This is a genomic window from Schaalia turicensis ACS-279-V-Col4 (assembly GCF_000296505.1).
Lineage (GTDB): Bacteria > Actinomycetota > Actinomycetes > Actinomycetales > Actinomycetaceae > Pauljensenia > Pauljensenia turicensis_A.
The window spans coordinates 4,908-62,578 of record NZ_JH815209.1; the positions used below are offsets into that span (position 1 = coordinate 4,908).

At 55.5% G+C, this 57,671-nt stretch carries 51 protein-coding genes, 1 tRNA gene and 1 pseudogene (1 of these 53 only partly in view); 41 read left to right on the top strand and 12 right to left on the bottom strand.

Translation table 11 applies throughout. The features are described from left to right. The 19 genes from HMPREF9241_RS03700 to HMPREF9241_RS03790 all read left to right on the top strand — a co-directional run. Positions 1 to 2,185: HAD-IIA family hydrolase (locus tag HMPREF9241_RS03700; protein ID WP_006680935.1), on the top strand; the 2,185-nt coding region annotated here is incomplete at its 5' end. Then, positions 2,185 to 2,394, top strand: a complete 210-nt coding sequence (locus tag HMPREF9241_RS03705) for a hypothetical protein (RefSeq protein ID WP_006680936.1) — start codon at positions 2,185 to 2,187, stop codon at positions 2,392 to 2,394. The genes HMPREF9241_RS03700 and HMPREF9241_RS03705, both read left to right, overlap by 1 nt. Then, the gene (locus HMPREF9241_RS03710) at positions 2,391 to 3,224 is read left to right on the top strand and encodes a TlyA family RNA methyltransferase (RefSeq protein WP_006680937.1); all 834 of its coding nucleotides are present in this window, start codon (positions 2,391 to 2,393) and stop codon (positions 3,222 to 3,224) included. The genes HMPREF9241_RS03705 and HMPREF9241_RS03710 overlap by 4 nt, the downstream gene beginning before the upstream one ends. Then, positions 3,221 to 4,069, top strand: coding sequence for an NAD kinase (locus HMPREF9241_RS03715; protein WP_006680938.1), 849 nt, complete (start codon positions 3,221 to 3,223; stop codon positions 4,067 to 4,069). The genes HMPREF9241_RS03710 and HMPREF9241_RS03715 overlap by 4 nt, the downstream gene beginning before the upstream one ends. Next, positions 4,066 to 5,736, top strand: a complete 1,671-nt coding sequence (gene recN / locus HMPREF9241_RS03720; protein WP_006680939.1) for a DNA repair protein RecN — start codon at positions 4,066 to 4,068, stop codon at positions 5,734 to 5,736. Before HMPREF9241_RS03715 ends, recN begins: the two co-directional genes overlap by 4 nt. Continuing rightward, the gene (steA, locus tag HMPREF9241_RS03725; RefSeq protein WP_006680940.1) at positions 5,733 to 6,911 is read left to right on the top strand and encodes a putative cytokinetic ring protein SteA; all 1,179 of its coding nucleotides are present in this window, start codon (positions 5,733 to 5,735) and stop codon (positions 6,909 to 6,911) included. Before recN ends, steA begins: the two co-directional genes overlap by 4 nt. A gap of 11 nt (positions 6,912 to 6,922) precedes the next feature. Beyond that, the gene (locus tag HMPREF9241_RS03730; protein WP_006680941.1) at positions 6,923 to 7,849 is read left to right on the top strand and encodes a copper transporter; all 927 of its coding nucleotides are present in this window, start codon (positions 6,923 to 6,925) and stop codon (positions 7,847 to 7,849) included. Positions 7,850 to 7,996: 147 nt separating this feature from the next. Beyond that, on the top strand, positions 7,997 to 9,718 hold the full coding sequence (locus HMPREF9241_RS03735) for a CTP synthase (protein ID WP_006680942.1): 1,722 nt from the start codon (positions 7,997 to 7,999) through the stop codon (positions 9,716 to 9,718). Continuing rightward, positions 9,715 to 10,365, top strand: a complete 651-nt coding sequence (locus HMPREF9241_RS03740) for an NUDIX domain-containing protein (RefSeq protein WP_006680943.1) — start codon at positions 9,715 to 9,717, stop codon at positions 10,363 to 10,365. The genes HMPREF9241_RS03735 and HMPREF9241_RS03740 overlap by 4 nt, the downstream gene beginning before the upstream one ends. A gap of 93 nt (positions 10,366 to 10,458) precedes the next feature. Then, a complete protein-coding gene (locus HMPREF9241_RS03745; protein ID WP_243440772.1) occupies positions 10,459 to 11,169 on the top strand; it encodes a helix-turn-helix transcriptional regulator in 711 nt (236 codons plus the stop codon). A gap of 38 nt (positions 11,170 to 11,207) precedes the next feature. Further along, positions 11,208 to 12,656 carry a Fe-S cluster assembly protein SufB gene (gene sufB, locus HMPREF9241_RS03750; protein WP_006680945.1) on the top strand — a complete coding sequence of 483 codons (1,449 nt, stop codon included), beginning with the start codon at positions 11,208 to 11,210 and terminating at the stop codon, positions 12,654 to 12,656. 1 nt (position 12,657) lies between these two features. Next, positions 12,658 to 13,836: a Fe-S cluster assembly protein SufD gene (sufD, locus tag HMPREF9241_RS03755; RefSeq protein WP_006680946.1), complete on the top strand. Its 1,179-nt coding sequence runs from the start codon at positions 12,658 to 12,660 to the stop codon at positions 13,834 to 13,836. Positions 13,837 to 13,893: 57 nt separating this feature from the next. Continuing rightward, on the top strand, positions 13,894 to 14,646 hold the full coding sequence (sufC, locus tag HMPREF9241_RS03760) for a Fe-S cluster assembly ATPase SufC (RefSeq protein ID WP_006680947.1): 753 nt from the start codon (positions 13,894 to 13,896) through the stop codon (positions 14,644 to 14,646). 5 nt (positions 14,647 to 14,651) lie between these two features. Next, positions 14,652 to 15,944: a SufS family cysteine desulfurase gene (locus tag HMPREF9241_RS03765; protein ID WP_006680948.1), complete on the top strand. Its 1,293-nt coding sequence runs from the start codon at positions 14,652 to 14,654 to the stop codon at positions 15,942 to 15,944. Continuing rightward, the gene (sufU, locus tag HMPREF9241_RS03770; protein WP_006680949.1) at positions 15,944 to 16,411 is read left to right on the top strand and encodes a Fe-S cluster assembly sulfur transfer protein SufU; all 468 of its coding nucleotides are present in this window, start codon (positions 15,944 to 15,946) and stop codon (positions 16,409 to 16,411) included. The genes HMPREF9241_RS03765 and sufU overlap by 1 nt, the downstream gene beginning before the upstream one ends. After that, entirely contained in the window at positions 16,408 to 16,833 is a 426-nt protein-coding gene (locus tag HMPREF9241_RS03775) for a metal-sulfur cluster assembly factor (protein ID WP_006680950.1), read from the top strand. Before sufU ends, HMPREF9241_RS03775 begins: the two co-directional genes overlap by 4 nt. A gap of 414 nt (positions 16,834 to 17,247) precedes the next feature. After that, positions 17,248 to 18,315, top strand: coding sequence for a hypothetical protein (locus tag HMPREF9241_RS03780; RefSeq protein WP_006680952.1), 1,068 nt, complete (start codon positions 17,248 to 17,250; stop codon positions 18,313 to 18,315). Between the two features lie 46 nt (positions 18,316 to 18,361). Further along, positions 18,362 to 20,029, top strand: coding sequence for an ABC transporter ATP-binding protein/permease (locus HMPREF9241_RS03785; RefSeq protein WP_006680953.1), 1,668 nt, complete (start codon positions 18,362 to 18,364; stop codon positions 20,027 to 20,029). Then, positions 20,029 to 21,747 carry an amino acid ABC transporter ATP-binding/permease protein gene (locus HMPREF9241_RS03790; protein WP_006680954.1) on the top strand — a complete coding sequence of 573 codons (1,719 nt, stop codon included), beginning with the start codon at positions 20,029 to 20,031 and terminating at the stop codon, positions 21,745 to 21,747. The genes HMPREF9241_RS03785 and HMPREF9241_RS03790 overlap by 1 nt, the downstream gene beginning before the upstream one ends. 204 nt (positions 21,748 to 21,951) lie before the next feature. Here the strand turns inward: HMPREF9241_RS03790 and tgt are convergent, their stop codons facing one another. Both tgt and HMPREF9241_RS03800 read right to left on the bottom strand, forming a co-directional pair. After that, positions 21,952 to 23,274 (bottom strand): tRNA guanosine(34) transglycosylase Tgt, encoded by a 1,323-nt coding sequence (gene tgt / locus HMPREF9241_RS03795; protein ID WP_006680955.1) that lies wholly within the window; start codon positions 23,272 to 23,274, stop codon positions 21,952 to 21,954. Beyond that, positions 23,271 to 23,894 (bottom strand): queuosine precursor transporter, encoded by a 624-nt coding sequence (locus HMPREF9241_RS03800; protein WP_103633762.1) that lies wholly within the window; start codon positions 23,892 to 23,894, stop codon positions 23,271 to 23,273. Before HMPREF9241_RS03800 ends, tgt begins: the two co-directional genes overlap by 4 nt. A gap of 168 nt (positions 23,895 to 24,062) precedes the next feature. Here HMPREF9241_RS03800 and HMPREF9241_RS03805 point away from each other — a divergent pair, with 168 nt between their 5' ends. Then, complete coding sequence (locus tag HMPREF9241_RS03805) at positions 24,063 to 25,673, top strand: ABC-F family ATP-binding cassette domain-containing protein (RefSeq protein ID WP_040318534.1); 1,611 nt, start codon at positions 24,063 to 24,065, stop codon at positions 25,671 to 25,673. Between the two features lie 122 nt (positions 25,674 to 25,795). Here HMPREF9241_RS03805 and HMPREF9241_RS03810 read toward each other — a convergent pair whose 3' ends face one another. The 4 genes from HMPREF9241_RS03810 to HMPREF9241_RS03825 form a co-directional block, all read right to left on the bottom strand. After that, complete coding sequence (locus HMPREF9241_RS03810; protein ID WP_040318535.1) at positions 25,796 to 26,551, bottom strand: amino acid ABC transporter ATP-binding protein; 756 nt, start codon at positions 26,549 to 26,551, stop codon at positions 25,796 to 25,798. Between the two features lie 14 nt (positions 26,552 to 26,565). Beyond that, positions 26,566 to 27,468: an amino acid ABC transporter permease gene (locus HMPREF9241_RS03815; RefSeq protein WP_006680959.1), complete on the bottom strand. Its 903-nt coding sequence runs from the start codon at positions 27,466 to 27,468 to the stop codon at positions 26,566 to 26,568. A gap of 64 nt (positions 27,469 to 27,532) precedes the next feature. Next, positions 27,533 to 28,462 (bottom strand): ABC transporter substrate-binding protein, encoded by a 930-nt coding sequence (locus tag HMPREF9241_RS03820; protein ID WP_006680960.1) that lies wholly within the window; start codon positions 28,460 to 28,462, stop codon positions 27,533 to 27,535. Positions 28,463 to 28,557: 95 nt separating this feature from the next. Beyond that, complete coding sequence (locus HMPREF9241_RS03825; RefSeq protein WP_006680961.1) at positions 28,558 to 29,250, bottom strand: DUF4191 domain-containing protein; 693 nt, start codon at positions 29,248 to 29,250, stop codon at positions 28,558 to 28,560. A 112-nt stretch (positions 29,251 to 29,362) separates the two neighbouring features. Between HMPREF9241_RS03825 and HMPREF9241_RS03830 the strand changes: the two genes are divergently transcribed. Then, on the top strand, positions 29,363 to 30,754 hold the full coding sequence (locus HMPREF9241_RS03830; RefSeq protein ID WP_083856940.1) for a protein kinase domain-containing protein: 1,392 nt from the start codon (positions 29,363 to 29,365) through the stop codon (positions 30,752 to 30,754). A gap of 98 nt (positions 30,755 to 30,852) precedes the next feature. Here HMPREF9241_RS03830 and sucB read toward each other — a convergent pair whose 3' ends face one another. Then, positions 30,853 to 32,628 carry a 2-oxoglutarate dehydrogenase, E2 component, dihydrolipoamide succinyltransferase gene (sucB, locus tag HMPREF9241_RS03835; RefSeq protein ID WP_006680963.1) on the bottom strand — a complete coding sequence of 592 codons (1,776 nt, stop codon included), beginning with the start codon at positions 32,626 to 32,628 and terminating at the stop codon, positions 30,853 to 30,855. A gap of 181 nt (positions 32,629 to 32,809) precedes the next feature. Beyond that, positions 32,810 to 33,208, bottom strand: a pseudogene (locus HMPREF9241_RS03840) (FAD-dependent oxidoreductase); the annotation flags it as partial. Between the two features lie 175 nt (positions 33,209 to 33,383). On the opposite strand from HMPREF9241_RS03840, the gene HMPREF9241_RS03845 reads away from it, so the two are divergent. Beyond that, on the top strand, positions 33,384 to 33,884 hold the full coding sequence (locus HMPREF9241_RS03845; protein ID WP_050998804.1) for a hypothetical protein: 501 nt from the start codon (positions 33,384 to 33,386) through the stop codon (positions 33,882 to 33,884). Positions 33,885 to 33,977: 93 nt separating this feature from the next. On the opposite strand, the gene HMPREF9241_RS03850 is transcribed toward HMPREF9241_RS03845, so the two are convergent. After that, positions 33,978 to 34,439, bottom strand: coding sequence for a tRNA (cytidine(34)-2'-O)-methyltransferase (locus tag HMPREF9241_RS03850; protein WP_006680966.1), 462 nt, complete (start codon positions 34,437 to 34,439; stop codon positions 33,978 to 33,980). A gap of 123 nt (positions 34,440 to 34,562) precedes the next feature. Here HMPREF9241_RS03850 and HMPREF9241_RS08775 point away from each other — a divergent pair, with 123 nt between their 5' ends. The 3 genes from HMPREF9241_RS08775 to HMPREF9241_RS03865 are packed head-to-tail and all read left to right on the top strand — an operon-like array spanning position 34,563 to position 39,850. Continuing rightward, positions 34,563 to 35,042 (top strand): hypothetical protein, encoded by a 480-nt coding sequence (locus tag HMPREF9241_RS08775; RefSeq protein ID WP_006680967.1) that lies wholly within the window; start codon positions 34,563 to 34,565, stop codon positions 35,040 to 35,042. After that, positions 35,039 to 36,652: a DNA polymerase Y family protein gene (locus tag HMPREF9241_RS03860; RefSeq protein WP_006680968.1), complete on the top strand. Its 1,614-nt coding sequence runs from the start codon at positions 35,039 to 35,041 to the stop codon at positions 36,650 to 36,652. Before HMPREF9241_RS08775 ends, HMPREF9241_RS03860 begins: the two co-directional genes overlap by 4 nt. Before the next feature lie 9 nt (positions 36,653 to 36,661). Next, positions 36,662 to 39,850, top strand: coding sequence for a DEAD/DEAH box helicase (locus HMPREF9241_RS03865; RefSeq protein WP_006680969.1), 3,189 nt, complete (start codon positions 36,662 to 36,664; stop codon positions 39,848 to 39,850). Positions 39,851 to 39,908: 58 nt separating this feature from the next. Here the strand turns inward: HMPREF9241_RS03865 and HMPREF9241_RS03870 are convergent, their stop codons facing one another. Beyond that, entirely contained in the window at positions 39,909 to 40,568 is a 660-nt protein-coding gene (locus tag HMPREF9241_RS03870) for an HAD family hydrolase (RefSeq protein ID WP_006680970.1), read from the bottom strand. 208 nt (positions 40,569 to 40,776) lie between these two features. Here HMPREF9241_RS03870 and HMPREF9241_RS03875 point away from each other — a divergent pair, with 208 nt between their 5' ends. The 6 genes from HMPREF9241_RS03875 (at position 40,777) to HMPREF9241_RS03900 (ending at position 44,856) form a co-directional block, all read left to right on the top strand. Then, positions 40,777 to 41,256: a MarR family winged helix-turn-helix transcriptional regulator gene (locus HMPREF9241_RS03875; RefSeq protein WP_006680971.1), complete on the top strand. Its 480-nt coding sequence runs from the start codon at positions 40,777 to 40,779 to the stop codon at positions 41,254 to 41,256. A gap of 176 nt (positions 41,257 to 41,432) precedes the next feature. After that, positions 41,433 to 41,518, top strand: a tRNA-Leu gene (locus HMPREF9241_RS03880). A gap of 114 nt (positions 41,519 to 41,632) precedes the next feature. After that, positions 41,633 to 42,316: a DsbA family oxidoreductase gene (locus HMPREF9241_RS03885; RefSeq protein WP_006680972.1), complete on the top strand. Its 684-nt coding sequence runs from the start codon at positions 41,633 to 41,635 to the stop codon at positions 42,314 to 42,316. Continuing rightward, positions 42,313 to 43,353, top strand: coding sequence for a GNAT family N-acetyltransferase (locus HMPREF9241_RS03890; protein ID WP_006680973.1), 1,041 nt, complete (start codon positions 42,313 to 42,315; stop codon positions 43,351 to 43,353). Before HMPREF9241_RS03885 ends, HMPREF9241_RS03890 begins: the two co-directional genes overlap by 4 nt. A 74-nt stretch (positions 43,354 to 43,427) precedes the next feature. Further along, the gene (locus tag HMPREF9241_RS03895) at positions 43,428 to 44,525 is read left to right on the top strand and encodes an FAD-dependent oxidoreductase (protein WP_006680974.1); all 1,098 of its coding nucleotides are present in this window, start codon (positions 43,428 to 43,430) and stop codon (positions 44,523 to 44,525) included. A gap of 31 nt (positions 44,526 to 44,556) precedes the next feature. After that, the gene (locus tag HMPREF9241_RS03900; protein ID WP_006680975.1) at positions 44,557 to 44,856 is read left to right on the top strand and encodes a hypothetical protein; all 300 of its coding nucleotides are present in this window, start codon (positions 44,557 to 44,559) and stop codon (positions 44,854 to 44,856) included. A gap of 145 nt (positions 44,857 to 45,001) precedes the next feature. On the opposite strand, the gene HMPREF9241_RS03905 is transcribed toward HMPREF9241_RS03900, so the two are convergent. Continuing rightward, positions 45,002 to 45,940: an aldo/keto reductase gene (locus tag HMPREF9241_RS03905; RefSeq protein WP_006680976.1), complete on the bottom strand. Its 939-nt coding sequence runs from the start codon at positions 45,938 to 45,940 to the stop codon at positions 45,002 to 45,004. An 87-nt stretch (positions 45,941 to 46,027) separates the two neighbouring features. Here HMPREF9241_RS03905 and HMPREF9241_RS03910 point away from each other — a divergent pair, with 87 nt between their 5' ends. Continuing rightward, positions 46,028 to 46,882, top strand: coding sequence for an undecaprenyl-diphosphate phosphatase (locus tag HMPREF9241_RS03910; RefSeq protein ID WP_006680977.1), 855 nt, complete (start codon positions 46,028 to 46,030; stop codon positions 46,880 to 46,882). 33 nt (positions 46,883 to 46,915) lie between these two features. Here HMPREF9241_RS03910 and HMPREF9241_RS03915 read toward each other — a convergent pair whose 3' ends face one another. Next, complete coding sequence (locus tag HMPREF9241_RS03915; RefSeq protein ID WP_006680978.1) at positions 46,916 to 47,794, bottom strand: RecB family exonuclease; 879 nt, start codon at positions 47,792 to 47,794, stop codon at positions 46,916 to 46,918. Between the two features lie 79 nt (positions 47,795 to 47,873). On the opposite strand from HMPREF9241_RS03915, the gene HMPREF9241_RS03920 reads away from it, so the two are divergent. From HMPREF9241_RS03920 to aroB, 9 genes are all read left to right on the top strand, one after another. Continuing rightward, positions 47,874 to 48,917, top strand: a complete 1,044-nt coding sequence (locus HMPREF9241_RS03920) for a tRNA (adenine-N1)-methyltransferase (protein ID WP_040318537.1) — start codon at positions 47,874 to 47,876, stop codon at positions 48,915 to 48,917. After that, positions 48,910 to 50,460, top strand: a complete 1,551-nt coding sequence (arc, locus tag HMPREF9241_RS03925; RefSeq protein ID WP_006680980.1) for a proteasome ATPase — start codon at positions 48,910 to 48,912, stop codon at positions 50,458 to 50,460. The genes HMPREF9241_RS03920 and arc overlap by 8 nt, the downstream gene beginning before the upstream one ends. A gap of 1 nt (position 50,461) precedes the next feature. Next, the gene (gene dop, locus HMPREF9241_RS03930; protein ID WP_006680981.1) at positions 50,462 to 51,985 is read left to right on the top strand and encodes a depupylase/deamidase Dop; all 1,524 of its coding nucleotides are present in this window, start codon (positions 50,462 to 50,464) and stop codon (positions 51,983 to 51,985) included. A gap of 56 nt (positions 51,986 to 52,041) precedes the next feature. Further along, positions 52,042 to 52,224, top strand: a complete 183-nt coding sequence (locus HMPREF9241_RS03935) for a ubiquitin-like protein Pup (protein WP_006680982.1) — start codon at positions 52,042 to 52,044, stop codon at positions 52,222 to 52,224. Position 52,225: 1 nt separating this feature from the next. Further along, the gene (gene pafA, locus HMPREF9241_RS03940; RefSeq protein ID WP_006680983.1) at positions 52,226 to 53,611 is read left to right on the top strand and encodes a Pup--protein ligase; all 1,386 of its coding nucleotides are present in this window, start codon (positions 52,226 to 52,228) and stop codon (positions 53,609 to 53,611) included. After that, a complete protein-coding gene (locus tag HMPREF9241_RS03945; protein ID WP_006680984.1) occupies positions 53,608 to 54,609 on the top strand; it encodes an FKBP-type peptidyl-prolyl cis-trans isomerase in 1,002 nt (333 codons plus the stop codon). Before pafA ends, HMPREF9241_RS03945 begins: the two co-directional genes overlap by 4 nt. A 176-nt stretch (positions 54,610 to 54,785) precedes the next feature. After that, positions 54,786 to 55,559 (top strand): imidazole glycerol phosphate synthase subunit HisF, encoded by a 774-nt coding sequence (gene hisF, locus HMPREF9241_RS03950; protein ID WP_006680985.1) that lies wholly within the window; start codon positions 54,786 to 54,788, stop codon positions 55,557 to 55,559. 42 nt (positions 55,560 to 55,601) lie between these two features. Further along, positions 55,602 to 56,813, top strand: coding sequence for a chorismate synthase (aroC, locus tag HMPREF9241_RS03955; protein WP_006680986.1), 1,212 nt, complete (start codon positions 55,602 to 55,604; stop codon positions 56,811 to 56,813). After that, positions 56,810 to 57,671 carry the 5' portion of a 3-dehydroquinate synthase gene (gene aroB, locus HMPREF9241_RS03960; RefSeq protein WP_006680987.1) on the top strand. It continues 746 nt past the right edge of the window, so 862 of the gene's 1,608 nt are visible here — the first part of the coding sequence; its start codon is at positions 56,810 to 56,812; the stop codon falls past the right edge of the window. The genes aroC and aroB overlap by 4 nt, the downstream gene beginning before the upstream one ends.

Consider the following 57,671-nt stretch of genomic DNA (forward strand, 5'->3'; position numbering starts at 1 on the left):
TAACAACGATCGCCGTGAAGGCGGATACGCACGACGTGATAACGATCGGCGTGACGGCGGTTATGGTCGTCGTGATGACAACCGAGGTCGTGGTTTCGACCGTAACAATGACCGCCGTTCGGGCGGTTTTGACCGTAACAATGAGCGTCGCGGTGGCGATCGCCAGCGCGGTGATCGCATGCCTCCCAGCCATAACCAAGAGCAGTACCAAAACTACGCTTCCACTGACGAGTACGTCTCGCCCAATCCGAATGAGCCCACGATTCCCGCAGGTGTGTCCGCCCAGGAACTTGATGCCGCAGCACTGCGCGCACTTACTACACTTTCCGGCCCGAATAAGGACATCGTTGCCCGCCACCTCGTGATGGCCGGACAACTGATTGACCTTGATCCGGAACTTGCCTACAAGCATGCTTCAGCAGCATCTGCGCGTGCCGGTCGCGTCGACGTTGTCCGCGAAGCAAGTGCCTTGACCGCATACGCATCCGGTCGCTATGACGAGGCGCTCCGTGAGGTCCGCGCCGTCCGTCGTATGCGCGGTGACAACTCGCTTCGTGCAGTCGAAGCCGATTGTGAACGTGGCCTGGGACGCCCTGAAAAGGCTGTCGAAATCATCGACCAGACTGAAACCAAAGGCATGGAACTGTCTGAGCAAGTCGAACTGATTCTGGTTTCTTCCGGCGCTCGCGCCGATCTTGGCCAGAGCGAAGTTGGTCTGCTCATCGTCGATGATGCGTTGGCTGTACTGCCCGCAGACACGGATCCCTTCCTCCTGCGTCGCTTGAACGAGGTCAAGATTGATCGTCTGCGTGAACTTGGACGCGATGATGAAGCCGACGAACTCGAATCCCAACTTCCTGAAGAAATTGAAGACCCCGATATCGTTGATATTTCGCTCTATGCGGATGCTGACGTTGACAATAAGCGCACTCAGCTTCGTGCAATGTCAAGACCGCTGGTTGAAGAATTCGATGTTGCCCTCTTTGATCTCGATGGCACCGCATGGAATGGTGATGAGCCGATCGAACATGCAGCTGACGCAGTGAAAGAAGCACGCGAAGCCGGCATGAAGACCGTGTTCGTTACGAATAACGCGATGCGTAGCCCTCGCCAGGTTGCCGACAAGCTGAACACGATGGACTTTGAAGCAGATCCGTCGATGGTGATGACCTCCGCCATGGATGTTATTGCTTTGATGAAGGAACGTATCGAAGACGGTTCGAAGGTCTTTGCTATCGGTGGCGACGGTCTTCGCGTTGCACTGACTGAAGCGGGATATGAGCTTGTTGATTCCGCTGATGATGAGCCGGTTGCCGTTGTTCAGGGCCTCGACAAGGACGTGAACTGGGTGCTCATGTCGGAAGGCGCATTTGCCATTCAACGCGGTGCGCGCTTCTTCGCAACGAACCTTGACACAACTCTTCCACAGGAACGTGGCTTTGCTCTTGGCAACGGCTCTCTTGTCGCCGCCATTGAACATGCAACGGGCAAGCGTGCGTTTGCAGCGGGCAAGCCGGAACCGGGTATTTACCAGCGTGCTGCTGCGCTGGTTGGCGGAGAGAAGCCGATCGCTGTTGGCGACCGCCTTGAAACCGACATCCTGGGTGCTATTCGCGCAGGCATGCCGGCAATGCATGTTCTTACCGGTATTCATGACGCACAAGCCATTGTGACGGCTCCTCGCGGCCAGCGCCCCAGCTTCCTTGCCCTCGATATCCGAGGCCTTCAGGAAACTCATCCGCGCGCTAAGCACCACCTGGATAACTCCTGGACCTGTGGCGTCTCTCAGGTTGTCCGCATAGCACGTCACGGTGGAATTTTCGTCGACGATGTTGAACTGGCCGCGGATGAGATCTACACGATTACGCTCGACACCTACCGTGCAATGGCGGCAGCAGGCTGGGATTACTCTGACGAAAACGCCGGAGAGACCCCGCGTTGCCCCAAGCTCACAGTCGTTCCGAACGACGATGAGTCCGGAATCGTTGTTGCGCCGATTGAAATCTTAGAAGACGCAGAAAGCGACGAGGGCTTCACCTCCTCTGACGAACTGCTTGCAGTTCAAGCAGATGAACTCGATGAAGCATTGGAAACTCCTGCGTTCCTTCCCGGCGAAGAAGAACTCGAACGTCTTCTTGCCGAAACTGAAGACGATGACGAAGCGGGCGAAACTCAAGGCGAGTGATGACTAATCTCAGTGACGGTTCTGGGGCGGGCGTGATGCCGCCCCAGAACCGGAGCCTTCGCAATGATGATGCTCACCAGGCTACGAATTCAGGACAGAATGCCCAGTCTGAAACGGTGAGCATCGAAGAACTTGAACGCGAGATCGTTCGTTTGAAAGAACGCGACGTTGTTCTACGCACGCGTCTATCCGGTCCGGAGTTCTTGTGAAACTGCGTCGAATTGATTCGGAGCTTGTGCGCAGGGGATTGGCTCGATCTCGTACCCACGCCCAAGAAATGATCGCTGACCAGCGTGTGAAGCTCGACGGAGAAATTGTTCTGAAGCCCGCACGTCAAATGGATCCTGCACAGGCGATCGTGATCAGCGAGGCACTAGAGATTGAATACGTCTCTCGTGGTGCGCATAAACTGGCCGGTGCCCTAGATATTCTGGGCGATACTGCTCCCACGATTGCGGACACAGTGTGTATGGACGCCGGCGCTTCAACCGGTGGATTCACTGACGTGTTGTTGCGCAGGGGAGCCCGCCAGGTGTTTGCCGTTGACGTTGGTTACGGTCAGCTTGCTTGGAAGCTCCAGTCAGATCCTCGTGTTGTCGTGATGGATCGTACCAACGTACGCACGATGAAAGACGGCGATCTGGATCCGAAGCCACAGATCGTTGTTGGCGATATGTCCTTTATTTCACTGACGCTTGTTATCCCGGCTCTCGTTGCAGTTGCAACCGATGACGCTGATTTCCTGCTGATGGTGAAGCCGCAGTTTGAGATCGGCAAAGAACGTCTCGGCCACGGTGGCGTTGTTCGCAACCCGAACCATCACGTGGAAACCGTCGAAAATGTTGCGCTCTGCGCCATCGACAACGGTCTGACAGTCCGCGCAGTCGCAGCTTCGCCTCTTCCGGGGCCTTCTGGGAACGTTGAGTACTTTATCCATATGTCCGCATCTGGCTCAGGCGGAATTGATGCTGATGAGTTACGCTCACGTATCAAAGAGGCAGTGATCGCTGGCCCCGCAGATTCGAAGGGACTTCAATGATTCGTCGCGTCATGCTTGTCTGGCATAAGCATCGTCCTGACGCGCAGACAGCAGCATCGGTCATGATGAGCGAGCTCGACTCTCTTGGCGTAGAGGTCGTCGAAGAAGCACGCCCAAATTCTGCCGATCTTCTTCTTGCCCTCGGTGGCGATGGAACGATCCTTGCGGCAGCTGAATATGCTCGCCGTTGCGATGTACCCCTTCTCGGAGTGAACCTCGGCCACATGGGCTTTCTCGCTGAGGCAACCGATCAGGGCTTCGACGAACTGGCACAACGCATCGCGAACGAAGATTTCCATCTGGAAACCCGCATGACGTTGGACGTTGTTGTTCGCCAACCCGATGGGACAGTCATTACTGACTGGGCGTTGAACGAAGCGGTCGTTATCCACACGGATGTTGCCCATCCGGTGCATCTTGCGCTGGCAGTCGACGGACAGGACGTTTCAACGTATGGCGCTGATGGCATTGTTTTGGCGACGCCAACAGGCTCAACCGCATATAGTTTCTCTGCCGGTGGACCAGTTGTATGGCCCGATATGGAGGCGATCGTGATGGCGCCGTTGGCGGCTCATGGATTGTTTACGAGGCCGCTTGTCGTGGGTCCATCTTCCAAGCTTGAAGTGGGCGTGCTCAGTGAAAACTGGACCTCGCCAGAACTATGGTGCGATGGCAAACGACGGAACAGTTTGCCTCCGGGCTCGAGCGTGACCACAACGGTTGGTCAGTGGCCGGTGAGACTTGTCCGTCTTGATGACACTCCATTCTCGACTCGTCTGGTTCAGAAATTTAATCTTCCGACCCGCGGTTGGAGGAACGGACGTAACAGGTCGGTCGGGAAATGATTTCAACGATTGAAATCTCCGGGATCGGTGTGATTGACCGCGCCACTCTTGACTTCGGTGAGGGGCTCACGGTCCTTACCGGCGAGACGGGTGCCGGTAAAACGATGGTGCTCACATCGGTCAATCTTCTATTGGGCTCGCGGGCAGAGCCAGCCTTAGTGCGCGAAGGACGATCTCGCGCGCAAGTCGATGGTGTCTTCATTCTGGATGAGCAACACATAGCTCCTCTGGTCGAAGAGGGAATTGACGTTGAAGATTCGGAGCTGATTGTTTCGCGTACCGTTCTAGCCCAGGGGCGCTCGCGCGCACACGTCGGTGGGCGAATGGTTCCAGCATCGGGGCTTGCCCAGACGGTTGCCCCTCTGATCACAGTGCACGGGCAGGCCGAACAAATGCGTTTAAAAAACCCGAACGCGCAACGTGACCTCGTAGATTCCTACGGCGACCAAGCGCACCAGGATCTGCTGGCCGAATACGAGAAAGCTTGGAAAGAAGCGGTGAACGCCAAGCGTTCTTTCGACGACATTACGAAGAACGCAGATGAGCGTATCCGAGAAACAGAATCGCTAAGCGCAGCTCTTGAAGCGATTGATGCTTTCGACCCTCATGAAGGTGAGGACGAAGAGCTACGACTTGAAGCGCGTCGCCTGATGAGCGTGGAAGACCTCCGTCGGTTTATTGATACTGCAACGGCTTTCATCCGAGGAACTGACGATACAGATGGAGCCTCGAGCCTTCTTCGACACAGTCGCGACCAGATTTCTTGCGCGCGCAGTCTCGACGAGTCGCTCGCGTCTCTTGAACGACAGGCAGAATCGATCGCAATCGATGTTGAGACTCTGGGGGATGACCTGGGAGCCTACGCTCGTAGCCTCGACGCTGACCCCAGTCGTCTTGCATGGGTTCATTCGCGACGCGCTGATCTGAAGAAACTTCTTGAAGGCCGGGCCGATGATGCGACTGGCCTCATTGAATGGGCGCAACGCGCACGTAGGCGTCTTGAAGAGCTTGTGACCAGTGGAAATAATCCTGAGGTCGCCGAAAAGAAACTGAAGGAAGCTCAAGCGCGTGTCCTCGAAGTCGGTTCACGGCTTCACGATTCCCGCGTCCGATGCGGTTGTGAGCTGGCGGAAAAAGTAACGGGGGAGCTGCACGCGCTTGCCATGGCAGACGCGAAGCTTATTTGTATCGTTGAAAAGACAAAACCTACGTCGCATGGCCTCGACGACGTCACTATCCTGCTTCAACCGCACTCGTCGGCCACACCACGCCCACTTGGGCAAGGAGCCTCCGGTGGCGAGCTGTCCCGCATCATGCTGGGACTCGAAGTCGTCTTGGGTGAAAAGAGCACCACGAAGACCTTCATTTTCGACGAAGTTGATGCGGGAATTGGCGGGCAAACGGCGACTGAAGTGGGTGCCCGTTTGAAACGCCTGGCGCAAAACCGGCAGGTTATTGTCGTCACTCACCTCCCGCAGGTCGCTGTCTTCGCCTCGCACCACCTAGTGGTGACGAAGAATGACGGTCTCACCGACGTGCACGTGGTGGAAGGTGAAGCCAGAGAGGCTGAATTAACGCGGATGATGGGTGGAGATGCTCACTCTCCGGCGGCGCGCCGACACGCTATCGAAGTCCTGACTTCAGCCGTGCCACAATCACAGGGATGAGTAGCGAAAAAATCCAGTCCGCTTCAGGCGCGACACAAATCACGGGTATCGTACGCGTTGACAGTCGTGTTCGAAACATTACTGCTCGCATGGAACCCGGTGACATTGCAGTAATCGATCAGGTTGACCTTGATCGTCAAAGCGCGCACGCTCTCGTGTCGCGTGAACCGAAGGCCGTCCTTAATGCCGCGCCTTCGTCGTCAGGTCGCCAACAGGTGCGCGGACCTCGTGTACTTCTCGAAGCAGGAATCATCGTCATCGATGATCTTGGCCCCGACGTGATGTCCCTGCGTGAAGGTGACACCATCACAATCGAAGATGGTCGTGTTCTTCGCGACGATGAAGTCGTATCGACAGGTCGTCTGCTTTCCCTGCGCGATTTGGAAAACGACGAAGTCGAAAGCCGACAGCTCATTTCAACGCAGATCGGTTCATTCGCAGCCTCGATCGAAGAATTCCTTGATCGTGATGGAGGCGTCCTACGAGGTGTTGGCGTTCCGACCTTTAAGAAAGACCTCGAAGGAAAGCCCGTTGTTGTCGTCCTTGACGATTCCCAGACCAAACAACAGCTGAAGAACCTGAAGCGTTGGATCGGCGATGCGTCTCCGATCATCATCGGTGTTGACGGAGGTAGTGATCTGGCGCGTTCTGCCGGGTTTAAACCTCAGATCGTTGTCGGTGACATGGATCAGATCAGCGATAAGGTTCTTCGTGGAGCAGGCCGTAGGATTCTTCGACGCGGTCACGACGGTATCGCTCAAGGAAGCGAACGACTCAACCGCATGGGTCTGCACGCCGACGTTGTCGAAATGTCGGGTTCGTCCGAAGACGTTGCCCTGCTGGTAGCTAAGCATTCGGGCGCCTCGTCGATCGTTCTCGTCGGTGGTCACCACGATCTTGACGATTTCGTTGACCGTGGTCGCTCCGCGATGTCGCCCTCATTCTTTACTCGACTCGTTGCCGGGGATGAACTCGTTCAGGCTCGAGCAGTTGCCGCCAGCCACCGCCCACGACTCTCAGGTTTCTGGATCGTGCTACTGGCGTTGGTGATGATTGGTGGAATCGGTGTTGCTCTCTGGGCGACGCCGTGGGGCAATGATTTGTTCTCATCGATTATTTCGCTTGCGAGCCCGTCCACCCCATTGTCCCCTGACTCTTTGACGAACCTCAACTGAGGAGATACAAAATGATGAATTTCCGTTACCACCTGGTATCGCTGATCGCAGTGTTCGTGGCGCTTTCGATCGGTGTCATCCTCGGTTCTGGTCCGTTGCAGTCCCGAATCTCTGGGGCTCTTGCAGATAAGAATGCAGCATCTTCCGTTGCCGATGCCCAGGCTCTTGCTCAGGCTCAAGCTTTGGCAAGCGCTGAAGCAGCAGGTCTTGATGCGATTGCATCGAACAAGCTTGATGGCACTCTGTCCGGCATGAAGGTAACAACAATTGGTCTGCCCGGAGCTACGGCTGAAGACATTACTACGGTCAGCGATCGCCTGTCCGCCGCTGGCGCCGAGGTAATCGGCCATGTCTCGCTGACGGACAACTTTGATAACGCTGGAATGTCTCAGTACCGTGAGACCCTTTCAAGCCCCCTTTCGAGCCATATGTCTAATCTGCCCTCATCTGCATCGGGCGAAGCAATCATCAGCTTCGGCATCGTTGCAGTCTTGACGACTACGGGTTCTGAAACGGACCTCGTGAAGGAGATTTTGACTGACGATTCCACTCCGATTATGTCGATCGCCACGGATCCGGCCGGAGCAACAGAAGCCATCGTTGTCGTCGGCCCGCGTGCTTCGGCAACTGTTTTAGCTCAGAACTCTGCAGATTCTTCCCAGTCTGGCGTTGTGGAACGTGCTCCTCAGGCGTGGTTGGGTCTTGCTCAGGCGGTTACTTCTGTTCCGAAGTCTGCGGTTATCGTCGCCGATGCTTCGACGGATTCGTCCATGGGACAGGTTCTGCGCACTCAGGGTGCCCAGGTCACGTCAATCGATTCGCCTGGCACGACGCTGTCGGCAATCTCAGCCGTCATCTCCCTGAAGGATGCGTCCGCAACTGCTCGCGCATACGGCGTTCAAAATGGCGCCACTGCGGTTATACCTGAGCTTCCGTGATAGGAGCTATCGTTTCGCCTCAACGTTCGTGACAGCGAGCCACTAGCGCTTCCACCACGTGGCGTTTCCAACTGTGCGGTGCGTATCATCTTGGCCTTCTGAGTCGAGGTGATACGCACCGTTTTGTTATGCTGGAGTCCCATGGTGATGTCTTCAACGCGCGCTATGGGCGCAGATCAAATGGTAACCAAGCAGATTTTTGTTACTGGCGGTGTCGTCAGTTCACTGGGTAAAGGGTTGACCGCTTCAAGTCTTGGTCGTCTTCTTCGTTCTCGTGGTCTTTCTGTTGTGATGCAGAAGCTTGATCCGTACATTAACGTCGATCCGGGCACAATGAACCCCTTCCAGCACGGTGAAGTTTTCGTGACGGAAGATGGTGCTGAGACCGACCTCGATATTGGTCACTACGAGCGTTTCCTTGATGTTGCTCTTTCGGGTGACGCAAACGCGACAACCGGTCAGGTCTACTCGACGGTGATCGCGAAGGAGCGTCGTGGTGAATACCTTGGTGATACCGTCCAGGTTATCCCGCATATTACTGATGAAATTAAACGCGTGATGCGTTCCCAGGCTCGTCCTGATGCCGAAGGCAACACTCCTGACGTGATCATCACGGAAATTGGTGGCACCGTCGGTGATATTGAATCTCAGCCGTTCCTCGAAGCTGCACGTCAAGTGCGCGCCGATCTTGGTCGCGAGAACGTTGCCTTTGTTCACGTTTCGCTGATTCCGTTCCTGCCGGCTGCCGGCGAACTGAAGACGAAGCCGACGCAGCACTCTGTTGCTGCTCTTCGTTCGATCGGTATTGCTCCCGATGCTCTTGTGTTGCGCACGGATCGTCCGCTTCCTGAGGGGATTAAGGGCAAGGTCGCGCTGATGTGCGACGTTGACCGCGATGCCGTCATCGAGTGCAAGGATGTGTCGTCGATTTACGAGGTTCCGCCGACGCTTCACCGTGAGGGACTTGATGCCTACTTGGTTCAACGTCTTGGATTGCAGTTCCGCGATGTTGATTGGACGGAGTGGAATGGCTTGCTCGAGCGGGTTCATTCCCCGAAGTACCGCGTTGAGGTTGCCCTGGTTGGCAAGTACATTGATCTGCACGATGCGTATCTGTCGGTTCAGGAAGCCATCAAGCACGGTGGCTTTGCAAACAATGCTCGCGTTGACATCCGCTGGGTCGCGTCCGATGGTTGCGAGACGCCCGAAGGTGCCAGTCGTGAACTTGCCGGTGTAGATGCGATCTGTGTCCCCGGCGGTTTCGGTGTACGAGGCATCGAAGGCAAGCTTGGTGCCCTGCGCTGGGCACGTGAACACGGCGTTCCTACTCTGGGCCTCTGCCTTGGCTTGCAGTGCATGGTGATTGAAGCATCGCGTAACATGCTGGGTCTGGCTGGCGCTTCTTCGACGGAGATGGATCCCGAGACTTCCGATCCGGTTGTTGCCACGATGGCCGACCAGATGGACATCGTTTCCGGCGAAGGTGATCTTGGCGGCACGATGCGCCTTGGCTCTTACCCTGCAAAACTCACCGAAGGTTCCATTGTTGCTCAGGCGTATGGAACGACCGAGGTGACCGAACGTCACCGTCACCGCTACGAGGTCAACAACGCCTATCGCGATCGCCTTGAAGCGGCGGGCCTGCATATTTCCGGTACTTCGCCCTCGGGTGATCTGGTTGAGTTCGTTGAGCTTGATCGTTCCGTGCACCCGTACTACGTGGCGACCCAGGCTCACCCGGAGTTCAAGTCGCGTCCGACGAACCCGCATCCACTGTTCGCGAGCCTCGTCCACGCTGCCCTGGAACGCCACAAGGGACGCTACTCGTCGAACCAAGACACTCATGTCGTTGAGGAATCGGCGAAATGACCTTGCGTGAAGTTGCGGCCTCTCAGGCGAAGGCCGAAGGCGACACTCCAGCTCAATTCGAGGTCATTGAACACCGTCATCTGTGGGATGGTCGGGTCATCGGGCTTGAAGAGGATGAAGTTCGTCTGATTGAAGACGCTGAACCTGTCCTTCGCCAGTACACCACGCACCCAGGTGCGGTCGCTGTCGTGGCGTTGCGGGGCGAAGCTGGCAACGAAGAGGTACTTCTTGAACGTCAGTATCGTCATCCGGTGCGAGCAAACCTATGGGAAATTCCCGCGGGATTGCTCGATATCGAAGGGGAAGACTATGTCTGTGCCGCCCAGCGAGAACTGGCTGAAGAAGTTGATCTTCAAGCCAATCAATGGGATGTTCTGGTCGACTACTTCACATCGCCGGGAGGATCTGTTGAATCGCTTCGTATCTTCCTCGCGCGTGATCTGGTCGAGCTTGATCAGGAGTTCGAACGTCTGGACGAAGAGGCACTCATGGTGAGTTCCTGGGTGAAGCTTGATGACGCTGTGGACATGATCTTTGCTGGCAAGTTGCACAACCCATCTGCGGTAACTGGAATTCTTGCAACCTGGAATGCGCGAGCACGTGGTTGGAAGAACCTCCGACCTGCGGATTCACCCTGGATGCGCTAAGGAAACGTGTGGCGTTTTTGACACGTCTGAATTTCGATAAGCATATTGTGCGTAAAAGGACGTAGACTCTGACATAGATTCCCATGTGAACAGATGATCGGAGGCCTTGTGGGCGAACAGCTCGATGCGCGAACTCGCGAGCAAGTCCTCGATTTGATCGTCGAAAAAGGACCCGTGACTGCAACCGTCATCGCTCGAATTCTTAAGCTGACTACCGCAGCCGTGCGCAGGCACATCACCATCTTGTTGGATTCGAAAGAAATCATGGAGATGGAACCGGCGCAGTTGCAAAAGCGCGGTCGTGGACGCCCGGCTCGTCACTATGTCGCAACACCGAACGCGCACACGAAGTTGCCTGACGGATATTCCGAGCTAGCTGTCAAAGCCCTCGGTTACCTTGGACAGGTTGGCGGTGGGGAAGCGATTGATTCTTTCGCGGCCTCTCGTTCGCGTGAAATTGAGCGTCGCTATGCGCCTATCGTGCGCGAAGCTGGCTCAGACCCGAAGGTCCGTGCTCAGGCTCTTGCCGATGCACTGACTCAAGACGGTTATGCTGCGACGGTTCGAGACATCGGTAATGGCAATTTTGCTATTCAGCTATGCCAAGGGCACTGTCCTATTCAGGAAGTTGCCGGTGACTACCCGCAGCTCTGCGAGGCAGAAACCCAAGCGTTTAGTCGACTTCTTGATGTTCACATTCAGAGGCTTGCAACTCTTGCCGGCGGTGGTCACGTCTGTACGACTCACATTCCCGTGGGCGCACCCGTGCTTCGTTCGGCTTCACGAGCCACTCGGCGTAAGTAGAGCGTGCTTGAAATTAAGAATGGAAGGTTGACACCACTATGACCCAGTCACCGCAGGTCACTGACCTCGATGACCGTCACATGAGTGATGATGAAATCATCGACTCAATTGGCGCGTATGAGTATGGATGGCGCGATAGCGACGAGTACTCAAAGAATGCTGAATACGGCATTAATGCGGACGTTGTTCGTTCGATCTCGGATCATAAGAATGAGCCGGAGTGGATGCGTGAACGTCGTCTGAAGGCACTTGAAATCTTCGATCGCAAGCCGATGCCCACATGGGGCCCGGATCTTTCGGATATCGACTTCGATACGTTCAAGTACTACGTCAGCCCCACCGACCGTCAGGTGAATGCGTGGGAAGACCTTCCCGAGGAAATTCGCAATACCTACGATCGTCTGGGTATTCCGGACGCTGAAAAGAATCGCCTGGTCTCCGGCGTCGCTGCCCAGTACGAGTCTGAGGTTGTCTACCAGCAGATTCAGGAAGATCTTGAACGCCAGGGTGTCATCTTCCTCGATACCGACACGGGTCTCCGTGAGTATCCAGAAATCTTCCAGGAGTACTTCGGCAAAGCTGTTCCCTCCGGTGACAATAAGTTCTCCGCACTGAACACCGCCGCTTGGTCGGGTGGTTCCTTCGTCTACGTGCCACCAGGCGTTCACGTCGACATCCCGCTTCAGGCCTACTTCCGCATTAACACTGAGGCTCTTGGCCAGTTCGAACGTACGCTGATCATCGCTGATGAGGGCTCCTACGTTCACTACGTCGAAGGGTGCACCGCGCCGATTTATGACGAGAACTCACTGCACTCAGGTGTTATCGAAATCTTCGTCAAGAAGGGTGCACGCGTTCGCTACACGACGATCCAGAACTGGTCGACCAACGTTCTGAACCTCGTGACCCAGCGCGCCATCGTCGAAGAAGGCGGAACTATGGAGTGGGTCGATGGCAACATGGGTGCCGCGATTACCATGAAGTACCCCGCCTGCTTCCTCATGGGCGAGCATGCCCGTGGAGAGACATTGTCCATCGGTTTTGCAGGCCCCGGTCAGCACCAGGACACTGGCGCCAAGATGGTCCACATGGCACCGCACACCTCTTCTTCGATCGTGTCGAAGTCCGTGTCTCGTGGCGGTGGCCGTACCTCGTACCGCGGTCTGGTTCAGATCAACGCCCGCGCACGGCACTCGAAGTCCAACGTCCTGTGCGACGCGCTTCTTGTCGACAAGGTTTCACGTACCGATACCTACCCCTATGTTGACGTCCGAACCGATGACGTCGAAATGGGTCACGAAGCAACCGTTTCGAAGGTGTCGGCAGACCAGCTCTTCTACCTGATGAGCCGTGGCCTTGATGAGAACGAAGCAATGGCAATGATCGTTCGTGGCTTCGTTGAGCCGATCGCGAAGGAACTCCCGATGGAGTACGCGCTCGAACTCAACCGCCTGATCGAACTGCAGATGGAAGGATCCGTCGGCTGATATGACGACACAAGAAGTGATGAATAAAGCGCACTCTCACGGCGGCGTCGAAAAGGGCGGCCACGCCAGCCGCGCAGACCGCCCGGTTTCCTTCGATCTCGATGCAATCCCGACCCCGCACGGTCGCGAAGAAGACTGGCGTTTCACCCCGATGCGTCGCATCGAACGTCTTTTTGAGGTTGAAAACTATGACCAGGGTGATGCCCCGGTCACCGTTGAGGCTCCTGAATGCGTGACAGTTGAACAGGCTGATCGCTCCGATTCTCGCTTGGGTACTGTTCTTGCTCCCGGTGATCGCACAGCGGTTGTCGCATGGAATCAGTATGGTGAGTCGACAATTGTTTCTGTTCCTGCCCAGATGCAGGTCAGCGAACCGATCCGTCTGAACGTTGACGCTGTTGAAGGAACTCGCGCCCAGCACATCTTCGTTGAGGTCGGCGAACTTGCCGAAGCGACGATCATCCTGAACCACCGTGGCTCTGAAGAAGCAGCTGTCAATCAGACCATCGAAGTGAACGCAGGGGACGGCTCGAAGGTCACCTTCGTTTCAATCCAAGAATGGGATGACACCACACTGCACGCCTCAAACCACCGACTGGCACTGGGCAAGGATGCTTCCCTGACGCACATCGTTGTTACTTTCGGTGGCGACCTGGTCCGTATCTCTTCCGATACTGATTTCCGAGGCCCCGGTGGCGAACTCAACATGCTGGGCCTGTACTTCGTTGACGGCGGTCAGCACCTCGAGCACCGCGTGTTCGTTGACCACTCCCAGCCGAACTGCTACTCGCGAGTCACCTACAAGGGTGCTCTGCAGGGCAACGGCGCACACTCGGTGTGGATTGGCGACTGCCTGATCCGGGAAGCAGCCGACGACACCGACACCTACGAACTGAACCGCAACCTGGTCCTCACCGAGGGCGCCAAGGCCGACTCTGTTCCGAACCTCGAAATTGAAAACGGTGAAATCCGCGGAGCTGGACACGCATCCGCAACCGGCCGTTTCGATGACGAACAGCTCTTCTACCTGATGAGCCGAGGAATCAGCGAACACGAGGCACGTCGTCTTGTTGTCCGTGGTTTCTTCGCCGAGCTCATTAATCAGATTGGTGTGCCCGAGGTGGTTGACCACCTCATGGAGGCCGTCGAGGCCGAACTCGCCAAGTCCCGAACGAACTGACCCTGCGCGCCATGTGGCGCACCAACTATTGCGGCCTCGCGCCGACAAGGAGAAACAATGTCGACTTTGACGATCAAAGATCTGCATGTCACGGTTGAAACCGCTGACGGCCCCAAGGAGATCTTGAAGGGCGTGAATCTGACCATCAAGTCCGGTGAAATCCACGCCATTATGGGGCCGAACGGTTCGGGCAAGTCCACGCTTGCCTATGCACTCGCCGGCCATCCCGAATACACCATCACCCAGGGCGAAGCATGGCTCGACGACAAGCTCATTACTGAGATGAGCGTTGACGAGCGCGCCAAGGCCGGTCTGTTCCTGGCCATGCAGTACCCGGTTGAGGTTGCGGGCGTTTCCGTTTCCAACTTCCTGCGTACCGCTAAGACCGCTATCAACGGTGAAGCACCGCAGATCCGCCAGTGGGTCAAGGACGTGAAGTCCTCTATGGAGCACCTGCGTATGGACGAAGACTTCGCTGAGCGTGACGTCAACGTCGGTTTCTCCGGTGGTGAGAAGAAGCGTCTTGAGATCCTCCAGATGGAACTCCTGCAGCCGACCTTCGCAGTCCTGGATGAAACTGACTCCGGTCTGGACGTCGATGCTCTGCGCATCGTGTCTGAGGGTGTGAACCGTGTCCATGACACCACCGGCTGTGGCGTCATGCTGATCACTCACTACACGCGCATTCTTCGCTACATCAAGCCGAGCCACGTTCACGTCTTCGTGAACGGCCATGTTGCCGCCGAAGGAGGCCCCGAGCTTGCTGACCAGCTTGAAGAAGAAGGCTACGACAAGTACCTGGGTCTCTGATCAACATGAATTCGCTTCTCGGAGCAGACTTTAGCGCTGTAGAGCTCGAAGCTATCCGTTCGGATTTCCCGATTCTCGCTCGACTGGGGCGCGGAGGGAAGCCGATCGCGTACCTTGATGCCTCTGCAACGTCTCAAAAGCCTGCCAGCGTCATTGATGCGGAAGCGAATTTCTACCGTCGTTCGAATGCTGCTGTTCACCGCGGAACCCATATTTTGGGGGACGAAGCGACCAGCGCGTTCGAAGACGGACGTAGTGCGCTCGCCTCGTTTATCGGTGGGCGCAGCGATGAGATCGTGTGGACCAAGAACGCGACCGAAGCCATCAACCTTGTTGCTCTGTCTATCGGTCATGCGTCTGTTGGCCGTGGAGGCACGGCTTCGACTCCACTGAGAATTGGGCCAGGAGACACGATCGTCACCACTCGCTCAGAACACCATGCGAACCTCGTTCCGTGGCAGGAATTGTGCGCACGAACCGGCGCTGAACTCAAATGGCTGGATCTGACTCCTGACGGTCGCATTGACCTTGAGACACTCGACGTCATTACGCCCAACACTAAGCTGGTTGCTTTCACTCACGTGTCGAACGTGACGGGCGCGATCTCTCCCGTCGATGCGATTGTCGCAAAGGCACGCAGTGTCGGAGCTCTTGTTTTGGCTGATACCTGTCAGTCGAGCGCGCATATGGCGATTGATGTTCGTGCCATGGACGTGGATTTTGCTGTCATGTCATCGCACAAGATGCTTGGTCCTACCGGCGTCGGTGCGTTGTGGGGCAGGCGGGAACTCCTCGACATGATGCCTCCGGTTTTGACCGGCGGATCAATGATCGAATACGTGACGATGGAGGAATCGACGTACATGCCCGCTCCCGAACGGTTTGAAGCGGGATCTCAGCCCGTAGCTCAAATCGCAGGTTGGACGGCTGCGCTTGAATACCTGAGCGCTATTGGTATGGATCGCGTACACGCCCATGAGAAAGCCCTAACGCAGCGTCTGCTTGATGGGGTTGCCTCACTCGACGGTGTGAAAGTCCTTGGCCCAACAACCGATGTGGATCGTGTGGGCGTCGTGGCATTCGCAGTCGATGGTGTCCATCCGCACGATGTCGGTCAGATTTTGGATGCTGATGATATCGCGATTCGTGTCGGTCATCATTGCGCGATCCCACTTCATACGTTCTTCTCTGTTCGATCGTCCGCACGAGCATCCGTTGCAGTGTCGACGACTGAAGAAGAAATCGATCGTCTGGTCGCATCCCTTGGACGCGTGAGAGAGTTTTTCGGAGGATTCTGATGTCAAGCTTGGATCAGCTCTATCAGCAGGTCATCTTGGATCATGCCCGCGCCAAACACGGCCGAGGCGATGTGGAAGAGGTTGCGGCCTCGTCGCACCAAGTAAACCCCACGTGCGGCGACGAAGTAACCCTTGGCGTTACTCTCGCTAACGACGGCTCGATTGAAAAGCTTGTGTGGGATGGCGATGGTTGCTCGATTTCTCAAGCATCTCTGTCCATGCTGAACGACCTGGTCGCGAACCACTCGATTGAGGAAGCACGCATAGCATATGCGTCCATGGAATCGATGATGCATTCGAGGAACAGGGGAGTGCCCGACGAAGTCCTTGATGCTTTGGGGGATGCAGCGGCTCTTGAATCCACTTCTCAGTTTGCCAATCGCGTGAAGTGTGCACTGCTCGGCTGGTATGCCTTGCGTGACGCGCTTGCACAGCTCGGAACCGACATCGCAGGAGGTAATAAATGAATAACCCCATGGCAGCTCCGGAGCCTGTGGAGCAGCGTTTCGGCGCACCACCGGCACACGAACAGTCTGAGAATGTTCGCCAGATTGACGGCACAGACATCGTTGAAAACGGTTCTTTGAAGGGTGAAGATATCCTCGAAGCACTCAAAGACGTCATCGATCCTGAACTTGGCATTAACATCGTTGACCTTGGACTGGTCTACGGCGTGAACATTGCTGAGAACGACACAGTTGTTCTCGATATGACACTGACCTCTGCTGCCTGCCCGCTGACGGATGTCATCGAGCGTCAGGCACAGTCCGTTCTTTCCGCATTGACGCCTGAAGTGACTATTTCTTGGGTGTGGATGCCACCGTGGGGGCCGGATCGTATTACTCCGGATGGTCGTGAGCAACTCCGCGCAATTGGTTTCAACGTCTGAGCTGGTTTCAACGTCTGAGCGTGATCAGTGGTGGACTCGCGACGCCGGCACGGTTGAGGACACGCCGATTAAGGGATGGCAGGGATCATGGCAGGTTCGCTTCTGCTTCTTTCCGGAGGCGTGGCGCTCAGGCTACGAAAGCAGAGCATCATTCAGCGACCGTCTAGTATGTCTGGTCATCCCACAGGTCAGATGAGGCTGGGTGTGCCCCTCGTGCGATAATTATTCGCGCACGAGGGGCACACTCGTGTGTACACCGGGGCCGAACACGCAGTTGGATACGACGGTCATGGAGTGGTTCAAGGCATCCTCGTTATTCACAACCGCGTAGGATGACCTCAGGAAATATCGCGATCGGTCAATATAGTTAAGTCATCAAAACTTGACTGTATGAATCAACAGGGGAGGCGACGAATGGGAGCCAATACCACATTAGTCGCCCGCACTTTTGACATTGTTCAGATGTTTGCATCGGGAGCGACTTCTTCAGCTGTTCGTTCCAGCATCGACATTGAGGAAGAACCCCTGTCACATCTGGTTGACTACCTGTCCGCTGTCGATGATGTCCCGCCCACAACTCAAATCGCGATTCTGGTTGACTCTGACTCATACGACAGACGCCCAGCCTTCACGAATTTTTCTACGTGGCAGAGAACCGCATGGGAGCAAGGGTACGGCGTTCGCGTGCTCACCGATATCGACCAGGCGATCTTCGAATCTCTTATCATCATCGACGCGAATCAGACGAACACCTTGCCTCACAGCACGATCGAGCACCTAGCAGAAAGCGGCAACCAGGTCCTCCTTATTGCTCCTTCAACCACGCAACCTTCAGATTCCGCTTTCGTGAAGACCGCCGGAGTTCAGTTCGAGGGGGAGTCTCACCTTCAGGGGCTCGACGAAGCCAATGATGCAACGTGGCACCTCGTCGGTCGCCTCACAGAACCATCACTCAAGCATGCCGGAACGCATCTGAAGACTTCGACTGCTCCCCTGAAACTTACCGCGACTGATCCGAGCCTTGAACGAACACGTCAACTGATGAATGAGCCTCGGCCAGCATTGCGCGCAGCAAACTGGGCACGTGTCTTCACCCCGGGTGACTCGACCACCACGTTAGCGAGCGTTGATGATCCACTCAGTGAGCTTGATGGTCGCCCGATCATCACCAAACGTGCCGTCGCAAACGCACACGGGGAAGCGGGCGGAAACGTGTGGCTTGTCGGCGCTGATCTTGATGCATTCACCCGAGCAACACTGCTCAGACTCATCAGCGTTCATGCGCGTATCCGGCCAACGAACCTACAATTCCCGCGCGGTATCGAAGTCGTCCAACGCGCTCACATGACGTTTATTGTGAATCACGGTAGCACGATGGCAGAACTCTCCAACGTTCATGGATTAGATGTCATCAGTGGTAATACGTGCACGGGGCACGTTGCTCTTGCCCCGCACTCGGTCATGGTCGTCGTCGGAGAATAACAGCCGTTGAGTCGTTATTTCCTGAGCCTCATATCGGATTGATGAAATGAAACAGATAAAAAACTCGGTCATCACCGACCGTGGACGCCGTGATTCGATTATTGTCGCCGCCTTGCGATTGGGATATCTGATTGCGTTCGGAGTCGTCCTTGTGTGGCTTGGAATCCAAATTGGGAACTATGCGACTGGCGGTCGTACTATTTCGCTTCTTATTCCGATCATCGCCTGTCTTTTCGTTGCGACCTTCGCCGGCGTTGAAATCGTATATGGTGGCAAGGTCGCCCGTGCGGAAGAAAAACGTATTCGTCGCGATCTTCTGATGCGTGTGTTCAGCTCAACCAGTGAAGAAGCATCTGATCAAGCGCATGTTGTTCAGCTGGCAACCGACAATACGGAACGTGTCACTGAATTTCGCCAGGTCTACTTGGGCCCGACGATCGCGACGATTGTGGCGCCGTTCCTCACTCTCGGATTTGTCGCCGTTGCTTTTGACTGGGTTCTGGGGCTGGGAATCATGATGCTTTGCCCGCTGATTCCTTTGCTGCTTGGTGGCTTCCAGAAGCTTTTCCGTCAGCGTTCATCGGATTCGCGAAAGCAACGAGGCCAACTGGCTGGCCGTTATCTTGATGCGATCCGAAATCTCATCACTATTCGTCTGTTCGGGGCTGGCCCACGAATTGAAGAGGATCTGCGCGTTCAGGGCGAGAAAAACCGAAGCGCAATCATGAAATTGCTGGCAGGAAACCAGATCGTCATCATTGTTCTAGACGGGTTGTTCTCGCTGATCCTGATCTGTGCCACGACTGCACTGACAATCGCACGATTTAATGCGGGTGCTGTCGACCTCGGACAAGCGATCGCAACGATGCTTCTGACCGTACTGCTCGTCGAACCCTTGGTGCAGGTCGCCGGCTTCTTCTACATCGGAATGGGCGGTATTGCATCGCAGAAAGCAATCGGGCGTTACAAAGCGACCCATGACCGCGCCTCCCATGTCGTCAGCCACGCTTCGATCGCGAACGACGGATCGATCAGTGTTGATGCTGTTTCCTACGACTATGGTCGCGGTGAAGTGTTGCACGAGGTCTCTTTGAAGGTCCCAGCTGGTCATCGCGTGGCAATCATCGGTCGTTCGGGCGGGGGCAAGACTACTCTTCTTCGCCTGCTACGCGGTGACTTGAGACCCCAGTCCGGCTCCGTTGCTGTTTCGGGCAACTCTTTGGCATCTCTGTCGATCGATCAGGCGCACGCTTTAAGCGCCTCGGTTGCGCAATCAACCTGGCTTTTCACCGGTTCGATCGCTGACAACTTACGTCTTGCACGCCCCCATGCCAGCGAAGAAGAGATGTGGCAGGCCTTGAAACAAGCGCAGGTAGCTGATGAGATTGAGCGGATGCCCGAAGGCCTTCATACCCAGATTGGAGAGCAGGGTGGGCTGATCTCTGGTGGGCAAGCGCAACGAATCTCGATTGCTCGGGCTCTTTTATCCGGACGCACAATTCTGCTTCTCGATGAGCCCACGTCTCAGGTTGATATTGAATCCGAGAAGAAGATTATTCGAGCGATTTCTGAACTTGGACGAGAGTGGACGATTGTGGTGGTGACACACCGTAAGGCTCTGCTTGCACTTGCTGACTTAGTGTATGAGATGCGCCAAGGGGAACTGCACCGCGTGAATGCAAACGAACACACAATTGGCCAGGAGGTTCTCTGATGGAATCACAGCCGAGCGTTCTTCAGCTGGTGAAATGGCTGACTTCGCATACGCGAGACGTCCACAAGCCCCTCTATGTCAGCACCCTTTTCCGCCTCGTCAATCTGTCAATGGATATTGTGCTCTTTGCCCTGGGGGCAGGGGGACTCGTCGCAGTGGTGGCGGGAAATGGAAAATGTGCCACGATCCTGTTCTGGCTAGTCGTTGTTGCCCTGATCAAAGCTAGCGCCTACTACTGCGAGCAATTCACCGGTCATTACGTCGCTTTCAAGGCGCTGGAACTACTGCGCACGATGGTGTTTTCGCGACTGTGGCCAAAGGCCCCCGGGATTGTGTTGCGTTCGAAGAGTGGCGATGTCCTAGCGTCACTGACGCGCGACGTTGACCGGATTGAAGTCGTGTATGCTCACACGTTCGCGCCGGTCGTTTCAGCCATTATCGTTCCGCCCGTATTTCTTATCGGTGCTGGCATTGTTTGGGGATGGCAGATCGTCGCTGTTCCGGCACTGTGCCTCCTGATTGCTCTTGCGGTTGTCCCGTTCCTGGGGGCAAGGAGCTCACTCGAGGCAACCAAACACACACTTGAACTTCGCCGGCACCTGGCTCAGCACGTCACGGATTCTGTCTTTGGCGCTGAAGAGGTAGTGGGATATGGGCGTGTGAATGAACGCCTTGAAGAGATGGACGCTATCGGCTTTCGTATCTCATCGTCGGCGAGTGTTGCCAAACGCGCTAATGCGTTGCGTCGCGCGTTGAATGCTGCACTCACACTTATCAGTACTCTCGCAATCGCCTGGTCAGCAATGAATGCCGGCTATTCTCCCGTCATCGTCGCGATTCTGACCGCTGGAACGCTACGTCTTTTTGAAGGGCCTCGTGGCGTTGAAGATGCGACCGGATATCTGGATCATTCACTTTCTGCTGCGCGCCGTCTCTGGGAAATATGCCATGCGCCCGCGAATGTGGATGACGGCGATGAGGAACTCACCCTTGACCATGCTCCGACGCTCACTTTCGAGAACGTTACTTACACATACCCGTCAGTGAGCGCCCCTGCTCTGAAAGATGTCACTATTTCGGTCAAAAGTGGCGGACACGTTGTATTGGCTGGACCATCAGGGTCTGGAAAATCAACGGTAATGACAATGGTGTTACGCTACGACAACCCCGATTCGGGGCGCGTTCTGATCGACGGCATCGATGTTTCAACGTTCACTTTGGATAGTTTGAGACACAGCGTGGTCGCTGTTTCGCAGAAGAACCAATTGCTCAACACGACTATTCGCGACAATGTCGCTCTGGGTGCGCCGAACGCCAGTGATGAACAGGTTTGGCGTGCTCTTGAATGTGCATGCGTTGCTGATGAAGTACGAGCGATGCCACAGGGGCTTCATACGCGCGTCGCTCAGGGAGGTAGCGCTCTGTCCGGTGGCCAAGTCCAGCGTCTTAGTCTTGCACGCGCACTGGTGATGAACCCGAAGATTCTGATCCTCGATGAAGCAACCGCACAGCTGAACTCTGAGTTGGAAGCCCGGATTCGTCACAACCTTGACACCTTGGATATGACGATCATCGAAGTAACGCATCGTCTTGACCTGATCGATGGCGCAGATCAGATCGTGCTTCTTGACCGCGGTCGGATTGTCGGCGTCGGAAGCCCATCAACGATCCGCTCCGAAGGGAGCTCCCTTGAAGAGTTCTTCACGAGGAACGTCTAGTTGAGGAAGCATGAAGCCGGCACTCACGTATGAGTACCGGCTTTGGTGCACTGAGGAAGGGGATCAGACGGTCTGGCGGGCACTCAGTTGCTCGGTTCAGACTGCGTCCAACACCAAACCAATGGATCGCACCGATATCGGCTACTCAGCGCCCACCACGGGACCTGAGACGACCAGAATCCGACCGTACTTGTTCGTTGAAACTCATGAGTGCACCACCCTCGTTGACCCCCCTGCGTATTTACCCAACATATCTGCGCGGAAGACTTCAAAGTTACCGTTGTCGATGGAATCACGAATCGCATCAACCAGTCGGACGGTGAACCACTCGTTGTGGATCGTAGCCAGGGTAGAGGCAAGGATTTCGTGTGCCTTGAACAGGTGATGAACGTAGGCGGCACTGTAGTGCGTGCACGTGTAGCAGCCACAACCTTCGACCATCGGGTTGAAATCCCTCTTGAATCGAGCATTCGTAATGTTGAAACGCCCATTGGGGGAGTAGATGGCAGCGTTACGGGCAACGCGCGATGGATTCACGCAGTCAAACGTATCGGCGCCCGCCTCAACACCTCGGAAGAAATCGTCAGGTTCGGATATACCCAGCAGGTGACGCGGACGATCCTCGTCGAGTTCTTCGCTGACCCACGACACAATCGTGCCGAGGTTTTCCTTCTCTAGGGCACCACCGATTCCGAAACCATCGAAACGCGTGCCGTCTTCATCCATATCGTTCATTGTGCGGGCTGCGAGCCTACGCAGATCCTCGTACTGAGCGCCCTGGATGACGCCCCAGAGCTGCTGATACGGCTTGTTTGCACGCACTTTGGTCAGGCGTGCGTGTTCGCGCAGGCAGCGCCTCGCCCACTGATGCGTGCGCTCCAGCGACGTTTCCTGGTAGGAACGCGGGTGGAGCAGGCTGGTCAGCTCATCGAAAGCAAACATGATGTCTGAGCCCAACTGATGCTGAATGTTCATCGATACTTCAGCGGTGAAGCGGTGCTTCGTACCGTCGATGTGCGAGCTGAACACGACACCGTCATCGTCCACGACTGCAGTGGATGCTTTCACGGCCTGCATGTGGAGCTTCGGGTCGTTCGGGTCGGCTGCACCGGAAAACTCTTGGGAGAGCACCTTCTTGAAACCAGCACCCAGCGAAAGAACCTGGAAGCCGCCGGAGTCCGTGTAGGTGGGTCCTGGCCAGTTCATGAATTCGCCGAGTCCGCCGGCCTCGTCAACGAGGTCAGAGCCGGGCTGTAAATACAGGTGGTAAGCGTTCGCGAGTACCGCCTGGGCACCCAAGTCCGCGACCATCTCGGGGACGAGCGCTTTTACATTCGCTTTCGTTCCGACGGGAATGAACGCGGGGGTGCGAATATCGCCGTGGGCGGTGTGCAGGATTCCAGTACGCCCGAGACCGCGTCCACTTTCCAGACGCGACCCCACATCGAAGCCACGGTCCGGTGAACCGGGTTTAGCCCCCAGAGGGCGTTCATCGGATGGGGGAGCAGCAAGCCATTGTTCACTCATGCGGCAAGAACCTCGTTCGACGTTAGACCTTCGCGATTACGGACGAAGGCAATGACACGGTAAGTAATGGGCAGGAGGACGATTTCAACGCCCACCTTGTAGACGTATCCGGTGATGATGTAATTTGCGAATTCGGCCCCTGGAATGACACCGATGAAGGCGATCGTGCAGAAGAGGACGGTGTCGAAAAGCTCGCCGACGACGGTGGAACCGACGAGGCGTGCCCACAGGTGATCCGCACCCCAGCGTTCGCGAATTTTCACGAGGACCAGCGCGTTGATCAGTTGGCCTGCTAGGTAGCCGATGATCGAGGCGGCCACGATACGAGGCACGAATCCAAGGACCGCTTCGAACGCAGCCTGATTATCGTAGCCGGGGCCAACCGGTGCGACCTGAACAAGGAGGAAGGTGAGTGAGGCCAGTACTGATGCGACGAATCCGAGGACGATGACGCGACGAGCACGACGGAAACCGTAGACCTCGGACAAGACATCGCCCAGAACATAGGTCAGCGGGAAAAGGATTGCTCCACCGTCGAAAACAAGATGGATCGGTCCCGCATCAAGCGCCGTGACCTTGGTGCCCGCAATATTCGAAATGAGAAGGAAAGCCACAAACATCACGGCAATAATGTCGAAGATCTTTGGTGTGCGTGCTGATTCTTCTGGCGAAGTCAATGAAATACCCCTACCTCTGTTTCAGATGTACGCCTTCAATTGTGCCTGCCCGTAGGGCGTATCACCTTATTTGAGTAGGGTGTACCTGCCCACAACCACTAAAATTGTCGGGTGATCAACGTACAAGACTTCTCCCTCAGCATTGGGCCAAGAGACCTTGTGAAGAACGTGTCCTTCAGGATCGATAAGGGAATGCGTATCGGTCTTGTCGGTCGCAATGGTGCGGGAAAGACGACGACCATGCGTCTTCTTGCCGGCGAATCAGATCATGGTGCTGCTGAGTACTCCGGCACGATTACGAACAACGGAAAGATCGGGTACCTCGCTCAGGACACTCACATCGGTGATCAGTCCCTCACTGCTCGCGAACGCATTATCTCGGTGCGTGGAATCGACCAGATCATCGCAAAGATCCGTAAAGCCGAACACGAGATGTCAACGACTGAGGGCAATCGCCAAGTGAAAGCGATGGAGCGCTACGTGCGACTCGATCAGGCATTCACGAACGAGGGCGGCTGGGCCGCGAACGCTGAAGCGGCACAGATTGCCCACTCACTGGGCCTCGAAGATCGTGTCCTTGAACAGAGCCTCGACACTCTATCTGGCGGTCAGCGCCGACGTGTTGAACTCGCACGCGTCCTATTCTCCGGAGCTGACGTGCTTCTCCTTGACGAGCCCACAAACCACTTGGATCACGATTCGATCATGTGGTTGCGTGACTGGATCAAGACATTCCCCGGTGGCGTCATGATGATTTCCCACGACGTAAAGTTGCTGGGGGAGACCGTCAACCAGGTCTTCTACTTGGATGCGAACCGTGCCGAGGTCGATATCTATCACCTGGGCTGGGATGCCTACCTGAAGCAACGCGAAGAAGACGAACGCCGTCGTCGCAAGGAACGCGCAACCGCTTTGAAGAAGGCTGAACAGCTGAAGGCCCAGGGCGAAAAAATGCGTGCGAAGGCCACAAAGGCAGTGGCAGCTCAACAGATGCTACGACGCGCTGAAGAGCTTTTTGCTCAGGCGGGTAGCGAGGAAGTTCAGGAAAAGGTGGCGCGTCTACGTTTTCCAGAGCCTCTTCCATGTGGCCGAGTCCCGCTGACTGGCGAAGGCCTGTCGAAGTCCTTTGGATCGTTGGAAGTGTTTACCGGTGTTGATCTTGCAATCGATAAGGGAGCAAAGGTTGTTGTCCTCGGTTTAAACGGTGCCGGTAAGACCACCCTGCTACGAATCCTCGGTGGCATCAGTGAACCTGATTGTGGCGCGATTGTTGCGGGGCACGGGTTGAAACTCGGCTACTACGCGCAGGAACATGAAACCTTGGATAATTCCAAGACTGTTTTCCAGAACATGGTTGATGCTGCGCCGAACCTTGACGATACTCACGTCCGCAACGTCCTTGGTCACTTCCTCTTCTCGGGTGACGATGCAGACAAGCCGACGTCCGTTTTATCCGGTGGTGAGAAGACCCGTCTCGCTCTGGCAACACTCGTTGTTTCCGGCGCGAATGTCCTTCTCCTTGACGAGCCGACGAATAACCTCGACCCTGCGTCTCGCGAAGAGGTCTTGAATGCACTCGACACGTATGAAGGTGCGGTCGTTCTGGTGACACACGACCCGGGCGCTGTCACCGCGTTGAATCCCGATCGTGTTCTGTTACTCCCGGATGGGGACGAGGATCTCTGGGATGACTCTTACCTTGATCTCGTCACCCTCACCTGATCTGACATTGCTACGCGCTGGCTGACTGCCCTGCGTAGCACATATGGGTGTGGGCCCAGCGATTTCGCTGGGCCCACACCCATCTCAGGATCGTGTGTGAAGCAGGAGCCTCGTACACCGTGTCAGAGCACCTTCGAGAAGAATTCCTTTGTTCGCTGTTCTTGCGGATTGTCGATCACGTCAGCGGGGCTACCAGCCTCGACGATAACTCCCTCATCCATGAAGACAACCGTGTCAGCGACCTCACGTGCGAAACCAATTTCGTGCGTAACTACAGCCATCGTCATGCCCGACTGTGCAAGATCCTTCATGACCTGCAGAACTTCGCCCACCAGTTCGGGGTCAAGCGCCGATGTTGGTTCGTCGAAAAGCATGATCTCCGGATCCATCGCCAGAGCGCGAGCAATCGCCACACGCTGCTGTTGACCACCGGAAAGCTCCGAGGGATAGTGATCCGCACGATCCGACAATCCGACGCGTTCAAGCAGTTCAAGCGCACGCTGTTTCGCCGTTGCCTTATCCACCTTCGCAACATGGATCGGTGCTTCCATGACGTTTTCCAACGCAGTCTTATGCGGGAACAGGTTGAAACGCTGGAATACCATGCCAATGCGCGAACGCTGGGCGGCGATGACCTTGTCAGCCAGCTCGTGCAACTGGCCAGCATCGTCCCTGCGGTATCCGAGAAGCTCGCCATCAACGCTCACTTCACCAGCACTAATCTCTTCGAGCTGATTCAGGCAACGGAGCAACGTCGACTTCCCTGAACCCGACGGACCCAGAATTACGCACACCTCGCCGGACGCGATCTCAAGATCAATGCCCTTGAGCACGTGAAGGTCACCAAAGAACTTGTGGACGCCTTTGACGCTCACCATAGGAGTTGAAGATTTCACGGTGTCACATCCAAGAATTGAGTCGAGGTTGAAGCGGTCGCGTTATCGCGACGATCAAAGCCCTTACCGAAGTAACGTTCAATGTGTGCCTGGATCCACATCAAAATGCTCGTGATGAACAGGTACCAAAGAGCAGCCGCAATCAACAGCGGAACCGGCTGGAACAGGGACTGGCCCTTTGTCGATGCAACGAACGTCAGTTCCAACGTGAACGGAATCGCCGAAACAAGCGATGTCGTCTTCAACATGGAAATCGTTTCGTTGCCGATCGGCGGGACAATCACGCGCATCGCCTGGGGCAAAATAATGCGACGGAAAATCATCGAACGAGGCATACCAAGAGCGGTGGCAGCCTCCCACTGACCCTTATCAACAGACAGTAAGCCGGCGCGAATAATCTCAGCAAGGTAAGCGCCTTCGTTGAGTCCCAGACCGATGAACGCCATCCAGAACGGTGTGAAGTACGTTGCCGTGTCGAAGGAAACGAACGGTGGAGCAAACGGAATGCCAAGCTCAATCTGCGGGTACAGCGTGGGTAGCAGTGACCAGAAGATCAACTGCGTGTAGATCGGGGTACCTCTAAAGAACCAAATATAGGCTGTGGCAACCCAGCGTAGAACCGGGTTAATCGACTGGCGCATAATCGCAAACGTGATGGCGAGGATCGTGCCAATTGTCATCGCGATGACAGTCAGAATCAACGTGTATACAACGCCTGAAACGATCGTCTTCGAGAAAAGCCATTTGCCAACGACATCCCACTGGTAGTTGTCATTGGTAATGAAACCCGTGGCGAGGAGCAGAGCAAAGATCGCAACGATCACTGCGCTGATCCACCGTCCGGGCCGCGGTACCGGTTTTGCATCAATGAGGGTGATGCCGTCTTTAACGTGTGCCATATGTTTACCTTGCTCAGTATGGGGCTCGCGCCATATGGTGCGAGCCCCATACGTTGAGTTCAAATCAGAGGCCGGGGTTCAGTTCGGCCGTGGTGAGACCGGCATCCTCGGCGCCGTAGACTGCGAGAATCTTGGTCAGGTAGCCGTTATCCATTAGGTACTGCATGGCCTTTTGGATTGCGTTGGCCAGTTCAGTGTCGTTCTTGGCGACAGCAATACCCTGAGGCTCGGCCTCGATGACGTCACCAACCTGCTCGAGCTTGCCACCGGAGAGTTCAACCGTGTAGCCGATTACGGTGGAGTCAGCCAGAGTGGCGTCGTACTGGCCGCCGATGACCTTGGTTGCAATGTCGGTCTGAAGGTCGAGGGGCATAATCTTGATTGCTTCGTTGCCACCAGCAACGCATTCTTCGGACAGATGCTCAGCGTATTCCTGCTGGTACGTGCCGTTCTGAACGCCGATTGTGGTGCCGCAAGCGTTGGCGGGATCGAAGTTCTTCGGGTTGCCTTGAGCGACAGCGTATGCGGAGCCGACCTCGACGTAGGAGATCATGTTGGTCTGAGCAAGACGCTCTTCGGTGATGGTGAAGGAAGAAGCGCCGATATCAAACTTGGAACCGAGACCCGGGATGATGGTCGGAAACTCTGCGTGAGTCGTGGTGCCTTCTTCAAGACCCATCACCTTTGCCAGAGCCTTGACGATATCAATGTCGTAGCCAACGGGGGTCTGACCGTCTTCAGCGCGGAACTCGGCGGGGGCGTAGTCAGCGGATGTGCCGTTACGTAGGATATTTCGTTCCTTGACTGCGACGGGGACCAGAGCGGCGATTTCATCGACGGTTTCGATCGACGAGGTGTCGAATGATTCAATCGCGGTGGCCGATACTGCCCCCTCAGCGGACTGAGAAGTCGAAGAGGTTGACGGGTCGGAGCATGCGGCGAGTGCCATCGATGCGGTAGCAGTCAGGAGGAGTGCTGCAGGAAGCTTGCGCATGGGAGTACCTTTCGGAGATTTTCTCTCTACGCATATAAGTATGCACCCCTATGCATATTATGCATAGGGGTGTCTCGGTATTTGAGTCGAAACTCTCAGCGGCCGCGCATCGCCCTGCGGTTCGGGCGAGCCTTCATCGGATCAATTCCCTTGGGAATCGGCAGAGCATTGGACTGCAACGCATTCAAACGATTCGAAACGGCAGGAACCTCTTCCTTCGTCAGAATCTTCTTGAAACCACGCAACTTGCCCTGCAGCTTCGCAAGTTCCAGCTGGCCTTCATCGTGGCCAGTCTGGATAACGTGAACAGGAACGTTCTTCACAACGCGTTGAACCTTCTTACGCTCAGCTGAAAGAAGTGGCTGAACGTGGCTGGAAGGACCTTCGGAAATAAGAACAACACCGGCGCGACCGATAATTCGCCAGATAACATCCTGCTCGCGCGTGACGTTAATCGGCTGTTCGGGAATGATCCAACCGGACTTGATCTGCGACAAAACAGCGTAGACAGAGCCGACAGTGCCATCGATCTGATCGTATAGAGCACGACGCACCAAGAACGACAGCAGTGACATCGCGATCGTGCTACCTACCAAAACGCCCAGAATTGCCCAGACAATGTAGTTCGCGTGCATCAGGGCGGCGATCGCCAGTGCAAGACAGATCGTTAGGATCCATGCTCCGGCAAGTGCCCATCCGATCCACGGATAGGAGCGCTTTGTAATACGGTATGCGTCCGCGAGGTTGTGGTACCAGCGACGCTTCTTGGGGGCAGTGTTCTCACTCATAGCGAACCTATTCTACCTGTAATGGCGATATTCCAATGCATGGGATCGCAGTTATCCACAAGCTTAGGCAAGGCCGGTCGCTTTCAAGAAATCTGGACCGCACAATGCGGCTATGACTATGCATTCAGATCGCCTTGGAACGATTGCATTTATGACCTCCAACGGTCCGCTGTGGGAGGTCACTCGTGACAATGAAGCACTGTTGATCAGCGTATATAGCTCTGATATCGCGCGTGATCAGATGCAGCGTTGGATTGCATGGCGTGGCCTCGTGCACCCGAATGTGGCAGAGCTGGTGGAAATATCGTCCCAGCCGGATGGTCGCGTGAGTCTTTCTCAGCGTCGGTACGCCGGGCAAACCTTGCAGGCGCTACTCGATAGCGGTCAGCAACTGAACGACAACCAGCGCCGACGTATCGTCGCCGATGTGCGTGCTGGCGTTTGTGCGCTACATGATAGGGGAATTATCCATACCGATATTGCGCCATCAAACATTGTTGTCAGCAGTGATTTTCATGCGACGCTGATTGATATTGCCATTCCCGCGCAGGCCGGTGAAGGAACCCCCGGTTTTTCTCTGTCTGCAACAAAGGACCAGCGCAGTGACGATGCCGGAGTTGAAGCCATCGCATGCGCATTGAATATTGATCCACTCGGACTTAACCCCACGCGCGTCGAGCAACGCCCGCTACAACAGACAGCTGATTCACGCTGTGATAATCCGTCTCAGAGGAACGATGTAGTCACGTGGCGAAAGGAACACCTTCTCGATAAACATCCACGGGGATTGCCAGCGACTCAGGGGTGGCGACGCGGTGCGCTGGCGGGGATCATCATCGTTCTCCTTAGCGTCATCTATGGAATGACGAGGCCGCCCACACTATCAAACGCGTCCTTCACAACGGGCGGAATTAAGGCGCAGTCGGTGCCCTCGAGTGGGGGTATTGAACGATCTCGACATCCAGATGCCACGCAATCTGCGCCACTGAGTGAAAATAGGCAATCGGGAGAGACTCAAGAAGAAACTAAGCCGGCAGATCCGATGAAGGGAATGGACCTGGGACAAGGAATCCAACCATTTGGTCGCAATCAGGTTGCTTCGATCGACGACTTCGCAATCGATGGCTGCCCCGACGTCAGCCAGGCGAACGACATCGTCTCCACTTTTATGCATGCGCGAGATCAAGCAGTGATGGATCGTAATATCGCTGACCTGGACAATTTTATGGAAGGGGATGCTCTTCGAGCCGAAGCTGAAAAGATTGCAACCCTTCGCCGCTTTGATGCGTTCGTTAAACATCTGGAATCCGAATCGCACGTGGTCAACCAACCACACTGTTCGGACACGGAGCTCACAATCGAAGCAACGGTGACACAAAGTGAATACCAACGCTGCGAAGGGGCAAAGTGTGTGACTCTTCCTGCTAGTAGCTCACAAGACGTAGTGATGACTTTTATGCGTCTGACGGGACGAGTTTCACGAACCGCTCAGCAAGACCCTTAGGCGGATCTGGTAAACCCCCAGTTCCCACCGGTTTCCCGGCACGAACTGGGGGTGCCTGAACGTCAGATCGGCAGATTACTTTGCCAGATTGGTTCTACTCAGAGAGCAAGGTCAGCGTCGAAGTTTGCTTCTTCAAGGCGCTTCTTGACCTCCATGAGGTAACGAGCCGCGTCGCCACCGTCAACCAGGCGGTGATCGTACGACAGCGACAAGTACACCATCGAGCGGATCGCAACGGACTCGGAACCGTCGGCTGCCTTGACAACCATCGGACGCTTCACGATCGTGCCAACACCCATGATTGCGGTCTCGGGCGAGTTCAGAACCGGAGTATCGAACAGTGCGCCACCGGAACCGGTGTTCGTGATCGTGAAGGTGGAACCGGTGAGTTCTTCCGGACCAACCTTGGCGTCGCGGGTACGAGCGGCAAGATCGTTGATCGAAGCTGCGATACCCGGGATGTCCTTGGTGCCCGCATCCTTGATCACCGGAACCAGCAGGCCACGCGGGGTATCAACTGCAATACCGATGTGCTCATGGTCGAAGTAGGTGACCTTGTTGTCATCAATGGTTGCGTTGATCTTCGGGTGGAACTGAAGAGCCTCGGTTGCGGCCTTCACGAAGAAGGGCAGGAAGGTCAGCTTGGTGTTGTGCTTGGCGATGAAGGCATCCTTCGAGCGTGCACGCAGAGCTGCAACCTTGGTGACGTCAACCTCGACCACGGTCGTCAGCTGAGCAGAGTTCTGCAGGGACTCCATCATGCGACGAGCGATCGTGAGACGCAGACGCGACATCTTCTCGGTCGTGCCACGTAGTGGTGACGGTTCACGCTTCTGTGCAACCGGAGCTGAAGCAGTCGGAGCCGAAGCTACGGGTGCCGGGGCAACAGGAGCCTTGGCAGCTTCGCGGGCTGCAACAGCATTCTCGATGTCTTCGCGACGGATACGGCCACCAACGCCGGTGCCGGTGATCGTTGCAAGATCAATGTTGGCCTCGCGAGCAAGCTTGCGAACGATCGGGGTTACGTAGCCGGTGTTTGCCACTGCTGCCGGAGTCTGCGATGCGACCGGGGTTCCGGTCGGGGCGGCGGTTTCAACAGCATTGCTCAGTTGATCGAGGGTTGCCGGGACCGGAGTCGGGGCTGCAGGAGCAACAGGCATTGCCGGGGCAACCGGAGCCGGAGTGGCTGCTGCCGGGGCTACAGGAGCAACAGGCGCTGCCGGGGCAACCGGAGCCGGAGTGGCTGCTGCCGGAGCTACAGGAGCTGCAGGAGCTGCGCCCGGAGCCTCAGACGAAATGACGGCGACAACGGTGCCAACTGAAACGGTCTGGTCTTCCTCGACGCGGATTTCAGCGAGGAAACCGGCTGCGGGGGATGGAACTTCGGAGTCGACCTTGTCGGTGGAAACCTCGAGCAGAGGCTCGTCAGCTTCAACGGCGTCGCCAACGGACTTCAGCCACGTGGTGACGGTACCTTCGGTCACGGACTCGCCTAGGGCGGGCATGAGGACCTCGGTGCCGGAAGCGGGAGCAGAAGCGATGGGTGATGCAGGCGCAGGAGCTACAGGCGCTTCGGCAACGGGTGCTGGCGCTGTGGGAGCTTCGGCTACAGGTGCTGGAGCGGAAGTGGCCTCGGATGCGTCACCGATCATTGCGATCGTAGTGCCGACCTCGACGGTTTCGTCCTCGGGGACGAGGATCTCGAGCAGCACACCCGCCACGGGGGATGGAACTTCGGAGTCGACCTTGTCGGTCGAGACCTCGACGATGGGTTCGTCAGCTGCGATCGTGTCACCGACGTTCTTCAGCCAGGTGGTGACGGTGCCTTCAGTGACGGATTCGCCTAGGGCGGGCATTGTTACTGCGGTTGCCATGGATGTTCTCCTTGAAAGACGGGTGTGCTAGTTGTGGGCGTGCAGGGGTTTACCGGCGAGAGCCATTTCCGTGGAAACCGACGATCGGTCCATTTTCAACGCTCACGAGCTTGATGAAGCCTTGGGTATTCAGGATATTAGACTTTCTGTTGCCCGCAAGGTTGTATTCGACGGTTCTGTAGCGGGCGGTGATGTCGCGTCCGTCAACGGTGAGGGTGTTGGCACCAGTCAGGCGACCCCAGCCCTTGACGACCTTGACGTTGTGCGAGGACAACAGCCCCTGAAGGCCCTTGTCAAGCTTGGTGATGACTGAATCGCGGTAGGTACCGGCTATCGCCATGTCGATGCCTTCGAAGGTGGAACGAATGGCGAATGTTTCGGATTCGCAGGCAGCGTCAGCGGTTTGAGCTGCGTGCAGAGAAGCCTTCGTGGGGATGTAACCGCGGTGGAGGCAGGTGCCACCAACCTTGTCTCCATCGATCAAGGCAGCTTTCATTCCCAGTTGGGAAGCACGTAAAGCGGTGGCGTATCCACCGGATCCGGCGCCCAGTACGACGATGTCGTATTCTGGTTCGCTCACGTCTGAGACTCCTTACGTCGTGTTTTCTGCTAACAGTATTGTGAACCATCTAGGCCTATTGTCCCACTTGCGGGCAATGATGTCCGCGCGCAGACGGATGAGATGAGGTGGAACCGGCCACACCGAACATTCGTGCGAAGTGAGGATGATGGTGGGCGCAACGTATGATCAACCTATGAATGAATCCCCGCAGCTTTCTGAGGGTGCCGACGTTTCCGGCAATGGCAAGAGTGTGAAAGATAGGCGCCCGCGAGCGCTTGGCCTTGGTCGTCTTGTTATGGCTATGTTCTGGGCGCTTGGGGCTTGGGTGTCAGTGACAGCGATCGTTGATCTATTCCATCACCAGAACACCCTCCCGTGGGGTCCTCAAATTGTCGCGTTGATTGCGGGAATCGTGTATTTCGTTGGTGCGGCGGGCTTGACGCACAATGGCAGGAGAATGCGCATTATTGCCGGCTACAGCATCGGTATTAGCATTGCGGCGCCGATCATTATCGGTATTGCAGGCTTTGATGTGCCCGATCTGATTGTGGCTCGTTCGGCGTGGAGCCGGTGGGGTGCGGACTTTTACTATCTGCCACTCATTATTTCCATGATTGGTACGGGGTGGATGTGGAGGTCGAATCCGCGTCGGATTGTGGAGTTGGCTGAGCGGGTTGAGCGGCCTCGTTCGTAAAAATAGCGGTGGTGAAAATTTCAGCCTCGCCCCAACGTACGGGGGAGGAGGCCGATTGTGCTTTGTGAAGCGGAATATCGTGTGGAGGTCGTTTTAGATTCCTCCTGGGAAACCGAGTTGGCGCCACGCTTCGTACAGAACAATCGATGCTGAGTTGGCCAGGTTGAGAGAGCGGAGTCCCGGTTGCATGTGAATGCGGACGCGATCTTCGATGCGGGGGTGATTCATTGCGTCTTCGGAAAGGCCGACGGATTCTCGGCCGAAGAGGAGTCCGTCGCCGTCCCGATAGGAAACGTCGGCGTACATTGTTGAGGCTCGTCCTGTGAATGCCCAGATGCGTCCGGGAACCTCCGCGAGTGCATCATCAAGGTTTGGGTGTACTTTCACGTGCGCGAGATCGTGGTAATCCAAGCCTGCGCGCTTGAGTTTTGTGTCGGACATATCGAATCCCAGCGGTTCGATCAGGTGGAGCATTGATCCGGTGCATGCGGAGAGGCGGATTGCTGCGCCTGAATTTCCGGGAATTTCGGGTTCGAAGAAGAGGATGTGAAGCACTCGTTTATTTTGCCACCATTGTTGGTGCGACGGGTAACCGGAAGAACATGGACTTTTGGCAATCTGATTTGTACATGGTTGCACCTACGGTATAGAACAGATGTTCTAAATAGGGGGGGGAACATGGAAGTCGATGCGGATCGTCTGAAATTGGCGCGCTCAGTTTTGCGTCAAGCCGAGGAACAAACGGGGCTGATCCATTCGGCCTCAATAGGGGGCGCAGGGTCAAAAAACGGAGTTTTCGAAGTCAATGGAAATGGGCATTTAATTGCTGTTTTGGCGTCGATGCTTAGTGGCGAAGCGCAGGTTGCCTGCGTAGAACTGAAGGACATGGGGTGGGAAGCGCTCGCAAAAGCTGGTGTTGATCTTTCCCGTTTCTTCCTTGTTCCTCATGCGCATGGTCATTGTGCACAGGTGTGTGCGCTTTTTCTTGACGCTTTCGACGTTGTCTGTTTGGGATCCGGGATTCTGGCTAGTAGTGAGCGCCGTCAGATTGCCACGCTTGTTCGAGCAAAGCGCAGGACTCTTTTTATCTACGAACACTGGGTCGGTATTTCGCGACCGTGGAATCTCGCTATCGAAGAATCAAGGAGAGCCTCATGAGGTCCATTGCTCTATGGATTCCTGACTGGCCTGTGAATTCGCTGGTCATCGATCTTCCTCCGGGTGCTCCAGGAGCAGTGGGGCATCGCGGAAAAATTGATGTTGTTTCTTTTAGTGCACGCAAACACGGTGTACGCCATGGTATGCGTATTGAAACGGCACGGTATCTGTGCCCAGAGCTCATCATCGTGCCTCGGGATCAAGAGCGTGAAGGGCGAAGTTTTGACGCTGTTATCGAAGCCTTCGAGTCAACTGTAGCCGGAGTGATGTGTATGCGTCCGGGCATGAGTTGGGCGTGGGCTACTCCCGCCACGCGTTGGCATGGAAGCGAAGAAGCAGCCGCAACTGCCATCGTTGATGCTGTCGCACAACAGGTTGGTGTCGAAGCCTTCGTCGGGGTCGCGCAGGGAGTATTTGCTGCAACATATGCGGCGCGAACCCAAAGAATCGTGACCGATCAAGAAATGCCCTCATTTCTTGCCTCAATTCCCGTTCGCTACATTCTGGAATTTCTTGACGGTAAAGAGAAAGAGCAGGCAACTCAAGACATTGAATTGCTCGCAACTTTGGGAGTGCACACCTGCGGGCAGCTCAAAGATTTAGGTAAGGGCCAGATATATGCCCGTTTTGGAAGCAATGCTGATATCTACTGGAAACTCAGCGAAGGGCACGATGTTTTCGTCCCGACCATGGAATCTGCATATTCGGACCGAAGCGTCACCGTTGAATGTGAAACCTCTGATAATAACGTCGATACTCTTCTTTTCCCACTTCGGCGAGCTATCGGGCAACTATCGCAAGAACTTCGCGCTAATGGGTTGGTAACAGATGCTTTAAACGTCTCGATTGAAGGACCGAATCAATGCGTTCGCGAACGAACCTGGTCGGGCGTAGGGGATTTAGATCCATCGCGTGTCCTTGACAAGGTTCGCTACCAACTGCAGGGGTGGGTCAATCTCTTCCCCGTGACTGAAGCGGACTCCCATGCTCCGCTCACCATTACTCTGACTGCACTCGCTCCCTACCAATCGCGGGTAAGCGGTCCACTCTGGGGAGGGGATTCAAATTCTGATGGGGTCGAACGTTCCATTGACAGAGTGCAATCTCTTCTTGGTATGAACGGTGTTGTCAGTATTCACCGTCAAGGCGGTTGGGATCCGCGTGAACGCATTGCTTTTGTTCCTTGGAATACTCCCAGCTTTTTAACACCTGAGGCAGGGGAGTGGGAAGGGAAAATCGATATGAGCCCTCAGACCCTACTATCCGTTCCACTCCCGGCGCGTCTGAACGACTCTTCTTCCTCACCTATACATGTCACTCAACGCGGGGTACTCAGTGAAGAACCAGCTTGGATATCTGTTCCGAAAAATAAGCGGGATGCTCAGTCGTGCATGGATTATCACGGCATTGTTGACCCATCAGCTCCGCAAAGCATTCGTATCTCGCGCGGTCCTTGGGTAATTCGTGGCAACTGGTGGGATGACTCATCGCCAGCACGAGCATATCTTCGCGTCATCACCGGTCAGGGGCGCGATCTTCTTCTGGTTTATACAGACAAACAATGGTGGGTAGAAGGGGTCTTCTCAGCAGAATCTGACGGTGAAAGATAAACTGACGGAATGCGCATTTCATCCGAAGAACTCCGTCGCGTCGCTGAGTTTGATGAAGCAATCATTCGCAATCAAGTCGGCTATGCTGCCTGGGCGCGCGCGACCGCACTGTGTGAAGGACATAAAGTCACCGACGTTGAGATCGGTGACGACGGAGTTTTTAGTGGACGTGTGGCTTCAACGGGGCTTCGTCTCAAAACCTGGGTTGGACTCAACGGAGGGCAACCTGTTCTGACCTGCGCGTGTATTGAAAGAAAAAACTGTCAGCATTCGGTTGCTCTGTTCTTGGAATTACGACGCCAAAGCAACGAACTTACAACGGAAGACGAACCAGTTTGGAAAACGCGTCTCCGCTCCTTCACTCATGCTGGGGATTCAAGCGGAGAGCCAATCGCGCTATTGATTGATACTCGCGACCCAGAGCGTCCTTATTGGATGCACCCACTACGCCCCGGCAATCGCATTCAATGGACAAAGAAGCGAGCAACGTGGCCGGATCTGGTGTCGACGCAGTGGGCTTCAGTTTCAGATGGATTATCGCGTTCTCAGCTCGGGTTAATCAGAGAAGGCTATCGTCTTGCAAAAGTGGATGATGGTCGCGCAGCACGAAATGAAATTAGTCTTCAGATGCTCGGAATGGATGCTGCACCGTGGCTACTCAGACTGATCAACCAAGGAATCGAACTCTATTCCAGCCTTGATCCACTGACGCCCATACATTTCGATCGATCATCGTGGGATTTGGGCTGCGACCTTAGCCTGCAGGGGGATGAACTACTCCTGCAGATGATGGCCTTTGACGGGGATAAACGTATCCTCAAACCCCGAATTGATACCGCGACCCGCCTGCTCATCTTGGACGGTGGCACACGGGTAGCCCGTGTTGGTGGGCAAGAACTCATGAACCTATTCGAACGAGGACCGATCTGTGTGCCCGCCGACCAGATCGCCGAACTGACGACCGCGTATATCCCGCATCTCAAACGTCGTTTCGAAGTCTCTTCAATTGACTCGTCAGTCGATCTTGGTGAAGAAGCAACAGTGCGCATTATTGGACAATGCGACCTTGTCGAAGGAAAAGAATTCACCCTCACCTGGTGGGCGGAATACGACTATTCAGGTTCCCCCTCGCGAGTCCGACTTCAGCAGGTCATGGATTTAGAAGCCGTTCGACCGATCGTCGCTTCCCTGAAAACTCTTGCGCGACAGCACGTGCCCGCTTCTTTGTGGGACGGAGAATTCAAAAACCTCCGACTCCCCGCGTGGACTATCCCGCAATTTCGAAAAGATGTGATCGATCAGCTGAATGACTCGCGTCTTGCATGGGAGATCAACGACGCAGTACTGACGTTCATGATTGATGAAATCCCGCTCCATTCATCGATCCGCGTCACGCCAAGCGAAGCGCACAATGACTGGTTCGACCTTGACGTCAGACTCGACGTCGGCGGATATCCGGTTCCATTCAGTGATGTTCTCGAGGCAATCGCCCACTCGGAACACTATCTCTACGTTGACGGACACTGGGTCAGCATCGACAAAGAAACAATTGAATCCATCACAGCACTTCTCGAAGAAGCACGAACCCTTTCTTTTGATGATGAGCCACGCCTCGTACCCGCACATCTTGGCCTCTGGGAAGAACTCGACTGCCTGACGGATACGACTGTTGACTCCCAGCAGTGGGAAGCCCGTCTTGAACACCTGCGTCACGCCGGCGCAGATATTCCACTCCGGAACCCCGTGGGCGCCACCTTGCGCCCGTATCAAGTTGACGGAGCGCACTGGCTGATCGCTCGAGCCTGTAGCCAAACAGGTGGCATCTTGGCAGACGATATGGGGCTCGGTAAAACCCTTCAGCTTTTAACTGCTCTTGCCTCCCTCAAAGATGCGTCAGTATGTGAAGAAAACGAAGAATCTGACGTCGCATCATCTTTCAAACGCGATCTGCCCACGCTTGTCGTCGCGCCAACATCGGTTTTAAGTACCTGGGAAAAAGAAGCTCAACGATTCTTCCCAGATCTCAACGTGCGCACGATCAATACAACGGGGAAGAGGCGCGAAAGGAGCCTCGCCAGCGAAATCGAAGGCGCAGACATCGTTATCACCTCATACACAATCGTGCGCATCGACGACGAAGAATGGAAACAGATTCCTTTTAACGGCCTTATTCTCGATGAAGCACAAAATGTGAAGAATCCGCGGACCGCCATTCACCGTGTGTTGCGAGGAATAGAAAGAAACTGGACTTTTGCGGTCAGCGGAACCCCGGTAGAAAACTCTCTTGGCGACCTCTGGTCGATCATGGCCCTCGCAATGCCCGGACTACTTCCCAAATGGTCCCTTTTTAACGACAAAATTCGTCGCCCCATCGAAAACGATCACGACGTCACGGCATTGAACCGTCTTCACTCTCTTCTTAGTCCCAACATGATGCGTAGAACCAAAGAAGAAGTTGCCACTGACCTGCCCGACAAGATCGAATCCGTTATCCCCATTGACCTCGGCACGGAGCACCGACGTATCTACGATCAACACCTCATGGCAGAGCGCGCAAAAATACTCTCGCTGACCGACGATCCGAGTGCAAAAATCGATATCCTCGCGGCGCTGACACGTTTGCGCCAACTCGCGTTGGATCCCGGTCTTGTCGACGCAACATGCGGACACATCGGCTCGGCAAAAATCGAGTACCTCGCCACTCAACTTGAACAAATCATCCCAAGCGGACACCAAGCTCTGGTCTTCAGCCAATTCACAACGTTCCTTACGCGCATTCGTGACTACTTAGAACGACGTGGAATCGCCACAGTCCAACTCGACGGATCCACAACCCGCCGAGACGAAGTCATCGAACGCTTCAGATCCGGAGAAGTCCCCGTATTCCTCATCTCTCTGAAAGCGGGAGGCACCGGTCTGACGCTCACGGAAGCAGACTACGTGTACATGATGGACCCCTGGTGGAATCCTGCAGCTGAAGCACAAGCCGTCGACCGCGCCCACAGAATCGGCCAAACAAAGAAAGTCAACGTGTACAGACTGGTCGGCGCTGACACCATCGAAAACAAAGTCGTCGCACTCCAAGAACGCAAACGCGAACTCGTATCAACAGTCGTCGAAAGCGTAGGAAATGGTGAGGGTGGCGAGCTCTTATCCAGGCTCGATATGTCCGACCTGGTGGACCTTCTCGATAACTAGCATCCGCACCTCGTACGCTTGCGAGACTTCCGCTAGCTGTACAGATGAAGTGAAAGGCTCAGAGCGTGAACCCCAGTAGGTGTGCAAGCTCTTCGGGGGTATGTGCGATAGCAACACAATCGTCAAGGTCGCCGTCTTTCGCGTAACCCCAGCTTACGCCCATGACGTCAATACCAGCTTGCTGGCCTCCTTCAACATCCCAGCAGGAATCACCGATCAGAACGGGGCGGGAGATATCCATTCCCTTGGCGCTCAGGCGCGAAAGTGCACCGGCGATAACTGTTGCTTTCGAAGAAGCAGGATCCGGAGTTGCGCCGGCGATGACGTCGAAAGCGTCAAGAATTCCCAGATGTTCCATTTGTGCCAGAGCAAAGGGCTCTTGCTTCGACGTAGCCGTTGCCACGGGAATCCCAGCGTTGTGGGCGCCACGCACTACTTCACCCATCCGAGGAAAAAGCGGGGGTTCAAGGAAAATCGTGCGGTACAGCGCCCGGTATTCATCGACGAGTTCTTTCACGATCTCGCCTTCAAAGCCAAGGTCAGCAAATGACCACCAGAGCGGGGGACCAACGTACTTGCGCATTGCATCCGCTGGCGGGGGCGTGACGCCGCGCTGAGAAAGAACCGTGTTGAAGCAGTGGATCACTGCGGGGGCAGAATCAACAAGAGTGCCATCAACATCGAAAAGTACGCACGTGAATTGTGTTTCTGCGCTCAACCAACTACTCCTTCATCGCTTGTGTCTTAATGGTGGCACGAGGCCGCGCACTTTGAGAAACTCTCGGCATTTCGTGGCGCGGAGCAAACACGCATAACGGTATGCGAGCAACTGTCTCACCATTCAGTCAAAAATATGAGATAGACCAGGGTTTATCAGTGCTTTTCCAACTTCATAGAATATTCTTCAACACGTGAAAGAAAACGAAATGAATAGTCCCGCGCTTCTGGATACTGATTCAGCTCACTTGCGTCAGCGTGCTTGGCGACTTTATTTCGAAGCGAATGGGCGTCTTCATGGCCTGTTGGAATCCAGCTTGAAGAAGAATTTCGGCCTGTCGGTGCCCGATTACAATATCCTGCTTGCCCTGTTCGAAGCGCCTGGTCAATGTCTAAAAATGGGTGAATTGTCCGGCCAGGTTGTCTATTCTCCGTCGCGCCTGACCTATTTGGTCACTCATTTAGAACGTGACGGTTGGGTAAAGAAAGTGATGTCGAAGGAGGATAGGCGAAGCTATCAAGCGTGTCTGACTTCACAGGGTGCGCGGATCGTGAAGGAAGCAACTCGTCTTCACCAAGAGACGCTTCGCGAATTCTTGCTTGCGGATATGACCGATGCGGAAATATCCCAGATTGTGAGGGTTTTTTCCGCGTTGGATGAGCGACTGCGTTCACGGAACAAGAATTAACTCTGCTGGGGGACCTTCCTCGTCGCCACTTCCTGTGGACACTGACTATCGGCGCTATTCCAACAAAAATGCTGATGGTCCCCAGGAATTTCTCCTTTCGATTTGGCAGTACGGCTACCAACCGTGTTAGAGTTTTCCACGTTCGACTTGAGGTAATCAAGAAGAGCAAGTCACCTGCGCGGGTGGCGGAATAGGCAGACGCGCTAGCTTGAGGTGCTAGTCCTCGTATTAGAGGGTGGGGGTTCAAGTCCCCCTCCGCGCACAGATGGAAGCCCGGAGCTTGAATAAGTTCCGGGCTTTCGTTTTATCTCGGATTTTTCTTACAACCGTGAAGAAAATCCGGATCAATGCAACGAAGCGATGAAAGAGCGTGCGAATGCATATTGATCTTTGGTTCGATGTGACCTGCCCATGGTCGTACTTGGGTATTCGACACTGGCGACAGGCGCTGTCCTCTTTCGATCATCGTGACGAGGTGGAAATTACGCTCCACGCTTTCTTCCTCGACCCCGAATTGGATAGTGCCCGTGAAGAACCTCGTCGCGTCTATCTGATGAACGAAGGCGAACTCACGTACGAGGAAGCAGTGGCGCTGGACGAGCGACTTGAAAAGCTTGGACGTGCAGAAGGCGTCGTTTTTGACTTCGAGAAACTGATCGTTGCTCCATCCTCATTTGCACACCGCGTGATCAATGCCGCCCGCATCGAAGACTACGATCGTGACACTCTCTATGGTCCCGACTCAATGCAGTTGAAACTTGCCGAAGCTTTGGGACGTGCCCACTTTGAGATGGCCCTCGATATTTCAAACAGCGACGTTGTGATTGGTTGCGCACAGGACCTCGGGTTGGACGCTCAGTTCGTCCTCGATGCGCTGACTGATCCGCACACTGCATCCGATGTCTTCTCTGATTTCCAGATCGGTGTACAGATGGGCATCGACCGTGTACCCACCGCCCTGATCGATCGTCAGTTCGTTGTTCAAGATCATCAGACCGTTCCTGCACTTGGCAATATTCTTGCTACAGCATGGGCAAACACGGGGAAGGAAGAAGCATGAGTAAAACACTGCCGCAGACTCTTCAAGGACCGCGCGTCACCTTGGTTCCGATGAACCTTGATTTCGTCGACGCAATTACCGAGGTGCTCCAAGACGCACGCATAAGTGAAACGACGACCGTTCCCCACCCGTATACGAGGGATATGGCGGTTGAGCATCTTTCGCGCTCTGAAGAGTCTTGGAAGAACGGTAACACTGACTGGGCGATTCTTTCTGCCAAGAATCAAAGGTTCCTTGGTCGCCTGGAGTTTTGGCGTGGGCAGCGTGATCCCAAGTCGGCTGAGGTTGGCTACTTCATCCGCACTGATGCCTGGGGTGAAGGGTTTATGACCGAAGCGCTCGGTCTTGCCGTTGATTTTGCCTTTGATCAGATGGATGTCACCCGCATCGACTGGTACTGCCACGTCGAAAACTGGGGTTCTTGGAAGCCAGCGTGGCGCAACGGTTTTAAGCGCGAGGGGATCCGCAGGCGAGCTGAAGGCCCGGCCCTCTGGCAGGCAAGCCTTCTAATCACGGACACTCGCGAACCGAAGACCCCATGGGATGGCCCCGGTGCCGGACAGGGACCTGCCCTTGATCCTTCACGCCCAGGAAAGCTTGTTGAGCAGTTCCACCGAACCTACTCCATGCCCGTGCGCCTTGGCACCAGTTCCCTGCCAACCATCGACTACGAACGTCTCAACATGCGCATGTCACTGATCCGCGAAGAATTCGCTGAACTGATGGGCGCCGTGTACGGACCTGCTGCACGGAGCCTCGTTGAAGAAGCAACTGAAAAGGCCGTTGACGGTGACGACCACACGCGAGATCTCATCGAAACTGCCGATGCTCTGGCAGACCTCGTCTATGTCATCTACGGAATGGCAATCGAATCGGGTATCGATTTGGACGCGGTTTTAGCTGAAGTTCAGGCATCGAATCTGTCGAAGCTGATGCCCGACGGTTCGGTAAAACTGCGTGAAGACGGCAAAGTCCTCAAGGGACCGAACTTCTTTGTCCCCAACATTGCCCGAGCACTCGGTATCGATCAGGGCTGACGCGCCCGATAGTCTCGCGCGCAAACCCGTATCACGTGCAAGAATTAGACCAGCTCGACGTGAAGGAGAATGAAGTGGCTCGTGTTGTCGTTGTAGGTGGCGGTTACGGTGGCGTGACTGTTGCAAAAGGACTCGATCCTATTGCTGACGTGACGCTCGTTGAACAAAAAGACCAGTTTGTCCACCACGCAGCTGCACTGCGCGCAGCCGTAGACGACGTGTGGCAGGACGCAATCTTCATGCCCTATTCGAACTTGCTGACACGAGGCGAATTCATTCACGGCACTGTTTCTCAGATTGTCGGTAACACCATCCATATTTTCGGTCGCGAACCCATCGAAGCGGACTACGTTGTTCTTGCAACCGGCGCAACATATCCCTTCCCAGCAAAGTACTCGTCAGCGAAGTCCGTTGTTGCAAAGGCTCGTTTGAACCAACTGCACGAAAACCTTGCTGGCGCACGCTCCGTCATGCTAGTCGGTGGTGGCACCGTCGGTATCGAATTCGCCGGCGAACTCGCACACGCTTACCCCGACCTTGATATCACGATCGTCGAGAAGGCCGATCAGATCCTTTCTGCCCCCGGCTACTCCGAAGACCTGCGTCAAGAAATTTCCACGCAACTCGCTGAGCTCGGCATTCGCGTGATCACCGGTTCTGAACTTGCTTTCTTGCCTCCGCACAACGTTGGCGAACTCGGTCACTTCCATGTGTCGACCTGCAAAGGTGAAGAAATTGAAGGCGATATCTGGTTCCAGTGCTACGGCTCTCGTGCGAACAGCGGCTACCTCGCAGGTACCGATTACGAGCCCATGTTGCGCCCGAACGGCACAATCCGTGTTGGTAAGACCCTGCAGGTTGAGGGCCATGCCCACACCTACGCCGTTGGCGATCTGACGGACGTCCCCGAGTCAAAGCGTGCTGATGCTGCTCGCCAGCAAGCCCGCGTTGTCATCGCGAATATTTCGTCTCAAATCGCTGGCGAGACGCCCGAAGCAATCTACGAGCCTACGAAGGAATGGGTGATCCTCCCGCTGGGGCCGGATATGGGTGCATCGCAGCTGGTTGACTCTGAAGGTGTGTCCCGCATTGTCGGTGCTGATCAGACAACAGAAATCAAGGGCGCTGACCTGATGGTTTCTGTTATCCGCTCGCAACTTAATCTTCCGTGAGTCCAGTTCGCATAAGGTCTAGGATCTTCTCATGACTCATGATCCTCGCGTAGCGCTTGACGCACTGATTGCAGCCTTTGAAGCTCATTATGTTGCCTGTTCGCAGGCAACCGATGATGATCCTTCGACGCTTGAAGAAGCAGAGAACACTTTGCGAGATGCGTTCTTCACCTACGACGACGAACTGTTCAGACAGTTCGGTGTCGAGCTTCCCTTCGATCTTCTCGACGATAATTACGACGAAGATGATGATGAGGAAGAGGACGATGATGAATCCTACGATGAGGATTCGGACGATTTGGATGATGATTTCATCGACGTCGACGACTGAGCGATTCTAAGAATTCTTTTGTGGCGCGATATCAGACGCTTGTTTGATATCGCGCGACACTGTCTGCTGAACGTCGCGCTTGAAAGCCCAAACTTGAGGGCTGGGATCCCAAACTTGAGGGCTGGGATCTAAGAAATATGCGTTCTTACGAGTACGCGACTTCGTTGAGCACTTGGCGAATCGGGGCAGGCAGAGGCTCGGTCGAGTCAAGGATGTGGTCAAGCTGTCGTACATTTCGCGGACCGCAGATTGCTGAGGCAATGCCAGGCATATCCCGTACCCATGCAAGAGCAACGTCACCTGGATTGCGATCAAGCCCTTGCGCGGCGCGAACAACTGCTTCAACACGTCCCGCGTATTCGTCGGTCAGGAAAGGAGCGACAGTGGGCAACATATGTTCGGTAGCCCCGCGCGAATCTGGGGGAGTGGAATGGCGGTATTTTCCAGTTAATACCCCACCTGCAAGTGGAGACCGAGCAAATACACCCAATCCTTCGTCGGCCAGATGTGAACGCAAGCTATGGGTAGCCGGAGCAGTTAACAGGCTGACGGGGAGCTGTGCTACCGCTGGCTGAACAAGCCCGTGTTCACCAAGGCGGGTAAGGGCGCAGGCTGTTGTCCACGTATCCCAGCCAGAAAGACCAACATAGTGAGCTCGCCCTGAACGGGACGCTGCTTCAAGCACACCCAGCGTTTCTTCGAGTGGGACACTGGGGTCGGGCTCCGCCATCCACACGTCCACATAGTCGGTATCTAAACGAGCAAGAGCATCGTCTAGGCTGCGCAACATATCACCACGCCCAGCCGAGGAAACCCAACGACCTGAGTGGTCGCGACGGGTGGCACCCCTCCAAGCAATCGTCAGGCGGTGGCGTCCGACTCGGTTCATCGCTGCTCCAAGAACGTCGGTGGCCATTCCTTCGCCGTTCATCGGCGAACATTCAACAAGCGTTCCACCCGCATCGACAAAGTGAGAAAGCATGTCCCATGCTTCTTCACCATCGGTGTCGCGTCCCCACGTGAGTGTGCCCAAGCCAAGTGACGAAACCCTCAGACCACTGCGACCGCACTGACGAATTTCCATAGCCTCTAGCCTAGCCGTGTCAGGTTGCACAGGTTTCGTGGCACACCGTTTCGTCAATACCTGCCAATAGCCCGTAGAGTTTCGACTATGACTTGGTTCGATGCGATTTTTCTTGGCCTCGTGCAGGGACTTACTGAGTTCCTGCCGATTTCGTCTTCGGCTCACCTCAGGATTCTTGGGGAATTGGTCGGCAATGCTGACCCGGGCGCGGCTTTTACTGCCATCACCCAGATCGGTACTGAAACCGCAGTCCTCATCGTGTTCTGGAAAGACATTGTCCGGATCTTGTCTTCGTGGTGGAAGTCGCTTCCTATTCGTCCGCGTGAAAAGCGTCTGAGCTCAAGCAATCCCGACGTCCGCATGGGCTGGATGATCATCGTTGGCTCGCTCCCGATCGGGATCCTTGGTCTTCTATTGGAAGACTGGATTGACGTTTCCTTCCGTAACCTGTGGATTACAGTCGTCATGCTTGCCCTTTTCGGTGTTCTTCTGGGTATTGCTGACCGCTATGCTCCTCAGAAACTCACCCTTGACCATATGTCCTGGCGTGACGCGCTCCTCTATGGCCTTGCCCAAGCAATGGCCTTGATCCCCGGCGTCAGTCGCTCGGGTGGAACGATCACGATGGGACGCGCATTAGGGTACACGCGCGAGGCAGCAGCCCGCTATTCCTTCCTTCTTGCCATGCCAGCAGTTTTCGCATCCGGCCTGTACAAGGTGTACAAGGTCTTCTCCGGCGGAGATCACGTTGATGTTGCCCCAACCATCGTCGCCACACTGATCGCGTTCGTTGTGGCATGGGCAGTCATCATCTGGTTCCTCAAGCTGGTTTCAACGAAGTCATACAAGCCGTTCGTGTGGTACCGAATTGGCTTGGCTATTGTTGTTGCAATTCTGCTGGTGACCGGAGTACTCAGCGCAGCGTCAACTGCGGTGATGTAGCTGATCGCCCCAGTTCTTTCGCCCAGTAGGGGTCTACGCGGGTTCCTGCATTGAAGCAGGGACCCGCGTTTGCAGTAGGCGCTTCATGCCGTCTGCTGGCGCATCGGGAAGCACCCCGTCAAAGAGAGGACAGTGGGCGCGCACACCGCACCAGTTGCATAGGGGATTTTTTCGAGGAGCGAATTCCCCACGCTTCGCATCACGCTCAATCCGATCCCAAATACCTGACACTTCGTCTTCGAAGCGTTCAATGTCATCGACCGTCGGATCAAATGTCAGGGTCTGACCCGCTTTGATGTAGACCAACTGGGTGCGCAACGGCATCCGATCGGTGAGTTTCAACAGCAGGGCGTAGAAGCGCATCTGGAACAGGGCCTCGTCTTGGAAACGGGGCGAAGGCGCCTTACCCGTTTTATAGTCGACCACACGCAACTCCCCAGAAGGGTTACGGTCAATGCGATCGATGAAGCCACGCAGACGCACGCCGTCGTGAGTGTAAGCGTCCACGCGCTTCTCGCGCGCAGCTGGTTCTAGGCGCTGCGGATTTTCGAGCGTGAAATAACCGCGCACAAGATCACGGGTCTTGTCGATCCATTGATCGAGCGCGACCTCGTCGTCGAACATCGCAACAACATCATCTGAAGACTCTCTTGTTGCAGCCCACTCTTGGTCGAAGAGTCCCATTGCCGTCTCTTCATTTCGGTCCGCTTGAGCCACATCGAAAAGCTTCTCCAATACCGAATGTACCAGCGTGCCGGCAACGGTTGCAGGCGTGAGAGGTTCTTTGATGCGATCGACCACATGCAGGCGGTACTGCAACGGGCATTTCAAGTATTCCTTGGCTCGCGAAGGTGAGAGAGCGGGGTCGAAAGAACCTGAAATACGTGGGTTCGACCCGGTAGTGGCAGTCATAGGACAACGGTAACGTGAAACGCGTTCACCAGCAGATCTCACAGTGGGAGCTGTGGATAGCCGCGATAGACTTTCTGGGATGAATACACAGCCAGATACAACCGATAACTACGCGCCGCTTGGTCAGCAGAATCGGCGTGGTCTCTTGGAAGAAGGCGATCGCGTTCAGGTTCGCGATCCAAAGGGGCGATTCCACCAAGTGATTTTGACGCACGGCGGAAAGTTCCAGTCGAACCGTGGCGAGTTCTTCCATGATGACCTCATCGGCAAACCCGATGGGCAGGTCATTACGACTGAAGAAGGTCGCCAGTTCCAGATTATGCGCCCGTTGATGGTCGACTACGTGATGTCGATGCCACGAGGTGCAGCGGTTGTGTATCCCAAGGATGCCGGTGTCATTACGCACATGGGCGATATTTTCCCCGGCGCAGTTGTCGTTGAAGCTGGTGCGGGGTCTGGCGCGTTGTCGATGGCGTTGTTGAACGCGGTTGGTCCGACTGGGCGTCTGATCTCAGTTGAGCGTCGCGAAGAGTTCGCCGATATCGCACGAGGAAATGTCGAACTCTGGTTTGGTGCGCCACATCCTGCGTGGGATTTGCGCGTCGGCGACTTAGCTACCGAATTGGAAGCGATGGACCAGGCCAGTGTTGACCGCGTAGTCCTGGACATGCTGGCGCCTTGGGAAAACATTGATGCTGTTTCACACGCTCTGATCCCCGGTGGCGTGCTGGTCTGCTATGTCGCGACGGTTACGCAGCTGTCGCGTCTTATTGAAGACTTGCGTGCAAGCGAGAACTTCACGGATCCGATCACCTGGGAAGACATGCGTCGTGAATGGCACGTTGATGGTTTGGCTGTCCGTCCCGAGCACCGCATGGTTGCTCACACTGGTTTCCTGTTGGTTACGCGCCGTCTTGCTCCGGGAATTAACCCACAAGAAAGGTCGGTTCGTCCCGCGAAGTCGTCTGAAGGTCTGGGTGGCCAGTGGGATGATGTTGATGAGTGGAATGAACACAACGTTGGCCTTCGAACGGCATCTGAAAAGAAGTTACGCAAGGTTCGTCGTGATGTGACGCGTCAGGCTGACCAGTGGGTTGAGGGAAGGATCAGCACTGATGAGTGATGACTTCTACGCAACTCGCATCGAAGAGATGCAACGCCTTGTTGTCTCTCTGGAAGCGAAGAATGAGCGCCTTGCCCAGGCGCTGTCCCAGGTTCGCGGACAGTTGGTGAAGGTGCAGTCTCAGCTCCTTGAAGTGAATCGTCCGCCACTAACGATGGCCGTGTTTGTATCCGCGGATGTGCCTTCGCGTCAGATTGAAGCGATCGTGAACGGTCGTCGTATGCGCCTCGCTGTTGCACCTGACCTTGATCTTTACTCGCTGTCGTATGGTCAGTGGGTGCGCGTCGACGACAAGATGGTCGCCGTTGCCGCTGATGGATTTTCGAGGTCCGGTTCAATTGTCTCGATTCTTGAGTTGGTGGGTGATGACCGCGTGCTGGTTGCAGGCGAAGCTGGCCAGGAGCATCTGCTGATGTTGGCAGGCCCTCTACGTCACGGCAATCTGCGTCTCGGCGACGCATTGATGGTGGATCTACGTAGCGGAATCGCGTTGGAAAAGATTGTGCGATCCGATGTCGAGCAGCTTCTCACCCCCGAAGCTCCCGATACGACATACGACGATATCGGCGGTTTGGATGCGCAGATTCGTCAGGTCCGCGACGCAATTGAGCTTCCTTTTAGTCATCCCGAGCTCTACCGCGAGTATGGTTTGCGTCCGCCTAAGGGCATCCTGCTCTACGGTCCACCCGGATCAGGTAAGACGCTTATTGCAAAGGCAGTCGCAAATTCCCTGTCGGGTCGGACAAGTGGTGTGAAAACCTACTTCTTGTCAATCAAGGGGCCGGAGCTTCTGAACAAGTTTGTTGGTGAAACTGAGCGACACATTCGCGCGATCTTCGCGCGAGCACGTTCACTTGCTGCTGGCAATATCCCTGTCGTCATTTTCTTTGACGAAATGGAAGCCCTGTTCAGGACGCGTGGAACCGGGATCTCATCGGACGTAGAAACGATGATCGTTCCCCAGCTTCTTGCGGAAATGGACGGTGTCGAGACCCTGGATAACGTCATCATCATCGGCGCCTCGAACCGTGCTGACATGATCGATCCTGCCGTCCTTCGCCCCGGCCGACTGGATGTGCGCATTCGCGTGGATCGGCCCGATCGCACAGGTGCCCGCGACATCTTCTTGAAACACTTGAACACTGACGTGCCACTTCGTGATGATGAAATCGGCGTCGGCATGACCCTCGGCCAGGCACTCGGAAACATGGTCGATCAGGCACTTGACGTCTTGTTTCGCGAAGATGAAACGACTGCGCTCTTTGATGTCGTGCTGGCATCTGGACGCACGAAGCGCATTCACCTTGGGGATATCGTCTCTGGTGCCATGATCGCCGGAATCGTTGAGCGCGCAAAGAAACATGCGATCAAAGAATCGCTCACAGGCGGGGGATATGGCCTGTCGGCGAAGCACCTGCTTGCCGGTGTTAAAGAAGAAATGGGCGAGTCTATTGAACTCGCAGTCTCTTCGTCTCCCGACGACTGGGCCCGCACCATTGGCCTGCGTGAAGAAATCGCATCAATCGTTGCCTTGGAGGCCTGAGATGACCCACGTGATTGGAACCGAAACCGAGTACGGCGTCTATCGCCCAGGTGATGCATGGGCGAACCCCATTGCACTTTCGTCGCAGGCGGTTCGTCTCTACGCTGAGATTTCTCGCGATGGGACGCCGGCACAGGGCGCTGCACCCGTTCGCTGGGACTATCGGGCTGAGGACCCGCTCAACGATATGCGCGGTATCCGCTTGTCACGTGTGGCCGCCGACCCCTCGTTGCTGACGGACGATCCATATCACTTGGCGCCGTCGGGTGGCAGTGAGCAGATTGAACGCCCAACTCCAGAAGAAATGGCTTTGCCTGCACAGACCACCGCGGTTTTGACGAATGGTGCACGCCTGTATGTCGACCACGCTCATCCGGAGTATTCCGCTCCAGAAGCGTTGGGTGCCCTTGAAGCCACGCTCTATGATCGCGCCGGCGAGGTGATCGCACGCCGGATTATTGAAGAATCGCTCAAGAGCGAAGACGGTCCTATCGTCCTAGTGAAGAACAATACGGACGGTAAAGGCGCCGCCTACGGAACTCACGAGAACTACCAGATCCCCCGCAGTGTTGACTTCGACGATGTGGTTCGTGGACTGACTCCGTTTTTTGTTTCTCGACCGGTCATGTGCGGTGCTGGACGCGTGGGTCTGGGACAGAAATCTCAAGTTCCAGGGTTCCAGATCTCTCAGCGAGCTGACTTCGTCGAAAACGAAGTGGGCTTGGAAACCACCTTTAATCGCCCGATCATTAATACGCGCGACGAACCGCACGCGAATCCGGCACACTACCGGCGTCTGCACGTCATCGGTGGTGACGGCAATATGTTCGATGTGTCAATCTTGCTGAAGCTTGGCGCGACATCGCTGGTGTTGTGGGCAATCGAGCAGGGGATTGGGCTGGAGTGGGAAGCCCTCGCGCTCGATGACGCCGTGCAGGAAACATGGAACCTCAGCCACCACCCGAATCTTGATTACAAGATGAACACGGCCGGTGGACGCGCATACACGGGACCTGAATTGCTTCAGGTGTATGTGGACCTCATTCTTGCAACCTTTGACCGAATGGGTATCAGCCCCGAAGGTGAAGACCAAGCGATTCTGACCCTCTGGCAGGACGTCCTTGATCGTATGCGCGCTGACATGTTCTCTGTTTCCACTGAAGTTGAATGGATTGGCAAGTATCAGCTGTTGGGTCGTCAAAAGGATCGTCTGGGAGTTGAGTGGAACGACCCCCGTTTGACGGCGATGGACTTGCAGTGGGCCGATCTTCGCCCGGAGCACTCGCTTGCTTTGAAGCTGGGTAAAGCCGGACGCATCAAGAGACTCTTTAGCGACCAACAGGTTGAGGATGCAGCCTCTCAAGCCCCGACAACGACCCGCGCGTTTGCCCGCGGTCAGGCTGTGGCGTCACGACCAGACTTGGTGAAAGCCTCGTGGACGTCCCTCGTCATTGATCCGGGACAGGGGAATCTTGTCCGCTATCCGATTCCGGATACTGCGCAAACACGTAGCCCCGTGGAATGATCCTCACCAGTGGAATAATTTCACATAGTAAAGCAACACAGGTTTAGGAGAAACGAATGGATATCCGTCAACTGTTCGCTCCTTCGGGGGACAACGACGATTTCGGCGATACCGAGGCCGCTGGCCAGGTTCACGCACAGACTCAGTCGATTGACGATCTGCTCGACGAAATCGACTCCGTGCTTGAAACGAATGCAGAAGCGTTCGTTCAGGGCTTCGTCCAGAAGGGTGGCCAGTGAAGTGAGGCGTCGCGTAGTCGGCATCGAAACTGAATATGGCCTGATGAGCGCCGCACCGCCCGGGGTTCTGGCAATGGACGCCGACATGGCTGCACGCAAGCTCTTTGAACCGTTGCTACGTCGGGGACGATCATCGAATCTCTTCTTACGCAACGGTGGCAGGCTCTACCTTGATGTTGGCTCGCACCCCGAATATGCGACCGCTGAATGCGATCGCCTAGAAGACCTGTTGAACCAGGATCGTGCAGGCTCACTGATGCTCGCGATGCTGGCAGCAGATGCTGATCGCTCGCTTGAAAAAGAGGGGAGCGCTGAGCGCCTGCACCTGTTCCGCAACAACGTCGACTCGCAAGGAAACTCGTGCGGTTGCCACGAAAACTACCTCCTGCACCGTCGTCGTGATTTCCGTCAGGTCGCAGATGCCCTGGTTTCATTCTTTATCACTCGCCAGATTCTGGTGGGCAACGGTCTGATTCGACGTAATGCCTCCGGTGCAACACTCGCTTTCTCCCAGCGCGCTGAGCAGATGTGGGATGCCGTTTCATCCGCAACAACGCGTTCACGCCCGATCATCAACACCCGTGACGAACCGCTAGCAGATTCCGGTTCGTACCGTCGCATGCACGTGATCGTTGGCGATACGAACGTTGCTGAGCCAACGACTGCGCTCAAGGTGGGGGCCACCGAGTTTCTCCTTCAAGCAGTTGAAGACGGCTTGCATATCGAAGACCTGACGATGGCTGACCCCATGCGGTCCATCCGCGAGATTTCCATTGATTTGACCGGTCGAACTGAAGTCGAGCTTGCCGATGGTCGTCGCTGGACTCCCGTCCAAATCCAGCGTGAGATTCGCGAACGTATCTTGGGCACAATCGATGCTGCAGAGCTTGACGATACACATCGCTATGTTCTTGATCTCTGGGAACGGGGTTTGAACGCGATCGAATCCGGCGATTGGTCTCCGGTCGACACCGAACTCGATATCGCTATCAAAGCTAAGCTCTTCTCATCCTACGTTTCAAAGGCAGGGACGAACCTTGCCGATCCGCGTGTGGCTCGTTTGGATTTGAGCTACCACGATATTACCGGCAGCTCCCTGCTTAACCGTATGGAGGCGTCTGGCCTCGTGAAACGACTAACGAAGCGCGAAAGTGTGCAGGCGGCCGTGAATACTCCGCCTGCGACCACCCGCGCTCATCTACGAGGCCGCATCATCGGCGCTGCCGAAGATGCGCGCGTTGACCTGAGTGCTGACTGGGTTCACGTGCGCGTTGACGACTTATCGTCTTCCCCGCTTTCACTGCAGGATCCTCTGGCCAATGAGGATCCACGCGTGGATGAGCTCATTGGAAAGATCGCTTCCTGCTCACCGGTGCTTCCCGCATGAGCATGATTGATCTTTTCAAGCCCTCGTATAGGCATGGTCTGCGCAATCTGACCATTGCGTTGCTTGCCACCGTCGTGATTGCTGGCGCCGCAATCATCGCCGTAGTGCACGCGACCCACAACGGCTCGGGCTCATCGAAGGTGCAGGGCATCAGAGGCCCCCTTGACTCCGTGTCAGTCTCGGGTCGTATTGGCGCGATCCCTGTTGTGACCATGGGACAGCCAGTGACGGTGAATGCCGCAAAAGCCAAGGTTCTTGAGATCGGAACTGGGCGGCAAATCACGAAGGATTCACCGATTCTGCTGGCTATCACCTCGTTCGACGGTAAAACAGGCGAGAATCTGTCTGCGGATGGGCGACCCGACCTCGTTGTCGGATCCGCAGACCAAGCAACCTTGAACGATGCTCTTCTTGACATTGTCGTTGGACTTCACGAAGGATCACGAGTCCTTGTTGCCCATCCGTTGGCTTCGTCCCAGGGCGAGTTAGCGAAGCCGACAGATCAGGACACTGAGCTTCTCGTGATTGATATTTTGTATTCGATCGCGAACGGTAGTGAAGACACCGGTGAATCCTCCGGGGTCCTGTCTGTGACAATGACCGACGAAGGTCCTGTTATCGAACACGGAAGCGATGCGCCCACGGACGTGACAACCCAGATCCTGATCAAAGGTGAAGGACAGCAGGTCACATCGAACGATCAGATTGTGGTTCAGTACGCCGCAGTGGGATGGAACGACGGCGTTGTTCGAGCATCGACATGGCGGACGGGCAAGCCAGAGGTCGTCTCAATGCTCACCGCGATGACCGGCTTGAAGCAGACTCTTGTTGATCAACGAGTGGGATCGCGACTGGCGATTTCTATTCCGCCCGATCTGGCGAACGGTGACGACACTGTGTGCATCGTCATCGATATTCTGGGCACTGAACCAGCATCCGATAATGCGTCTCAGTCGGGTGCTTCAGCCGAGCAGACGGGCGTAGCTCCGTCAGATTAACCTGAGTCTTCTTCCAACGCCCACAGCACCGCCGAAGAGTATGCGGAGCGAAATACAGTCCGAACCGCTAACGTAAGTGACAGCCAGTCAGCCAGTAGTTCGCCCACACATGCTGTGCATGCACAAGGCAGGACTGCCCTCAGGTAGTGAAGAGACCTCGACGAAGAAGGATAAACATGAGTGTCGCACTGAGAATTATCCCCTGCCTTGATGTGAATGCTGGGCGCGTCGTGAAGGGCGTGAATTTCCAGAATCTGCGCGATGCTGGGGACCCTGTTGAGTTGGCTAAGCGCTACGGGGCTGAAGGGGCTGACGAAATAACTTTCCTTGATGTGAGTGCATCGACTGAGAACCGTGGCACGATGCTTGATGTCGTGTCGGCCACGGCGGAACAGGTGTTCGTTCCTTTGACCGTTGGCGGTGGAGTTCGGACTGGCGAAGACGTGGCGACCCTACTCAAAGCGGGCGCTGACAAAGTTGGAATGAACACCGCTGCGATCGGCAACCCTGACGTGATTTCCGAGGTTGCGGATCGTTTCGGTAATCAGGTTCTGGTTCTGTCTGTTGATGCTCGGCGTTGCCCTCCCGGCGTTGAAACACCTTCGGGCTTTGAAGTGACCACTCACGGTGGAAAGCACTCGACCGGTATTGATGCGCTCGAATGGGCGATGGATGCCGAGCGCCGTGGTGTGGGTGAAATTCTGCTGAACTCAATGGATGCAGATGGGGTGAAGCAGGGCTTCGATATCGAACTACTGAATCTTGTGAAAGAACGCGTGCACGTGCCGATTATTGCTTCGGGTGGCGCCGGAACGGTTGAGCATTTCGTTGAGGCTGCTCGCGCGGGAAGCGACGCGATTTTGGCGGCGTCCGTGTTCCACTTCGGTGAAGTAGCGATTCGCGACGTGAAAACGGCCTTGGATCAGGCCGGTTTCCCTGTTCGCATGTGATACGCCACGGCCTTGCACGGTCACGTGTGAAAGACTGGAGCCATGCTCAGATGGCTTACCGCAGGTGAATCACACGGTCCGGCTTTGATCGCTGTCATTGATGGTGTTCCAGCCGGTCTTCGTATCGAATCCGACGATTTTGTGCGGGCTCTAGCCCGTCGTCGTCTTGGCTATGGGCGTGGGGCACGCCAGTCTTTTGAGAAGGACGTCGTGCGTATCGTCGGCGGTGTCCGTCATGGTATGTCGACGGGTGCTCCGATTGCGATTGAGATTGCGAACTCAGAATGGCCCAAATGGGAAGTTGTGATGAGCTCCGATCCAGTTGCCCCAGATCTTCTGCTGATTGATGCCGGTACTGGCGACGAACGTGAAATTGCGCGGAACAAGAAGCTGACCCGCCCGCGTCCAGGTCATGCGGATCTTCCGGGAATGCTGTCGTACGGTTGTGATGATGCCAGACCAATTCTGGAGCGTGCGAGCGCGCGTGAGACCGCAGCTCGTGTGGCGCTCGGTTGCGTTGCCGAGGCGATTTTGGACCAGGTGGCCGGTATTCGTCTGGTCAGCCATGTTGTGCAGGTGGGAACGCAGATCGCAACTGATCCTCATCTTCCGACTCCGGATGATGAGGGTGCTCTGAACGAATCTCGCATGCGTACCCTTGATACCGAGCTTGACCAGCGTTTCGTTGATGTCGTCGACGAAACGAAGAGAGCCGGGGACACCATCGGCGGTGTCGTCGAAGTGATTGCGTGGAACGTGCCCATTGGTTTGGGAACACACGTGAATGCCCAGCGTCGTTTGGATACGAAGGTTGCGGCTGCGCTGATGTCGATCCAGTCTGTCAAAGGTGTGGAGATCGGTGATGGTTTTGCTCAGGCGGCGTTGCGGGGCAGTGTTGCTCACGATGAGATCGTGAAGGGCGACGACGGGCATCTGCGTCGTACGTCAAATCGTGCCGGTGGTATCGAAGGCGGCACCTCGAATGGTCAGCCGATTGTTGCTCGTGCTGCGTTCAAGCCGATTTCTACGGTTCCGCGTGCTCTTCGTAGCGTGGATCTTGCGACGGGTGAAGAATCCGTCGGCTTGCATCAGCGTTCTGATACCTGTCAGGTTGTTCCCGGTGCTGTCATTGCGCAAGCTGAGCTCGCGCTTGTGCTGGCCGATGTTCTCGATGGCCACGCCGGAGGAATGTCGGTAGAGGAAATGCGTCGCAATCTTGGCGCATATATCGCGTCAATTCAGGAGCGCGCATGAGTGTCTCTTCACCTTCATCGATTCGACTGCATCTTCCGCTTGTTTTTGTTGGATTGCCCGGTGCGGGTAAGTCGAAGGTTGGGCGCCTTGTTGCCGCCCAGCTTGGGGTTTCCCACGTGGATACTGATGACCTCATCGAAAAGAGCGCGGGTAAGTCGATTTCGCAGATTTTTATGGACGAGGCCGAGCAGGGTTTTCGTCAGCGTGAGATTCGCGCGGTGCATCAGGCTGTGCAGATGGGCGGGGTGATCTCGTTAGGCGGTGGTGCTGTGACATCTGAAGAGGTTCGCGATGCCCTGCGTGATGTCTGTGTCGTCCATATTCATGTAGAACATGATGAGTTAGTGCGTCGGGTGACGAAGAAGGCTCACCGCCCTTTGCTTCGTGAAGATCCTGAGGGGATGCTCCGCCAACTGCGTCGCGAACGTTTGCCACTCTATGAGGCAGTAGAGACGATTCGGCTTGAGTCTGACGATGGGCCTGCTTCAGAGGTTGCCGATCGCGTGGTGGATTTGGTGGATCTTGGATGGAAACGGATTCACGTTGGGGGAGATGCTCCCTACGACGTGTGTGTTGGTCACTCGATTCCAGTCAGCGCGATTGCAGGAGCATTGCGATCTGATGCTTCGAAGGTACTGATTGTCCACGCCCAGCCTCTTGAGACGAAAGCACGCGAGATTGCAAACGGTCTTGAAACGATGGGCTTTGAGGTGGGTATCGCTACGCACCCCGATGGTGAGGCGGGCAAGAGCCTCGACGTCGTTGCACGTCTCTGGGATGAAGCTGGGCGCATGAAGCTCGGCCGAGCAGATGCAGTGATTGCCATTGGTGGTGGTGCAACAACTGATATGGCGGGTT

Bases quoted from the DNA above. Each gene is read 5' to 3' on its own strand.
- HMPREF9241_RS03730 (WP_006680941.1), top strand. From the start codon at position 6,923: ATGATGAATTTCCGTTACCACCTGGTATCGCTGATCGCAGTGTTCGTG.
- sufU (WP_006680949.1), top strand. From the start codon at position 15,944: ATGTCAAGCTTGGATCAGCTCTATCAGCAGGTCATCTTGGATCATGCC.
- HMPREF9241_RS03900 (WP_006680975.1), top strand. From the start codon at position 44,557: ATGACTCATGATCCTCGCGTAGCGCTTGACGCACTGATTGCAGCCTTT.
- aroC (WP_006680986.1), top strand. From the start codon at position 55,602: ATGCTCAGATGGCTTACCGCAGGTGAATCACACGGTCCGGCTTTGATC.
- HMPREF9241_RS03945 (WP_006680984.1), top strand. From the start codon at position 53,608: ATGAGCATGATTGATCTTTTCAAGCCCTCGTATAGGCATGGTCTGCGC.
- HMPREF9241_RS03815 (WP_006680959.1), bottom strand. From the start codon at position 27,468: ATGGCACACGTTAAAGACGGCATCACCCTCATTGATGCAAAACCGGTA.
- HMPREF9241_RS03745 (WP_243440772.1), top strand. From the start codon at position 10,459: ATGATCGGAGGCCTTGTGGGCGAACAGCTCGATGCGCGAACTCGCGAG.
- HMPREF9241_RS03865 (WP_006680969.1), top strand. From the start codon at position 36,662: ATGCGCATTTCATCCGAAGAACTCCGTCGCGTCGCTGAGTTTGATGAA.
- HMPREF9241_RS03845 (WP_050998804.1), top strand. From the start codon at position 33,384: ATGAATGAATCCCCGCAGCTTTCTGAGGGTGCCGACGTTTCCGGCAAT.
- steA (WP_006680940.1), top strand. From the start codon at position 5,733: ATGAGTAGCGAAAAAATCCAGTCCGCTTCAGGCGCGACACAAATCACG.
- HMPREF9241_RS03915 (WP_006680978.1), bottom strand. From the start codon at position 47,794: ATGACTGCCACTACCGGGTCGAACCCACGTATTTCAGGTTCTTTCGAC.
- HMPREF9241_RS03800 (WP_103633762.1), bottom strand. From the start codon at position 23,894: ATGTTTGTGGCTTTCCTTCTCATTTCGAATATTGCGGGCACCAAGGTC.
- HMPREF9241_RS03910 (WP_006680977.1), top strand. From the start codon at position 46,028: ATGACTTGGTTCGATGCGATTTTTCTTGGCCTCGTGCAGGGACTTACT.
- HMPREF9241_RS03790 (WP_006680954.1), top strand. From the start codon at position 20,029: ATGGAATCACAGCCGAGCGTTCTTCAGCTGGTGAAATGGCTGACTTCG.
- hisF (WP_006680985.1), top strand. From the start codon at position 54,786: ATGAGTGTCGCACTGAGAATTATCCCCTGCCTTGATGTGAATGCTGGG.
- HMPREF9241_RS03780 (WP_006680952.1), top strand. From the start codon at position 17,248: ATGGGAGCCAATACCACATTAGTCGCCCGCACTTTTGACATTGTTCAG.
- HMPREF9241_RS03920 (WP_040318537.1), top strand. From the start codon at position 47,874: ATGAATACACAGCCAGATACAACCGATAACTACGCGCCGCTTGGTCAG.
- tgt (WP_006680955.1), bottom strand. From the start codon at position 23,274: ATGAGTGAACAATGGCTTGCTGCTCCCCCATCCGATGAACGCCCTCTG.
- HMPREF9241_RS03705 (WP_006680936.1), top strand. From the start codon at position 2,185: ATGACTAATCTCAGTGACGGTTCTGGGGCGGGCGTGATGCCGCCCCAG.
- HMPREF9241_RS03825 (WP_006680961.1), bottom strand. From the start codon at position 29,250: ATGAGTGAGAACACTGCCCCCAAGAAGCGTCGCTGGTACCACAACCTC.
- HMPREF9241_RS03735 (WP_006680942.1), top strand. From the start codon at position 7,997: ATGTCTTCAACGCGCGCTATGGGCGCAGATCAAATGGTAACCAAGCAG.
- HMPREF9241_RS03715 (WP_006680938.1), top strand. From the start codon at position 3,221: ATGATTCGTCGCGTCATGCTTGTCTGGCATAAGCATCGTCCTGACGCG.
- HMPREF9241_RS03885 (WP_006680972.1), top strand. From the start codon at position 41,633: ATGCATATTGATCTTTGGTTCGATGTGACCTGCCCATGGTCGTACTTG.
- dop (WP_006680981.1), top strand. From the start codon at position 50,462: ATGACCCACGTGATTGGAACCGAAACCGAGTACGGCGTCTATCGCCCA.
- HMPREF9241_RS03890 (WP_006680973.1), top strand. From the start codon at position 42,313: ATGAGTAAAACACTGCCGCAGACTCTTCAAGGACCGCGCGTCACCTTG.
- sucB (WP_006680963.1), bottom strand. From the start codon at position 32,628: ATGGCAACCGCAGTAACAATGCCCGCCCTAGGCGAATCCGTCACTGAA.
- HMPREF9241_RS03785 (WP_006680953.1), top strand. From the start codon at position 18,362: ATGAAACAGATAAAAAACTCGGTCATCACCGACCGTGGACGCCGTGAT.
- arc (WP_006680980.1), top strand. From the start codon at position 48,910: ATGAGTGATGACTTCTACGCAACTCGCATCGAAGAGATGCAACGCCTT.
- HMPREF9241_RS03765 (WP_006680948.1), top strand. From the start codon at position 14,652: ATGAATTCGCTTCTCGGAGCAGACTTTAGCGCTGTAGAGCTCGAAGCT.
- sufC (WP_006680947.1), top strand. From the start codon at position 13,894: ATGTCGACTTTGACGATCAAAGATCTGCATGTCACGGTTGAAACCGCT.
- HMPREF9241_RS03875 (WP_006680971.1), top strand. From the start codon at position 40,777: ATGAATAGTCCCGCGCTTCTGGATACTGATTCAGCTCACTTGCGTCAG.
- HMPREF9241_RS03740 (WP_006680943.1), top strand. From the start codon at position 9,715: ATGACCTTGCGTGAAGTTGCGGCCTCTCAGGCGAAGGCCGAAGGCGAC.
- HMPREF9241_RS03905 (WP_006680976.1), bottom strand. From the start codon at position 45,940: ATGGAAATTCGTCAGTGCGGTCGCAGTGGTCTGAGGGTTTCGTCACTT.
- HMPREF9241_RS08775 (WP_006680967.1), top strand. From the start codon at position 34,563: ATGGAAGTCGATGCGGATCGTCTGAAATTGGCGCGCTCAGTTTTGCGT.
- HMPREF9241_RS03860 (WP_006680968.1), top strand. From the start codon at position 35,039: ATGAGGTCCATTGCTCTATGGATTCCTGACTGGCCTGTGAATTCGCTG.
- recN (WP_006680939.1), top strand. From the start codon at position 4,066: ATGATTTCAACGATTGAAATCTCCGGGATCGGTGTGATTGACCGCGCC.
- HMPREF9241_RS03935 (WP_006680982.1), top strand. From the start codon at position 52,042: ATGGATATCCGTCAACTGTTCGCTCCTTCGGGGGACAACGACGATTTC.
- sufD (WP_006680946.1), top strand. From the start codon at position 12,658: ATGACGACACAAGAAGTGATGAATAAAGCGCACTCTCACGGCGGCGTC.
- sufB (WP_006680945.1), top strand. From the start codon at position 11,208: ATGACCCAGTCACCGCAGGTCACTGACCTCGATGACCGTCACATGAGT.
- HMPREF9241_RS03775 (WP_006680950.1), top strand. From the start codon at position 16,408: ATGAATAACCCCATGGCAGCTCCGGAGCCTGTGGAGCAGCGTTTCGGC.
- HMPREF9241_RS03810 (WP_040318535.1), bottom strand. From the start codon at position 26,551: ATGGTGAGCGTCAAAGGCGTCCACAAGTTCTTTGGTGACCTTCACGTG.
- HMPREF9241_RS03820 (WP_006680960.1), bottom strand. From the start codon at position 28,462: ATGCGCAAGCTTCCTGCAGCACTCCTCCTGACTGCTACCGCATCGATG.
- HMPREF9241_RS03830 (WP_083856940.1), top strand. From the start codon at position 29,363: ATGACTATGCATTCAGATCGCCTTGGAACGATTGCATTTATGACCTCC.